Raw genomic sequence first — 57,671 nt, 5'->3', positions numbered from 1 at the left:
CCACAATAAACACTAACCCAACGACCACAGACACCATTAGGATCTGATTGCGGGTTTGATTGAGTGGTGCAAAGACTTCTTCTGCTGGAACATCTGCGATGACATACCAGTCCATGGAGGGAACATAACTTGAGGCGAGCAGGACTTCCTTGCCATTAATGTGTGTATCGAGGAGGTTAAAGTCACCTTTTTGGAGCAAGCTCCGTGCCTGTGCTCCATACACATCACTCAATGTTTTTTCGCCCATGAGATCGGTGTCACGGTGCAATTGGACCATGCCATCGGCATTGACTAAGAAAACAAAACCCGACTGTTCGATTTTGAATTGATTCAAAAAGCGGGTCATGTCTTCGAGTGAACGCGAAAACCCAGCCAAGCCTTTGCCGTTAAGCTGTTGAAAGTTGACGAACAGCTTGAGCTCGCCATTATCCTCTTGGAACACCTGTGCCATGGTGGCATTGCCACTGTCGAGAAAGTTATAAAACCAACTGTCTTTTTCACGCGTTAGGACGCGTAAAAAACCATCTTGGTTCCAATACTGGCCGGTCTCTCGGTTAGCGATAGAGGCATCATTGAGATCGTATTGGTCACGTAACACGTTAAGCTGCTTGACCACGCGGGCTTCTTCGCTCGGGGTGATCCCTTGGTTGAGAATATCGAGTGTCACCGGATTTGACGCGAGCTGACGCGCAGCAGATTGCAGCTGGTTAACTTCACTATCAATGGTATCTCTAAACTGAGTGAGGGTGGTCGGAAGCTCATTCTCTAACAGGCGCTTTTCCATAATATCGCGCGCTTGGCTTAAGCTCATATAGCTGACGATCGCTGTCGATGCGATCACGGCTGAGACAAATGCCAACACGAGCTTTTGCTTAATCGTGAGTTGTTTTAGCTTCATGCCTTTCTCTCTATGTGGTCTATCACGCGCTATTTTGTAATCATCGATAAGTTGACAAGTTAGCGTGACAAAAAAGTGACGATGTGTATGGCACCAATGTCTAAGTTAGCAGAATTACATTTACCGTTCCTAATGTATCGGCGATGAAATGATAAAATTGAAGCCCTTGCCCATAATTATTGATGAAAATGACACTTAGCTCGCGCTTTCAACACAAACCGATAAAAAGGGATGGAGGGCGCATCGCCTGATCGATATCGCGTTATCTTTTTTGGCTAACTGTATCGTGATAAAAAACCGTATAGAATCAAACAGAACGCGACAATCACGGTTAATTGGATCGTGAGAACGAGGGAATAGAGGGCTGCGTCACTAAGACCTTGGTCGTATGTTTCATAAAACGGGTAGATTTTAATTTTAAGTTAAAAATGCTATCCTCACGCAGCGGTTACGTGCTCGAACCCTCGTCTTGCTGGAAAATTTTAATAAACTTCGCCGGATAAGCGTGATACGAGTACTAACACTTTCCAAGGATGTTGGATCATACGATCTGACCGAGAAAAGAGGAAATAGTCGTGCTTGAAGCCTACCGTAAACACGTCGAAGAACGTGCCGCTCAGGGTATTGTGCCTAAACCGCTGAACGCTGAGCAAACCGCCAGTCTGATAGAACTGTTGAAAAACCCGCCCGCTGGCGAAGAAGAAACCCTTGTTTATTTGCTGGAAAACCGAATTCCACCCGGCGTGGATGAAGCCGCCTATGTAAAAGCAGGCTTTTTAGCTGCGTTGGCAAATGGTGAGGCGCAATCGCCGTTAATCAGCCCTGAGCGCGCCACAGAGCTACTCGGTACCATGCAAGGCGGTTATAACATCCAGCCTCTGATCGCGTTGTTAGAGGATGAAAAACTGGCGCCAATTGCAGCCAAAGCCCTGTCACATACCCTGCTCATGTTTGATGCTTTCTATGACGTGGAAGACAAAATGAAAGCAGGGAATGCTTACGCTAAACAAGTGATGGAATCTTGGGCCAACGCAGATTGGTACCTGGAAAAACCGCAGATTCCTGAAAAAGTGACACTGACAGTGTTCAAAGTATCGGGTGAAACCAACACCGATGACTTGTCTCCCGCGCCAGATGCTTGGTCACGTCCAGATATTCCCTTACATGCTCTTGCGATGCTGAAAAACGAGCGCGAGGGTATTCAGCCGGATAAACCCGGTGACATTGGCCCCATTGAGCAAATGAAGGCGCTGGAAGAAAAAGGCCACCCACTGGTTTATGTCGGTGATGTGGTCGGTACTGGCTCGTCTCGTAAGTCGGCAACTAACTCGGTGTTGTGGTTTATGGGGCAGGATATTCCTAACGTCCCTAACAAGCGCTCAGGTGGTTTTTGTTTAGGTGGCAAAATCGCGCCTATTTTCTTTAATACCATGGAAGATGCGGGCGCTCTGCCGATTGAACTTGATGTGACTTCGCTCAATATGGGCGATGTGATTGACCTGTACCCCGCTGACGGTAAAGTGTGCAAGCATGGCACCGATGACGTGTTGTCGACCTTCCAGCTCAAAACCGACATTTTGTATGATGAAGTACGTGCCGGTGGCCGCATCCCATTGATTATCGGTCGCGGCTTGACCGATCGAGCCCGTGAATGTCTCGGCCTTGAGCCATCTGACGTCTTCCGCCGTCCCCGTCCAGTGGCTGAATCCACCAAAGGCTTTACGCTGGCACAAAAAATGGTCGGTAAAGCCTGTGGCGTCGAAGGTGTGCGTCCGAATACCTATTGTGAGCCTAAGATGACCACGGTAGGGTCACAAGACACCACCGGACCCATGACCCGTGATGAGCTTAAAGACTTGGCGTGTCTTGGTTTTACCGCCGATTTGACCATGCAGTCTTTCTGTCATACGTCAGCATATCCAAAGCCGGTTGACGTGGAAACACACCATACCTTGCCCGATTTCATCATGAATCGTGGTGGCGTGGCACTGCGTCCAGGTGATGGGGTGATTCACTCTTGGCTCAATCGTATGCTGCTGCCTGATACTGTGGGTACCGGTGGCGACTCACATACGCGTTTCCCGCTGGGGATTTCTTTCCCTGCCGGCTCGGGTCTGGTGGCCTTTGCTGCCGCAACCGGGGTGATGCCGCTGGATATGCCTGAGTCGGTCTTGGTGCGCTTTAAAGGCGAAATGCAGCCCGGTGTTACCTTGCGTGACTTAGTCCATGCCATTCCGTATTTCGGCATCAAACAAGGTCTGTTAACGGTTGAGAAATCAGGAAAAATCAACGAATTTTCCGGTCGTGTTCTCGAAATCGAAGGGGTTGAGCACCTCACGGTTGAACAGGCGTTTGAGCTATCAGATGCATCCGCAGAGCGCTCTGCGGCGGGTTGTACCGTGAAGCTGTCACAAGACTCAGTGGCCGAATACCTTGAGTCAAACATTGTGATGTTGAAGTGGATGATTGCCGAAGGTTATGGCGACCGCCGTACCATTGAGCGCCGTATTCAAGCGATGCAGCAATGGCTAGACAGCCCAAGTTTGATGGAAGCGGACAAAGATGCCGAGTATGCCCACGTACTTGAAATCGATCTGGCTGAGATCAAAGAGCCTATCTTGTGTGCGCCGAACGATCCGGATGATGCGCGTACCTTGTCGGACGTGGCAGGCGACAGAGTCGATGAAGTCTTTATCGGAAGCTGTATGACCAACATTGGTCACTTCCGAGCAGCCGGTAAATTGCTGGATAAATTCGGTGGCAGCTTATCGACTCGGATGTGGGTGGCACCACCGACGAAGATGGATAGAGATCAGCTGACCGCTGAAGGTTATTACGGTATCTACGGTCGTGCTGGGGTACGGATCGAAACGCCGGGATGTTCCTTGTGCATGGGTAACCAAGCGCGTGTGGCGGAAAAATCGACTGTGTTGTCGACCTCGACACGTAATTTCCCAAACCGTCTCGGTACGGGCGCGAATGTGTATCTGGCGTCGGCTGAGCTGTCGGCAGTCGGTGCGATTCTCGGCCGGATCCCGACTCAAAAGGAATATCTAGAGTACGCTGAGCAAATCAATGCGACGGCAAGTGATACTTATCGTTATCTTAACTTCCATCAAATGGATGCCTACACCAACATCGCCAATGATGTGATTGTTAAAACCGCCGTGTAGGACGCGCTGATGGCCGATAGCGTTCGGCATGGCGCCAAGAAAAGCGCCTTCCATCTTTATGGGAGGCGCTTTTTTTCGTGTGCGTGACCGAGTGAGAGAGCGCCAACTGGCTTCGTGTTATGGTTGATTAATTAATCGGGTTATCCATTAATCGCGCAATATTCTCAGCCGTGCGCGTGACGTTGCTTGCCGTGTTGACCAGCGCCTCAGACAATGAGCAGGGCCCTGGCTGAATGGGGAAAATCGCTTTGACGCCGTGTTGATAAAGCGTATCACAGTTGTCACCGACACTGCCGGCGATCGCCACCACGGGAATGTGATGTGATTGGCCAATCCGGGCGAGCGCCATGGGGACTTTTCCGTGCTGAGTTTGACCATCGACCCGTCCCTCACCGGTAATAATCCAATCTGCTTGTGCCAGGGTCGAATACGCGTGGGTCCGTGTTAGTAGCAACTCCACCCCGGGTACGAGCTGGGCATTGAGTAAACCGCCTAAAGCGGCACCGATTCCGCCTGCTGCGCCTGCGCCTGGAAAGTGCGCAATGGCATGGCCAAGTTGATAGTGACAAATACGGGCAAAACGGTGAAGGTGTTGCTCTAAACTGCGAATGTGGCTGACCGTGGCGCCTTTTTGCGGACCAAATACGGTAGCAGCGCCATCGGGTCCACATAGCGGGTTATCGACATCACAGGCCGCGATGAGTGTGACAGCGCGCAGGCGTGAATCAAGCGTGCTGAGATCCAGTGTCATCAATGCACCTAATCCGTGTCCAGTCGGAATAATTGGTTTGCCTGCACCGTCAAGCAGGCGCGCGCCTAAGGCGGTCAGGATCCCGGCGCCCGCGTCATTGGTGGCACTGCCACCTAAACCAATAATGATTTCATCGATGTCATGATCAAGCGCTGCACGGATCAGTTCACCGGTGCCTAAGCTGGTGGTATGGAGCGGATTTTTTGCGGTGCTTGGCATTAATGGTAAACCTGAGGCACTGGCGACATCCAACACGGCCAGTCGTTGCTCACGATTAATCACAAAACTGGCCGTCACCGGGCGAAAATCTGGCCCCGTGACGTCACAGTGAAAACGTTCTCCACCCAGTCGTTCGAGCATACTTTGTGCAAATCCCTCACCACCATCTGCCATGGGCAACAGTGAAAACGTGGCATTAGGCAGTGCGGCTGCCATGCCTGTTTGAATAGCGTTAGCGACTTGTGGGGCGCTGAGGCTTTCTTTGAATGAGTCCGGTGCGATCACAATATGCATGGCTTGTCCTTGGCGATATGACGGTCGTCCATTAAGTCGAACTGAAGTAAACAGTATGAGCGAAGTGCTACCTTGATAACAGCTTGGGCTTGGCAATTCGTGGCAAAAGCCGGACAATGCCGCGCGAAGATTGGAGGTGGATGTGGATTACGAATTTTCTCGCAATAGTTTTGATGACAGTTATCGCATTGTGTTCTCAATGGGCCATGAAGCGATTGGCCGCTGGTTGTTCGATGAAGTAGGCACTGAGCTTAGCCACGTTGAGCAATATGTCGAGGCCCTCGCTCAGCTGGAAAACGAACAGCAATGGCGCGGGCATACTTTTACCTTAACAGCCAATAAAGATGAAGTGGTGGTGATGGCGAATGCCATGCTACAAACACCATCGGATGAGGCGCAAGCAACCCTCAGTGCGCAGGCATTGACGTTTTATGATCAAGAAAGCTGTGCCGCGTGTGGCTATGATGACTTTATGGAAATGTTATCGGCCTATCGCGACTTTATTATCCGTTATGGTCGACGATAACTCGAGATAAACGCGGAGCGGGGAATCGGCCCGCGTTTTTTCGATGATCGCTGATGGTGCAGTTGAGCGATAACACATTGCCGATGCGCTGTCTTGGTGAATACCTCGCACTTTTATAGTGCAAACTCCTCGAATTACCCCTTCTTGTTTTCTAAATGCATGATTTTAAAGCCATCAAATATTGGCACGGCTCTTGATACCTACAGTGTGAAGCAAACACAAGGACTCAGGAGAAGGATATGAAACTGATTAGCGCCATTATCAAGCCATTTAAGCTTGATGACGTTCGTGAAGCGTTGGCGGATGCCGGTATTGATGGCATGACGGTCTCGGAAGTCAAAGGCTTTGGCCGCCAAAAAGGGCACACAGAATTATATCGTGGCGCCGAATACCAAGTCGATTTTTTACCCAAAGTGAAACTTGAAATCGCGGTACAGAGCGAGAATGTGGATTCTGTCGTTGAAGCGATTTCTAATGCTGCACAGACCGGAAAAATTGGCGATGGCAAAATCTTTGTCTTCGATCTTCAGCAGGCGGTGCGTATTCGTACCGGTGAAATGGATTTGGAAGCAATTTAATACAGGGAGTATAGACAATGGAACTGGTTAATACGGTGACAGAATTGCGCTACGCGCTCGACACCTTTTTCTTTCTTTTATCCGGCGCGTTGGTGATGTGGATGGCCGCGGGCTTTGCGATGTTAGAAGCCGGCTTGGTGCGATCTAAAAATACCACGGAGATCCTGACCAAAAATATCTGCTTATATGCCATCGCGTGCACCATGTATTTACTGGTCGGTTACAACATCATGTATGTCGACAATGCGGGTGGGGGTTTTATGCCTTCATTTGGCACCTTGATTGGCACACAGGGCGCAGAGGCTGATCATTCATTGGAATCAGACTTCTTCTTCCAAGTCGTGTTTGTTGCTACCGCTATGTCAGTAGTGTCTGGTGCCGTCGCGGAACGAATGAAGCTGTGGGCGTTCCTGGTTTTCTCTGTCATCTTGACGGCGGTGATCTATCCAGTTGAAGGATATTGGACTTGGGGCGGCGGCTTCCTATCTGAGGCCGGTTTCAGTGACTTTGCCGGCTCAGGAATTGTTCACATGGCCGGTGCTTCCGCGGCATTAGCCGGTGTGCTCTTGTTAGGTGCGCGTAAAGGCAAGTACAGCAAAAACGGTAAAATCAACCCGATTCCTGGCTCTAACTTGCCGTTAGCGACCTTGGGGACGTTTATCCTTTGGTTCGGCTGGTTTGGTTTCAATGGCGGCTCGCAGTTGATGGTCTCAGATTTTGAGAATGCGACAGCGGTGGGACAAATCTTCCTCAACACGAATGCGGCGGCGGCGGCCGGTGCTATTGCAGCCTTACTGGTATGCAAAACCCTATGGGGGAAAGCGGATTTGACCATGGTCTTAAATGGCGCGTTGGCTGGCTTGGTGGCAATTACCGCCGATCCGCTGTCACCCTCACCAGTGGCGGCACTGATCATTGGTGTGGTATCTGGGGCTATCGTCGTGTTCAGTATTATCGGTCTCGACAAGATAAAAATTGACGATCCTGTCGGTGCGATTTCCGTCCACGGTGTGTGTGGTTTCTTTGGCCTCATGGTTGTGCCTTTAAGTAACACAGCAGCGACCTTTGGTGCCCAGCTTCTGGGAGCGGCCGTTATTTTTGCCTGGGTATTCGGTGCAAGCTGCGTGGTTTGGTGGATATTGAAGAAAACCATGGGTATTCGCGTGACCGAAGAAGAAGAGATGTCGGGTATGGATTTACACGATTGCGGTATTGATGCGTATCCCGAATTTGTCAGCGTAAAATAGCCACGCGTATAAGACATCGTTAAACTCTGAAACGAAACCTTACATTTTTACAGTAGGGTTTCGTTTTTTTTTGATCCTATCGATATTGAGCATTCAGTCATTCTCTGTATACTAACGAAAGTGAGATTCGTTATCATTTATCATCATATTTAAGGACTGTTACGATGAAAAAACTGCTGATTGCCTCGGCTGTGACGGCTAGCCTGCTAGGAACAAGTACTGCGTTCGCGGCTGAAGAAGTGAATGTCTACTCGTATCGCCAACCGTTTTTGATTGAACCCATGTTTGATGCGTTTACTGAAGAGACTGGCATCAAGGTAAACGTTAAGTTTGCTAAAAAAGGCATGGCAGAAAAGGTCAAGCAGGAAGGCGAATATAGCCCAGCAGATGTCCTTCTTACGGTTGATATTTCACGCCTTAAAGAGCTGTTAAACCAAGATGTGGTGCAAGCGGTTCAAAGCGATGTGATTGATAGCAATGTGCCTGAACAGTTTCGTGATAGTGAAGATAAGTGGGTAGCGCTGACAACGCGTGCACGTGCGGTATACTCTTCTCGGGAGCGAGTTGGCGAGTTAGGTGACGATTTTGACTATCTTGACTTGGAAAAACCCGAATGGAAAGGCAAGATTTGTACCCGTTCAGGCAAACACCCTTATAATGTCTCTCTTGTGTCCGCTATCATTGAAAACCATGGTGAAGCGAAAGCCAAAGAATGGCTAGAAGGGGTTAAAGACAACCTCGCGCGTAAACCACAAGGTAACGATCGCGCGCAAGTAAAAGCGATTAAAGAAGGGCTCTGTGATGTGTCGCTAGGGAATAGCTATTACCTAGGTAAGATGCTAAACGATGAAGAGCAAACAGCGTGGGCGGAAGCGGTTTATCTAAATTATCCGGGCCAGAATACTCATGGGACACATGTCAATGTGAGTGGTATGGCGATGGCGAAGTACGCACCGAACCAAGAAAACGCGCTTAAACTTATGGAATTTTTAACGTCAGACAAAGCGCAGCATATGTATGCTGAGGTTAACTTCGAAGAGCCGGTGAAAGCGGGTGTCGAGAAGTCTGAGCTAGTGGCATCTTGGGGGGATTATAAGCACGACCCAATGCCGTTAGAGGCGATTGCTGATAACTATGCCCAATCAGTGAAGCTGTTGGATGAAGTTCAGTTCGACCTGTAAACCATCGCATAGGGGCGACGACCGCCCCTGTTGTCTTTCTCTGACGCCTTAATGTAGTAGGCCATGCGAGATAGATTACCCATTATAAAAACCAGCAGCTGGGGCCTAGCCCTGTTGCTGGTTTTGCCGATCTTAGCGATCTTTTACACCGCGGTTGGTGATACAGGTGATATTTTTCCTCACCTGTTCCAGACCGTGCTCCCTACCTATACCCTAAATACCAGTCTGTTAGTGGTTGGTGTGGTCGCGATTGCGATGATACTGGGTGTCCCGACAGCGTGGATGCTGGCGATGTATCAGGTACCTGGCAGCCGACAATTGCAATGGGCGATGGTCCTACCGCTGGCGATGCCCGGGTATATTATCGGTTATATCTATACGGACTGGTTTGATTATGCTGGGCCGTTGCAGCGCGCTTTACGGTATGCCTTTGAATGGCAAAGCGTGACCGATTATTGGTTCCCCGATATGCGCACGCTAACGGGGGCTTGCTTTGTCTTAGCGCTGGTGCTGTACCCTTATATTTACTTATTAACACGCGCTGCTTTTATGGAGCAAAGTGTGACCTTGACCCATTCTGCCCGCCTGTTGGGTTGCTCGCCACTTCAGAGTTTTCGCCGAATTTCTTTGCCGCTAGCCCGGCCCGCCATTGCCGTTGGCGCGTCGCTGGTGGCGATGGAGGCGTTGGGCGACTTTGGTACGGTCAATTATTTTGCCGTTAGCACACTGACCACGGCGGTCTATGATACTTGGTTGAGTTATTCAAGCTTAACGGCAGCAGCTAAAATATCCGCGATAATGCTGGTGGCGATTTTTCTTTTAATCAGTGCCGAGCGTTATGGACGACGTAAACAAGCCCAATTTAGTCCAAGCTCAAGCAGTGACGCAATCGAGAAAACGCCTTTGCGAGGCTGGCGTAAAGTAGGCGTAGTAGTCTGGTGCTGGAGCCTATTATCATTGGCTTTTATCTTACCGCTTTTACAGTTGGTGATGTACGCATGGCACTACTATGAAAAAAATGCCATCAGTGATTTCGCCGCGTTTAGCTATAACAGCTTTTATACCTCGACGTTGGCGGCTGTTATCGCGGTGGCTATTGCGTGGACGGTGAATGTCTATCGTCGCTTACGTGGTGATGGTATTAGTGTTGCGCCAATGCGTCTGGCATCTATGGGCTATGCGGTACCCGGCACCGTGCTCGCTATCGGGGTAATGCTGGTGCTTACGCGCGGTGATCATGTCATTAATGATGTTGCCACCGCCTATGGATGGGGCCGGCCAGGGCTGGTACTGTCAGGGACCATGGTCGCTTTGCTGGCAGCATTTGTAGTGCGCTTCAGTGCCGTTGCCATTGGTAGTATCGAATCAAGCATGGCCAAAATCCCCCCTTCGCTCGATATGGCGGCGCGAACCATGGGCTGCACAACCACAGGGGTCATTCGCCGCGTGCACCTGCCTTTAATTCGTCGTGGTACGCTTATTGCGATGTTGCTGGTGTTTATTGAGTCGATGAAAGAGCTTAATGCGGCTATTTTACTGCGTCCATTTAACTTTGAAACACTGGCCACCTATGTGTACAACTTTACCTCTGATGAACACTTAGAGTACGCCGCATTACCGGCAATTTTACTGGTAGTGGTTGGCTTAATTCCGCTTATCTTGATTAACCGGTCATTGGAGCAGAAATATCAATGAAGTGCGCCTTGTCGATTAAAAACCTGACCTGCAGCTATAACGGCACGCCTGTCTTAAAAGATTTATCGCTGCAAGTGGCACCTGGAGAGATTGTTTGCCTACTCGGTGCCAGTGGCTGCGGAAAAACCACCTTGTTAAAAGCAATGGCAGGTTTAATGCCGCTATCGGCAGGGACGCTATCGATTGGCTGTAAAGTCATGGATAATGAGCATCACTCTGTGCCACCTGAGCAGCGTAATATCGGTATGATCTTTCAAGATTATGCGCTTTTTCCGCACCTAACCGTTGCAGAGAATATCGGGTTTGGACTTTCACAGTTGGCCGCTCAAGCGCGAGCGGGCAAAGTGGCTGACATGCTTAAATTGGTCCATTTAACTGACCTTGGGGATCGTTATCCGCATCAATTATCCGGTGGTCAACAGCAACGGGTAGCGATTGCCCGTGCGCTTGCCTATGAACCCGATCTGTTATTACTGGATGAGCCTTTTTCTAACATTGACWCCCAGGTACGCCACGACTTGATTGAAGAGATCCGGCGTATTTTTAAATCACAGGGTGTGACAGCGATTTTGGTGACCCACAGTCGCGAAGAAGCCTTTGCCTTTGCCGATAAATTGGCCGTAATGAATCAAGGTCTTATTGAACAGTTCGGTGATACCACAGAGGTCTATTATCAGCCTGCAAGCCGCTTTGTGGCAGACTTTCTTGGTCAAGGGTCTTATGTTCCTGTGACCGTGTCTGAGCAAGAGCAAATGCAGACGCCACTTGGCCCTTGGCCGCGTCCTGTACATTGTCATCCCGGCCCGCATTGGTGGTTACTCCGGCCACAATTTTTAAGTATTCGGGCAGACGAGCAGGGCGAGGGACAGGTCTTGTCACAGCAGTTTATGGGAGATAGCAGCCGCTACACCATTGATATTCATGGGCAGAAGTTGTCGGTTCACGCCCGAGAGCCGCTGTCGGTCGGAGAAAAAGTGCGTTTAAATATTCGTTCTCATGAGCCCGTTTTGTTCAATGATGGGCCGAGCTTTATCGATCCCTAACGCGCATGGATGACGCATTAAAAAGCCAACGTGACGTTGGCTTTCTATCGTGCCATGGCGTTTAGCCATGCTGGCATAATACATCAATGTAATGCTGGGCCATGGCATTAAGCGCCGCTTTATCGGGCTGTTGGTGGGCTTGTAAAAATAGCACATAGCAGACCCCTGCTAGCATGCTGGCGAGCTCTCTGGGTTGATGGCGATCTGTCATTTCGCCTTTTTCGATGCCACGTTTAAATACGTTCTCGAACTGATCAACCGCATCTCGACTGCCTTTGACAAAACGTGGCCAAATATCCTCGCGAATCGACGTACTCCACTCAAACCAGACTTTCATCCACGCTTTATCGGCGAGTGCGGTATCAATTATCTGTGATGTGATACAGTTTAATGCGCCGCGCATCGATTGATCTTGCTCGGTACACTCATTAATCAACGCAATAAAGTGCTTTTCGGTTTGTGCAAGGATTTCTTCCACAAGGTCTTCGCGCGTGGGAAAGTAGTTAAAGACGGTCGCGACGGAAACGTCCGCCATGTCTGCGATATCCGCGTGCCCAGCGCGGCCAATACCGCGTTTCGCAAAAACATCTAAACCACAAGTTAATAACTGCTCTTTACGTCTTTCCGGCGACAGTCGCGTCCTTGTTCTTTCATTTGATTGAGCCATCCTAAAACCTGCCAACTTATTTTTGGTTTGTACAAATTAATTATTGTTTGTGCTAACAATTTTCTTATTAGCGATATTGAGTTTATACCAGCTATTTATCGTCTGACAACGGGCGTAAAGCTGATCTGGGCCGTAAAACGGTAATTTTGTCTGCAAAAAAAGTCATTCATTATTAAAAAGACAGGCATGGATTATTTTTTCTTATCAATCAGTGTGATAGTTAACTAGTGTGCGGGTGCAAATGGCTGACAACCGGCGTGACTGGGATCCGCAATCGATTTAGTGCTAGACTATGCCACCTTTGTTAGTGACCCCCGCGATCGTGGGGACAAACCATCGGGGCAGATATGAAACACACCGTTGAAGTGATGATTTCAGAACAGGACGTACAGGCGCGAGTAAAAGCCCTGGGCGCCGAGATCAATGAGCATTATAAAGACTCAAACGACCTTGTTTTGGTCGGGTTGCTGCGCGGCTCGTTCGTCTTTATGGCTGATTTATGTCGCGCGATTGACTTGCCACATTCGGTCGACTTTATGACCGCATCAAGCTATGGCAATAGCATGGAAAGCACGCGTGACGTGCGCATTCTTAAAGATTTGGATGACGACATCAAAGGAAAGGACATTCTTTTGGTTGAAGACATCATTGATACCGGCAACACGCTCAGTAAAGTCTGCGAAATCTTATCGCTGCGTGAGCCAAACTCGGTACGTATTTGTACCCTGCTCGATAAACCCGAGCGCCGCGAAGTGAATGTGACAGTCGATTGGCTTGGCTTTACCATCCCGGATGAATTTGTTGTCGGGGTTGGGATTGATTACGCTCAGAAATATCGCCATTTGCCGTATATCGGTAAAGTGATCCCATTGGATTAATCTCCGCAGCGACGCGTAACGCCTGTCATCACAGAGTGGCCGGTGGTTATTACGATAAATGAAAAAACCGAGCGCTTGCTCGGTTTTTTTGTAGGCACTTTTTGTAGCGACTTTTGTAGGAAACATAGCGGGTTCGGTGGGTTAGCACGTCCCCTCATGCTCTGGCGCACGCTGATAATGCGAAGCCGATAGCCCCAGTATTTCTTGTAGGCAAGATGCGACGGCGACCGATGACCAAGTTCCAGTGAGCACCCCCACAAACAGCGTTAGGGCAAAGCCATACAGCGCATCGCCACCCAGTATCAACAAGCATCCGATGGTAAACAGCGTCGTCCCGGCAGTGATCAAGGTACGCGAGAAGGTCTCGCAGACCGCAATATTGGTGCTGATATAAACACATTGGTTCGGTTTGGCTCTTAGGACATCGCGCAGCCGGTCGCCGATCACAATCGAGTCATTGAGCGAGTAACCGATTACAGCTAGCAACCCGGCAATCACATTGAGATCCATGGGCACGGCGAGAATGGCGAGTAGCCCCAAGGTGAGGGTGACATCGTGTACCAGCGCGCCTATGGCTGCTAGGGCGAGTCGCCACTCAAAGCGAATCGCCAAATAAAGCATGATCGCCAACGAGGCAACCAGTAGGGCTAAGCCACCTTGTTCAAACAGGACCTGACCGACCTGAGGGCCGACTACGTCAGCTTGAATCAAACTCACTGGCATCGATAACGCAGTACTGATTTGTACCATCACCTGCTGAGGATCTTGCCATTGAGAGGTGTGGGGCAACACTAACTGCCACTGTCCCTGTGTGGTACTTGCCTTGAGCGTGGCCAGATCGCCAAACTGACTGTGCAGGGCTGGGATCAGCGTATCACTGCCAGCCAAGCTTGGTAGCGCGAAGTCAATCACGATACCGCCGGTAAAGTCGATGCCTAGGTTCAGGCCATAATGAGTAATCGCCCAGATGCTCATGGTCATTAGCAGCGCGGAGAGAGCGAAGCTGGTATAGCGGGCTTGGGTTAAGTTCATGGTATTCATTCCTTAAATGGTCACCGCGCGGCGGCGATCACGCCCCCAAATCGGATTGATGATGGCTCGGGTGCCAACAATGCCGGTTATCATGCTGGCGCACAGTCCCAGAATCAGAGTGGTGGCAAACCCTTGTAAGGGGCCAGAGCCGACGGCGTACAAACAGGCCGCAGAAATCAAGGTGGTGATATTGGCGTCAAAAATCGTGCTAAACGCCGCGCGATAGCCGGTATCAATGGCATTGGCTAGGCTTGCGCCCGCTCGCAAGCGATCGCGAATACGCTCAAAGATAAGCACATTGGTATCGACCGCCATGCCTACCGTGAGTACAAGGCCCGCGATGCCTGGCAACGTCAGCACAGCACCGGGCAGTAGCGCGAGAAGGCCGACTTGCATCATGAGGTTGGCAGTAAGCGACACAATCGCCACCCAGCCAAAACGGCGATACCAAAGCACCATAAAGATAGCCATGCCGATCATGCCGACAGCCAGTGCGGAAAAGCCTGCTTTAATATTCTCAGCACCTAAGGTGGGACCAATGGCGCGCTCTTCGACGATTTTAATGGGGGCGGTTAATGCGCCGGCACGCAATAGCATCGAGAGGTTACGCGCTTCTTCTGGGCTCGATAGCCCCGTGATCCGAAAGCGATCACTGAGCGCACTTTGGATGGTCGCTACGTTGATCACGCGCTCGTGAGCCACCAGATCGCCCTGCGCATTGGCTTGGTACTCGCGATAAACGGTCGCCATTGGATCGCCCAAGTGCCGACGAGTAAACGCAAGCATGGTCTCGCCACCTTGTTTATCCAGGCGAATGTCGACTTGAGGACGGCGCATCTCATCGACACTGGTGCGCGCATCAATAATATGTTCACCGCCTAAAATGGCATGGCGCGCGAGCGGGACGGCATTGCGCTGCGCATCGTAGAGTGGTTTGGGGCTGGTAGGATCGAGAGCATAGAATGCGAGTGAGGCGGTGGCACCAATCACGCTTTTGGCTTGCTTAGGATCATGCACGCCAGGTAGTTCGATACGAATATAGTCTTTGCCTTGACGCTGCACACTGGCTTCGGCCACGCCTAATGCGTCGATACGCTTGCGCAGAATATCAATATTCTGACGTACGGCTTGATGACGCATGGCCTCACGCTCGGTATCTGTCATTTGCCAGCGATGGGTGGCACTGCTAAAGCGCCATTGCGGATAATGCTCAGTAAACCAACCGCTCACTTTGGTACGATCAGCGGCATTTAACATCGGCAATTGCACCGTGGTTTTATCCTGCTGGTTGAGGCTCGCGGTCGGCGGCAAGCGCTGACTGTCTAACCAAAGATTGAGGCTTTGGAGCAAGGCGTCTGCTTGATGGGTCAGTGCTTGGTCGGTGTCGACCCACAGTAATAATTGGACGCCACCGCGCAGATCTAGCCCTAGCTTAACCGGCTCGGCGCCTAGGCGTGATAGCCACGCGGGCGCTGCGGATAAATAATCGAGAGTGATCTCCGCATCGGCACCTAGGGCGCCTTTTAATTGCTGTTGTACGTTCTGTTGCTGGCTAATATCGGGCGTGATTAAGGTGACATTCCCTTGCGAGTCATAACGTACCTCACTGACGGCCTCTGGATGGGCGTTTAGCCAGCCTTGCAGCGCGTGGTGAGAGTGATGAGACACGCTCACTACAGGATGATCGCCAAAAAAGCTCGGTAATGCCTGCATGGTGAGTACGATTAGCATCAGCACCAATACAGCATAGTGCCACAACGCATACCGATTAACGGGAGTTGCTTTATTCATTTTTTCTCCTTGGCTGTGCATCGTGCACAGCAAACCTCACATCGAGTGTGAACTCGATGTCGCTACTGGGGGATTAAGGCGCACAGGCCTTCAGGAAAGCGAACGATTAACGCGAATGAATAAAGCGATATTGCAGATTGTGTTCTCGCCAGCCTCCGAGGCGGGGGAACGAAAATGCAAGATATTGGCGGGAGAGATACACCCCAAGCACGCACAAAAAGGCGATGAGGTGCCAAGCAAGGCTAACGTGCGTGGGAGGAAAAAGGGTGGCTAAATGTGGCGGTTGGGGATCGTCATCCAATAAAGGGGCTGGCAGTGCAACGCTGGCTCTTGCGGTCGACAGTAGGGCCGGTGTGTGTTGTAGCGTATGAATTTGCTGATTTGGCTGCCACGGTGAAACATGAGATTTCGCCACGGCATTAGCGATCACTGCAAACAGCATCAGGCTCGCCATCAGCCACAAGAGGAGCAGAGAGCGATGCGTAGCGTGGGATGAAGGTGTGATCGGAGTCATGGTCGTGTTGTACGACGATTCACCACCGCGCACAAGCATTATAGCGTCAGCATTGTGTCAATTTTCATAGAGAGGATGTGTGGCCGCGCCGGGGACCAAATGGCTCATCGCCGCTTGATAGTGTATCTCTAACGATTCACGGCTGTTCGCTGTCATACCGAGATCGCGTAAGATCCCGTCAGTAGTGTCGTAAAACCAGCCATGGATATTGACATCTTGGCCTCGTTCCCAGGCGGCGCGTAAAATGGTGGAGTTGCCTAAATGATAAACCTGCTCAGCGACATTGATTTCACATAAACGATTACCACGCGCTTGGGGCGGCAATTGGCTCAGATAGCTTTTATGCTTAAGGTAAAGGTCGCGAATATGTAATAGCCAATTATTGATAAGACCCAGCTCGGGATTTTCAATCGCGGCATGCACCCCGCCACATCCGTAATGACCACAGACAATAATATGCTTGATTTGCAGCACATCAACGGCATATTGCACTACCGACAAGCAGTTTAAATCCGTGTGGATCACTTGGTTGGCGACATTGCGATGCACAAACAGCTCGCCAGAGTCTAATCCTGTTAGTCGCTCAGCAGGCACACGGCTATCGGCACAACCAATCCACAAATATTCCGGATGCTGCTCTTTCGCTAGGTCGGCAAAAAACTGGGGATCCGTATCACGAATGTCTTTTGACCAGGCTTTATTGTTGGCAAATAACGCTTTTATCTGGGCCATGCTCACTCAGTCTGTTGGCAAAGTTATCAATCGTCACTATACCGCACTCTTGAGGTGTGAAATATACTGAGATCAATATTCACATTTTTTTACATCGGTCGCGTCCAGCGGATCACGCTGTGACGCTTTCAACCACTGCTCGGATAGGTTAATACGAGAAAATTCGTATACTGTTCGCTCTATCATAATCTTAACGGCAGTCGAGGTAGTGCGTGTTTGATAAAGGACGATTTGCGCAGTTGTCATTAAAGGGGGATTTATTCGGCGGGGTGACCACCGCGATTATCTCATTACCACTGGCGCTCGCCTTTGGTGTTGCCTCCGGTGCTGGCGCTGAGGCCGGGTTATGGGGAGCGATTTTGGTGGGGCTGTTCGCGTCGCTATTTGGTGGCTCTTCGACGCTGATATCAGAGCCTACGGGGCCGATGACAGTCATTATGACCGCGGTACTCACCGCCATGATGTCGCGTTACCCCGAAGGTGGCCTTGCCATGGGCTTTACTGTGGTGATGATGGCGGGCGCGTTTCAAGTGCTGATTGGCAGTTTGCGGCTGGGCAAATACGTAACCTTGATGCCGTATAGCGTGGTGTCCGGTTTTATGTCGGGGATTGGCGTGATCTTGATTTTGCTCCAACTCGCACCATTATTAGGGCAAGCGGCACCGTCCGGCGGCGTCTTAGGCACCCTGACAGCGATACCGGATTTAGTGATCAATGCCGATATTAAAGAAGTTTTTCTTGGTGTGCTCACCTTGGGTATTTTGTTTTACTTTCCGGCCAAATATCGTCGTTTTATCCCGGCTCAACTTGTCGCCTTAGTCAGTATTACCTTGGTGTCGGTACTGCTTTTTGATGCCGAGAGCATCCGCCGTATTGGTGAGATCCCGACCGGTTTACCCTCGCTAGTAGTGCCTCATATCACCGCAGAGCATTTTACCACCATGGTCATTGATGCCCTGGTGCTGGGGACGTTAGGATGCATAGACACCTTACTGACCGCAGTGATTGCCGACTCGCTGACTCGCCAAGAACATAATTCCGACCGTGAATTGCGCGGCCAGGGCGTCGCCAATATGATTGCAGGCCTGTTTGGCGCACTGCCGGGGGCCGGTGCTACCATGGGCACTGTGGTCAATGTACAAGTCGGGGCGCGTTCACCGTTATCGGGGATATTCCGTGCCGCTATTTTAGCCGCAGTCGTGTTAGTGGCGGGGGCATTAACTGCGCCGATCCCAATGGCTGTGCTTGCCGGTATTGCGCTTTATGTCGGTTTTAATATTCTCGATTGGAGCTTTCTACATCGCGCGCACAAAATCAGCTTGCAGCAAACCGGTATCATGTACGGTGTGATGGCGTTGACTGTATTTGTTGATCTGATTGTCGCGGTGGGCCTGGGTGTCTTTATTGCTAACTTACTGGTGATCGAGCGATTAAGTCGCGAGCAGGCAAAACAGGTACGGGCCATCAGTGATGCGGAAGACGATGAAGTGCCGTTAAATGATGAAGAGCGTGCGCTTTTAGATGCCAGTAATGGTCACGTACTCTTTTTCTACTTGTCTGGCCCGATGATTTTCAGTGTCTCAAAGGCCATTGCCCGTCAGCACGCTCATATCCGTGAGTTTCGGGTGATGATCCTCGACTTAAGTGATGTGCCTATGCTGGACATGACGGTAGGGCTGGCATTGGAAAACGCAATCAAAGATGCGCGTGAAGCGAATTGCACGGTATTTTTACTTTGCCCGCATGATGAAACGCGAGAGCAACTTCAGCGCCTGCATATTGGCGATTGGGTGCGTGACGCGCACATCTTCACTTCGCGTAAGCCTGCACTCGAAGCGGCCAATCGATTAGTCGAAGTCATGCCTGCGTAAGCGTATTGACTGCCAAAGCGTATTTATTCTCAACGCGCATTTATTTCCAAAAGGCAAAGTCGCGACAGCATGGATCGTGGTTAATCGCCGCCCTCGGTGCGATTAACCCTTTTTTTGTGGCGGTGTTTCTCAGACCAATACCGGTTACCATAGCAACATTGATGCGTCAGACAGCATGATGCTGATTTTATCTTAACGGGAGCTTATGAAAGCAATTGAAATCAAGGATCTCGTCAAAACGTACGGGTCCAATGTGAAGGCATTGAAAGGCGTGTCGCTCTCGGTCGAGGAGGGCGATTTTTATGCGCTGCTAGGGCCAAATGGCGCGGGGAAATCCACGACTATTGGCATACTGAGTTCGCTGGTCAATAAAACCCAAGGGCAGGTCAGTATTTTTGGCTATGACTTGGACACCCAAAAGGTGGAGGCGAAAAAGCAAATTGGTCTGGTGCCACAAGAGTTCAACTTTAATCAGTTTGAGAAAGTGCAGCAAATTGTGGTGAACCAAGCTGGCTACTATGGGGTGCCGCGAGCGCAAGCTAAAGAGCGTGCGAAGAAATATCTCTCACAACTGGATTTGTGGGACAAGCGCCATGAGCCCGCGCGTAATTTATCGGGTGGAATGAAACGGCGGTTGATGATAGCCCGTGCCTTGATGCACGAGCCGCGTTTGCTGATCCTGGACGAGCCAACCGCAGGCGTCGATATTGAGCTGCGCCGTTCTATGTGGGACTTTTTAAGCCAGATTAATCGTCAAGGGATCACTATTATTCTCACCACCCATTATCTGGAAGAAGCCGAAACCCTGTGCCGTAATATTGGCATTATCAATCGGGGGCAGCTGGTCGAAGATACCTCGATGAAGGCGCTGTTATCGAAGTTAGATGCTGAGACCTTTATTCTCGACCTCCAACCTGGGCATCAGCTCAATGCGCTTGAGGGCGTGAACTGGCAGACCACTGACACCAATACCTTGGAGGTGGAAGTCAGCAAGTCAATGGGATTAACCCCGGTCTTTGAGCAGTTGTCACAACAGGGAGTGCAAGTATTATCCATGCGTAATAAGGCCAACCGTTTAGAAGAGTTGTTTGTCACCTTAATTCAGAAAAATGGGGAGGAGCACGCATGAATGCCTTGTATTGGATTGCATTTCGTACCCTCATTTATAAAGAAGTGGCGCGTTTTACTCGGATCTGGGTGCAAACCTTGGTCCCGCCCGCGATTACCATGAGCTTGTACTTTGTCATTTTCGGTAATTTGATTGGGTCGCGTATCGGCCAGATGGAAGGTTTCAGTTACATGGAGTATATCGTTCCTGGCTTAATCATGATGTCAGTGATTACTAACTCCTACTCCAATGTGGCGTCTTCCTTTTTTAGTGCCAAGTTTCAGCATAATATCGAGGAGCTGTTAGTCGCGCCTATCCCTAACTATGTGATTATTGCCGGTTATATTGGTGGAGGCATGTGCCGTGGCTTAGCGGTGGGGGCTTTAGTGACAATGACGTCCTTGTTCTTCGTGGATTTGCAAATCGCGCATCCATTTATCGTGGTCACCACGGTGACGCTGACCTCTGCCGTGTTTGCGTTAGGAGGCCTGATTAACGCCATTTTTGCCAAAACGTTTGACGATATCAGCCTGATCCCGACCTTTATACTGACCCCGCTAACGTATCTCGGTGGCGTGTTTTATTCGCTGTCGCTGTTGCCTGAGTTTTGGCAAGGGGTGTCTAAGCTGAACCCTATCGTGTATATGGTTAACGCGTTTCGCTATGGCTTTTTAGGGGTATCCGATGTGGGGATCATGACATCATTTGGGGTGCTGTTACTGTTTATTATCGGCTTATACGCGCTGGCTTGGCGCTTGATTTCTAAAGGTACCGGCTTGCGTAGCTAAATACCACACCGCCCCAGTCAGTATGGCTGGGGCGTTTTTTTGCTCGCTGTTTGGTATACAAACGCGTATCGAGTGGACAAGGTGTCAATTAAATAAACCTTTAAGCCAACCGACGGGATCCGGCTGGCGACATCGCTTGGCAAACTGGCCATTTATGTCCCATACGGGGAGCGACGTCTCACCGCGACAATTTAGCGCGTATTGGCTACCTTGTTGGCTGACCGCCACGGTGGTGATGTCGGCAGGCCAAGGGAGTGCCAAGGGTGTCGCGCCTCGACGGTTTAAATAATCATCATAAACACGTAAAGCACCAGAGGCCCCGGTGAGCCCTGTCGATTGATTATCATCGCGGCCCAACCACACCGTGGTAACTTCTTTGTCGTCGATACCGACGAACCAGCTATCACGGTTATCATCTGTTGTCCCCGTTTTGCCTGCGAGTGCTGCATGGCGATGACGTTGCTGCAAGAAACGCCCTGTTCCCTGTTTCACCACTTGCTTCATCGCATACAAGGTCAGCCAACCGGCTTGCTCAGGCACAACACGTTCCGCTTTGGGCCAGTTTTGATACAATCCTTGACCTTCTTTGGTAGTAACGGCCCTCAGAGCCGTTAATGGGGCCCTTTGCCCTGCATTGCCCAGTGTTTGGTAGACTTGAGTGACCTCAAATGGACTCATGCTAAATGCCCCCAGAAGCAGAGAGGGAACGCGTGGAATGGTGTCAGTTTTTGCCCCTAATTGACCAAAGGTGTTAACCACACTTTCTAACCCCAGTTGCATGCCGAGGTTGACCGTTGGCACGTTATAGGATTTTGCCAAGGCGGTCAGTAATGACACGGTGCCGCGGTATTGGCGATCATAGTTGCGAGGTTGCCAACTACTCCCTTGACTGCCTTCTAAACGAATGGGCTTATCGTCAATCTTACTGGTGAGCTGAAAGCGTTCAGGCTGATTTAATGCAGTCAAATAAACCGCAGGTTTGGCGAGTGAACCGATAGCACGTTTCGCATTTAAGGCACGGTTAAAGCCTGCAAAGCCCGGGCGAGCGCCACCCACCATGGCACGGACCTCGCCACTTCGTCTGTCTGCGATCACGGCGGCGGCTTCTAGTTGATTTCCTGCGCGATGTTTAAGCGCCTTCACCTTTTCGGTCACCGCACGCTCAATCGCTTGCTGTGACACAGGATCAAGGGTGGTGAAAATACGTAACCCAGCGCCAGCGGCATATTTATCACCGACTTTGTGACGGATTTCTTCTTTGAGTTGATCAAAGTAAGCCGGTTGAGGACGCGATAGGGTAGGCGTTTTTTGAATATCAAGCGGACGGCTGGCTGCCGCTTGGTAATCGGTGCTTGACAGTCGATTTTGCTCTAGCATCAGTCGTAGCACCAGATCGCGACGACTTTTCGCGCGTTCAGGGTGGCGGAACGGGTTGTAGTAGGAAGGCCCTTTTACCATCCCCACGAGCAGCGCCAGTTGGTCTACCCGTAACTCGCTAATCGGACGTCCAAAATAGAGTCGCGCGCCTAACGGAAAACCATGTACGGGTTCGCCGCGATTTTGTCCCAGATAGACTTCGTTAAAGTAGGCTTCTAACAGTTTATCCTTGCTGTAGCGAAAATCGAGGATCAATGCCATGTAGGCTTCTTGCGCTTTTCGCCACAAGGTGCGATCGCGGGTGAGAAAGAGGTTTTTAGCCAGCTGTTGCGTTAAGGTAGAGCCGCCTTGTACGGTACGACCGGCGCGAATGTTAGCCACGAGTGCGCGTAAGATCCCCGTGGGTGAAACGCCTTCATGGTGATAAAAATCTCGATCTTCTGTGGTGAGTAACGCCTCGACTAAAAACTCTGGGAAACGCTCTCGGGGTAAAAATAGGCGTTGCTCATTGATGCCAGACTCCATCATGCCCAGTAATTTCGGCTCGATGCGTAAAAGCCCTAGCGATTGGTTGGCGCTAACGTCAGTAATCTGGTTGACTTGATTATCGCCAAAGCTCAGCATCGCATGTCGTGCGGGCGCCGGGCCATCTTCAAAATCAAACGGACGACGAATGATTTCAAGCCGTGTTTGTGAGGCCGAATACTCACCAGGACGCTTCGGCGTGCGTACTTTTTGGTAATTCAGCGCATCCAATTGCTGACGCAGTTGAAGGAGTGATACATCGCTACCTGGTGAGAGGTTAATCACTCGGCCATATACCACGCCCGGAAGCTGCCAAATTTGGCCGCTACTAAAACGGTCTTGTATCTTACCATCCAGATAAATACCGAGCATGACAACGGCGGCGATTCCCACCAGGCTGCACTTCAATCCGAGGCTTAACAAGCGTTTGCTCCAGCTCGGTTTGGCGGCGGCTTTGTTCGGCTGACGCTTCGGTGATGAACGTTTTTTATTGCTCGCGTGTGAACGTGTTTTTTTATCGGCCATACAATCGATTAACTCTGGTTAAAATGGCGTTTGGTTTGACGCGTTGGCGCATGGTTAGCCGGATCATCCGGCCAAAGGTGCTTAGGGTAGCGCCCTTTCATTTCCTTTTGCACCTCTTTATAACTCCCTTGCCAAAAGCCGGCGAGATCTTGGGTAATTTGTAATGGACGTCCGGCGGGAGAGAGCAGCTCAACTTGCACGGCAACGTGGCCGTTGGCGAGCATTGGAGTTTGTGCCTGTCCATACATTTCTTGCATTTTCACGGCCAGTACCGGTGCACTGTCCGGGGTATAACGCAGTGGATAACGCGACCCGGTTGGCACTGTTATATGTGTGGGCAGTGCCGCATTTAATTGCTTGGTCACCGCAAAGCCGAACCAGGCTTCCAACACGGGTTTGAGATCCAATTGCTGGAGCGCTTGCCAGCGTGACATGTCATGAATAAAAGGGGCCAGCCAGGTATCGAGCGAAGCGAGTAAGTCTGCATCGCTGAGTGACGGCAGCGCAATATCCAATCCCCATGCTTGGGCGCAGCGTGCACGCGTTAGCAAGGACTGGCTGGGGCTCTGCCAATTCAATGCATCAATGCCTTTTTGGCGAACGGCATCCAATAGCCCTTGTGTTTGCTGCTCGGCACTCAGCGTGTCGAGCGGTTCGCAAGCGAGGACTAATTCGCCCAAACATTGCTGCTTTTCTGCTTTCAGCGTGCCACGTCTATCATCCCATGCGACCACATCGCGATGGCTAAATAAATCGGGACGCGCATCTTGAAGCGCAGTCAGTGAGATAGCAATCGCACTATAGGCCCGACTGTCCCCCTGATCACCGGCCATTACATCACAGATGACGATGGCGTCGGCGCGGCTGAGTGGGTCTTGGCTGTCCAAGATGACGCCGTGGCCATTGGCCATCATAAAGCGGCCCGATTTTCCGCGTGCCAGTGCGATTCTATCTGGCCAAATGTTAGCGGCCAGTAGCGGCAGCAGGGTATCATCGAACTGAGGTTGCAAGGCAATGCCAACACTACGGGCTAGTGACTGTGCGCGGTGCTGATAGTCTTTGTAGGACATCGCTACGCGCAATTGGTCGATAAGTGCCAGTGAGGCCCCCGAGGTCATGGGTTTTTCGGCCCACGCCGCCAGCCAGCACGCGGTGGATAGCGTCGAGGTATCGGCTTTTTCAACGCGTGCCAACATGGCGGCAGTACGAGGGCTGGCTGCCAAGTGGCTTGCGCGTTGCCCCAAGGTGGTTAATCCGTGGCGTGCATCAATCAGCCCTAATTGTGTCAGTCTTAGACAGGCGGCTTGCCAATGTTTGGTGGGCGGTACGTCAAGCCAATGTAAATCTTTGACGTCGCAGCCCCACTGGATCACATTGAGGGCAAGATCGGTTAAATCTTCACGCAAAATAGGCGCAGTCGGTGCAACTGGTAAGCGCTGAAATTGCTCTTCACTATAAAGCCGTAAGCAGTGTCCATGTGCGAGGCGACCTGCGCGGCCCGCTCGTTGGATCGCAGCACTGCGCGTGACTTGTCTTGTCACCAGCTTATCAAGGCCCGTTTGCGCTTGATGCATGATCATGCGCTCAAGCCCCGCATCAATCACCAGCTGGATCCCTTCAATGGTTAAGCTGGTCTCAGCAATGTTGGTGGTGAGTACTAACTTGCGCATGCCAGCCGGTGCGGGATAAATAGCCGCTTGCTGGGCTGAAATATCAAGGCTGCCGTGGAGTAAGTGGAGATCCATGTCATTAGCAAGGCGCCCTTTAATGGCCTCATGAACCTGTCGAATTGCGCCCATACCGGGAAGAAAAAGCAGTGCCGAGCCGCTGTGCTGAGCCATAAAATCCAAGCTCGCACTGGCAACAGCACTTGCCCACGGTGTGTGCCGTGAAAGCGGCTGATACTGATAATGAATCGGGAAACTGCGCCCCTCAGTGGCGAGTGTGAGTGCGTTGGGCAAATACTGACATAAGGCTTGATTATCTAGGGTGGCGGACATGACGACCAAGCGCAGATCGTCACGTAACCCTGCTTGGCAATCTAAGCTTAATGCGAGGGCAAGATCAGCATGTAGACTGCGTTCGTGAAACTCGTCGAATAAAATCAGGCTCACACCGTCGAGCATGGGATCAGTTTGCAGTAAGCGGGTCATCACCCCCTCGGTCACGACTTCTAATCGTGTGTTAGCACTGACTTTTGTCTCGCCACGCATTCTTAACCCTACCGTTTGGCCGATAGGCTCATTCAAATGATGGGCGAGGAAGCGGGCAATATTGCGCGCCGCAAGCCGACGCGGCTCCAGCAACACGATTTTTCCCTCTCGCGTTGTCTGCTCAAGCAGCGCGAGTGGCAAGCGTGTTGATTTCCCGGCACCCGGTGGCGCGGAGACGATGATCTGTGGATGCGTTGATAGCCCGGCGATAAGGTCAGGAATCACGGTATCAATCGGAAGCTGAGACAAGAATTTGCCCTTTGTGTCAGAATCAAAGCCGCTATTTTAACGGACTGAGTGTAAAAGGAGAGCCCATGCGACTATTTTTCGCATTAGGTTTGGACGAGAAAACCAATCAAACCGCTCGGGAGCAACTTGTTCGCTACAACCGTCATCTTTGTGGTGAGGGGCGCGCGGTGCCCGAACAGAACTTACATCTCACCTTGGCGTTTTTGGGGGAGGTCCCTGATACCAAGCTCCCTGCGCTCCAAACCGCGGCAAGTAACCTGGCTCTGCCTGCGTTTTCTCTCACTACCTCAGGTGTTGAAGTATGGGAGCAGCCGAAAATTGCGTGTGTGACGTTCAACCAACCCCCGCCGGAATTGTTTGATCTAGCCCATCACTTACAAACCTTACCTGTTTGGCACGCTAACGCGGACAGTCATGCGTTTACTCCGCATATTACCTTGCGTCGTGGCGTTAAGCATCAACAAGCCTTACACCTGCCACCTTTGCCAACACAGACATTTGCCTGTCAACGCTTTGGCTTATATGCTTCGTCTTCCTCCGCGTCGGATGAATCGATACCGCGAGACAATGAGGGGCGGGCGTTATACCAATGCCTGCATCAATTCAGCCTTTGTTAATCATCAGCAGGAACGGAAGATGCAGTTTTCCCCACCACTAGCGTCGGCAACCTTAGTACGTCGTTATAAACGGTTTTTGACCGATGTGACCTTAGACAATGGCGAGCGCCTGACCATCCATTGTGCCAATACTGGCGCAATGACCGGGTGTGCAACGCCCGGAGATACTGTGTGGTACTCGACGTCAAATAATCCGAAGCGTAAGTATCCACACAGTTGGGAGCTCAATCATACTCAGCAGGGAGATTGGATTTGCGTGAACACCACGCGTGCCAATACCTTGGCCGTTGAAGCGGTGCAAGCTGACCGTATTCCTGAACTAGCCGGTTATGCACAATTACAGACAGAAGTACGCTATGGCAGTGAAAATAGCCGTATTGATTTGCTGTTACGTGACGATGACAAACCCGACTGCTATATAGAAGTAAAGAGTGTCACTTTATTAGAGGGTGATGGTTGGGGCGCATTCCCTGATGCTGTCTCGACGCGAGGACAAAAACACCTCCGTGAGCTGATTGCGATGGTCGAACAAGGACACCGCGCGGTTTTATTGTTTGTTGTTTTGCATTCGGGGATTGAAAAAGTCACAGGTGCCCCCCATATCGACCCGGATTATAACCAGCTGCTTAATTATGCGCTGGCCTCGGGGGTTGAAGTCATTTGCTATCAAGCTCAGGTGTCAGCGAGTGAGCTAAATCTGGTTAATTCCGTACCTTTTGTTGCTCACACAAAAAAAGTGTAAGCATGTTCACATTGGGCGTTGCGGGGCATAAATCAAAGATTGCCACCCTAAAGGCTTTCTGCTATAGATAGCGCCCTCATTTGACAGACACGTGTCATGTCAAGGTTTTTTAGGAGAAGCTGAATGCCAGAAAGCAAAGAAAAGAAATCGCTGGGCATCCTGGCCTTAGCTGGATTAGAGCCATACCAGGAGAAACCTGGAGAGGAATATATGGGCGAGCCACAGCTCGAGCATTTCCGTAAAATCCTCAATGCATGGCGTAATCAGCTCAGGGAAGAAGTCGACCGCACCATGAATCATATGAAAGATGAGGCGGCAAATTTCCCCGATCCTGTCGATCGTGCGGCGCAGGAAGAGGAATTTAACCTAGAGTTACGTAACCGAGATCGTGAGCGTAAGCTGATCAAGAAAATTGATAAGACACTCCAGCGTATCGAAGACGATGATTTTGGCTTTTGCGACTCATGTGGCATCGAGATTGGCGTTCGTCGCTTAGAAGCGCGTCCAACCGCCGAGCTATGTATTGATTGTAAAACACTCGCTGAGCTGAAAGAAAAGCAAATGGCGGGATAATCATCACTGAGGGAGTTGCGCGCAAAAATATCGCGGGCGGCTATCATCCCACAAAATAGTAATCACCCCATAAAACAAAAGGGAGCTTCGGCTCCCTTTTTGTGTTTGTAGACGCTTGTGTTCATGCAAGATCCCCGTACAATTTGCGCTATTCATTATCCGCCCATGGCGCTGAGACCCGAGTTCATTCGTTTATCATGACATCGCACGCTGCTTATATCGGTCGTTTTGCGCCGTCGCCATCAGGGCCTTTACACTTTGGCTCATTGGTGGCTGCGCTGGGCTCTTATTTAGATGCTCGCGCCCATCATGGCCGATGGCTGGTACGGATTGAAGATATCGATCCGCCACGAGAAAAGCCGGGCGCGGCTAGTGAGATTCTGCGCACGCTTGAGGCGTACGGCCTATATTGGGATGGTGCGGTTCGTTATCAAAGCCAGCATCTAGGTGACTATCAGGCGCAAATTGATGCTTGGCTCGCGTCAGGACGCGCGTATTATTGCACGTGTACACGGCGTCAAATTAAACAGGCAGGTGGCGTCTATCCAGGTTGGTGCCGAGATAAAAACAAAGCGGCTGAACACGCTGCGGTGAGGCTAAAAAGTCCGGTTGAAGTGTTAGCGTTTAACGATCGACTGCATGGTTCGTTGCCTCTTGATCAGCAATTGGCTAACGAAGACTTTATCATTAAGCGCCGAGATGGGCTCTATGCGTATAATCTTGCCGTCGTGTTAGACGATATTGACCAAGGGGTCACAGACATTGTCCGAGGGGCGGATTTAATTGTTCCAACGGGACGCCATATTGGATTATATCGTCTGTTAGGCGCGCGACTGCCGCACTACCTGCACCTCCCGTTAGCATTAAACGCTGAGGGGCAAAAACTATCGAAACAAAATCGTGCGCCAGCTATTGATAATCAAGCCCCGCTGCCTGCGTTACGTGCAGCGATGCGGTTTCTTGGTTTACACGCAGTCGCAGAGGAAAAGGTGGCAACGCCTACTGAATTACTGAATCTTGCGGTCAATACGTGGTCGTTGACGCACTTACCCAAACAAACGGAAGTGACGACAGCATTCTAAAATGGCCCACCCTGATATATTATATGCCGCTGTTTCATGGCCCGAACAATCAAATATGAGGTGAGCTATCTTTAATCGAGTGACCAGCTTTTGCCGTAAGGTTCTGAATCGTGATGGTAAAACACGAGCAATTGAGGATCTTAAGTTGGAAGTTATCCCCCGCAAAGCACACGGCATTTCGCGCAAAGGTATCAGCGAAAATGCGCTGAAAGTGCTCTATCGCCTGCATAAAGCGGGCTATGAAGCGTACCTCGTTGGCGGAGGGGTGCGCGATCTGCTATTGGATCGCGAACCCAAAGACTTTGATATCGCCACCAATGCCACACCGGATGAGGTGCGAAAGTTATTCCGTAATTGTCGTCTGATTGGCCGCCGTTTTCGCCTTGCCCATATTTTGTTTGGACGAGATGTGATTGAAGTGGCAACCTTTCGAGGTCATCACGGTAAAAGCGAGCCAGACAAAAAAGACAAGCAAACAGCACGTTCTGAAGACGGTATGCTGCTGCGCGATAATGTCTACGGCACCATTGATGAAGATGCGCAGCGCCGCGACTTCACCATTAATGGACTGTATTACAACATTGCTGACTTCTCTATTCGTGATTATGCCGGTGGACTGGACGATCTAAACAATCGCATTGTTCGCCTGATCGGGGACCCAGAAACGCGCTATCGAGAAGATCCGGTACGTATGCTTCGAGCCGTGCGTTTTGCGGTGAAGCTGGACATGACCATTAATGATGCAACCGCGGCACCGATGGTTGAGTTGGCGCCCTTATTACAAGACATTCCCGCGGCACGTATGTTTGAAGAAAGCTTAAAGCTGCTGCAAGCGGGGCAGGGGCTTGCAACCTACCAAATGCTGCGTGAGTACAACTTATTTCAGCAGCTTTTCCCTGCGGTCGCGGCCCACTTTACTGAAGCGCAAACCAGTCAAACTGAACAAATGCTTGAGCAGGTGTTACGTTCAACGGATAAACGCGTTGCTAACGATCAGCGCATCAATCCCGCTTTCTTATTTGCGGCGATGCTTTGGTATCCCTTGGTGACACGTGCTGAAGAAATGGCGTTTGAAAGTGGTTTAAGTTACTACGATGCTTTTATGGTAGCGGCGAGTGATATTGTTGACGAACAAGTAAAAACCGTTGCCATCCCTCGCCGTTTTACCGCGATGGTGCGAGAAGTCTGGCAATTACAAATGCGCATGACCCGTCGTACGGGAGCGCGCGCATTCAAAACGTTGGAAGAGAAAAAATTCCGCGCGGCGTTTGATTTGCTAGAAATGCGCGGTGCGGTAGAAGGTGATGACACGGAAGCATTGTGTGCGTGGTGGCGAGACTTTCAACGCGCCGATCAGGGTGGGCGTCAAAAAATGGTGCGTGCGATCAATAAGATTAGCAACACGCGCTCTCCTAAATCACGCCGTCGTAAAGGGCCGCCGCGTCGGCGCAAACCGCAGTCGAACTCAGACGCATGAACCGAGTGTATATAGCGATTGGCAGCAACCTAGGTGAGCCGATAAAAAAAGCACAACAGGCGATTGCGGCACTAAAAACACTGCCGCAAAGTTCTTGGGTGGCCGTGTCTTCTCTTTATACCAGTCGGCCAATGGGGCCAGCGGATCAGCCTGATTATGTCAATGCAGTGGCTGCGCTGGACACCTACCTTGACCCTCTGACACTATTGGATGCCACGCAAGCGATTGAGCTTGATTATGGCAGGGAACGCAAAGCAGAACGTTGGGGCCCAAGAACCTTAGATCTCGACATTTTGCTTTATGGTGACCGTGTTATCGAGCATCCACGACTGACGGTGCCACATTACGGCATGAAAGTACGTGAGTTCGTGCTTTATCCACTTGCCGACATCGCCCCCGACTTGTGCTTGCCGGATGGCAGTACGCTCGCCGCGTGCCTGACGCGCGTGGATCGTAACGGTTTAACCCGTATCTGCGATCACGCTTAATCGGTGGGCCCCAGTTTCAGGCTTTGGGAGACACAATGAAAAAAATCACAATTACTGATCTGATCACATGGAAGCAACAAGGACAAAAGTTTGCATCCCTTACCGCCTATGATGCGAGCTTTGCTCAGCTGTTCGAGCAACAGGATGTCCCTGTTTTGCTGGTGGGCGACTCCTTAGGTATGGTGCTACAAGGGAAAAGCGATACCTTATCCGTATCCGTTGCCGATTTGGCCTATCATACGCGTTGCGTGCGTGCAGGCAGCCCGAATAGCTTGTTAATGGCCGATATGCCATTTATGAGCTGTACAACGCCCGAGCAGGCGTGTACGAATGCCGCTGAATTGATGAAAGCGGGCGCCAACATGGTCAAAATTGAGGGCGGTGCCTGGTTAGCACCAACCGTAAAAATGTTGACTGAACGTGCGGTGCCGGTTTGCGCGCACCTGGGCCTGACACCGCAATCGGTGAATATCTTCGGCGGCTTTCGCGTGCAAGGGCGTGACGATGAAAAAGCCGAACAGATGGTGGCCGACGCCGTTGCACTAGAGCAGGCAGGTGCACAAATCATCCTACTTGAGTGCGTGCCAGCGTCACTCGCCAAGCGGATTACCGACACCGTCTCGGTACCTGTCATCGGTATTGGAGCCGGCAGTGACACCGATGGTCAGATTTTGGTCATGCACGATATGCTTGGCGTATCGGCTAACTATATGCCCAAATTCTCGAAAAACTATTTGGCAGAAACAGGTGATGCCCGCGAAGCGGTGGCCAAGTACGTGCAAGAAGTGGCGAGCGGCGAATTTCCCGGTCCCGCCCACACGTTTAAATAGAGAGACCGAGTATGCAGATAATTTCTGAGGTTGCGCCACTGCGCGATCACGTCGGCCAGTGGCAAAAAGCGGCCAAGCGTATTGCGTTTGTGCCCACCATGGGAAACTTACATCAAGGCCACTTAACCTTAGTCCGTAAAGCCCGAGAGCAGGGAGATGTGGTGGTGGTTAGTATATTTGTTAATCCCATGCAATTTGATCGCGCTGACGATCTGGCTAACTACCCGCGCACCTTGGATGATGACTTAACCAAGTTGCGTGAAGAAGGTGTCGATCTTGTCTTTACGCCAAGCGTTGATACCCTCTATCCTCACGGCCTTGAGGCACATACAGCGGTTGAGGTACCAAAACTCTCATCCATGCTAGAGGGCGCGTCTCGTCCGGGCCATTTTCGTGGTGTCGCGACCGTGGTGACTAAGTTATTCAACCTCGTACAGCCTAATGTAGCGTGTTTTGGGGAAAAAGATTTCCAGCAGCTTGCTGTCATCCGCAAAATGGTGACAGATATGGCGATGCCGATTGATATTATTGGTGTGCCAACCGTGCGTGAAAGCGATGGCTTAGCCATGAGCTCTCGCAATAACAATTTAACCGTGGATGAGCGCCAGCGTGCCCCTGTGCTCGCAAAAACGATGCGTTGGATGAGTGCGCAAATGCGTAATGGACGGCGTGATCTGGATGATCTGATTGAGGATGCGCACGATCAGCTGCGTGCTGCGGGTCTTCAGCCCGACGAGTTCTACATCCGCGATGCTGACTCGCTAGGAACGATCACTGATAATAGCCGCCAAGCGGTTATTTTGGTGGCCGCTTACCTCGGTACCACACGCTTGATTGATAACTTCATGGTCGATTTACAGCGTGCGGCGGAAAAAGCGGACAAGACAGAGACCGCGAGCCACTAACTGTCTGCATCCATAAAGTACGAAATACGTGTCCTTGGTTTTAAGTACGCTTTCACCTCCTCTGGGAGTTTAGAGATAGGCACGGCTGTGTCTATCTCTATCTCTAGTTCACTATCACGCATGTCAATAATGGTCGCTTGATCCGACGGAATGTCAGGATCATAAATCATCACATTGGGTTTGAGCAGTGCGGTGCTGTTAACTGAAATAATAATACCGACGTCCTCATTAGAGAGCTTGACTACTGTACCGGGTGGGTAGACGCCCATCATTTTGACGAATAATGCTAGCAGACGCGGATTAAACTTCGCTTTATTCTCTTTAAACAAGTGAGACAAAGCCGCAAAGGGCATACGAGCGGGCGCACCAAACTGTGGGCGGCATAAGCGATCGAAAAAGTTAACCATGCCAACAATCTGCGCAGACTCCTCAATCTCATCACCATTCAGACCTTTTGGAAACCCACTGCCATCGGCAAATTCATGATGTTGAGCAATGATAGCCTCGACTTCGGGCGTGCATTCGTCCATCTCTGCTACTAATTCCGCGCCATAGTTCACGTGCTGACGGTAGTAGTTCATTTCAGGGTCGGTTAAACGCTCTTTTTTACGGACAATCGCAGAGGGGACTTTTTTGGTCCCAATGTCATGCAATATCGCGCCTGTCATGAGGGAGCGAATCTGATCGTTGTTATAGCCATGACTGCGTGCCACCATTAAAGCTAAGACGGCAACGTTTAGCGAGTGCGCATACATATCTTCCGCCAATGTCGGATCATCCATCAGATGCAAGGTGACATTCGATTCACTGCCAAATAGCATCATACTATCAACCAGCATACGAACATCCTCGTTGGCTGCCTGAGGGCGGTTTGAGGCTTTCATATTGATAGCACGTAGTTGTGCCATTGAACGCTGATAGTGTTGCTGTACTTTTTGGATCCGAGCATGAAAGCGACGCTGTTCTTCTATGCGCTGTTGTTTTTCTCGCTCCATTGCCTCTTTGTCTCGGCTGACCGCGTTTGGGTCAATTTCATCTGGATTTTCTTTTTTTTCTGCCAGCGTAGGCAAGGGCGCGGCGGTACTTTTATCTGGATAGTAATAAACAAAGCTCGTGGGTAGAGAGCGTATCAGCTTAGCTTGGGCGTCACTCTCGATTTGAAAGCGGTTGAGCATAAAAGGGTGCTCACGCCATTTTAAGGGGAGTTTGATATAAAGACCGGCTTGAAGTCTGTCTGTAGACAGTTTGATGCTAGCTGACATGTGGATACGGCACTCATTCCATGAGATGAGAAATCATGAGAAGAAAGAATTAGCACATAGATTAGCATAAAAAAAAGCCCCACTCGAGAGAGTAGGGCTATTTCTAATATGGTGCCCGGAGGCGGAATAGATCGCGGCCTGCAAGGTGCGGCCTGCAAGGTCACCGGCACGGGTGTCGGTCAAGCATAAAAAAAGCCCCACTCGAGAGAGTAGGGCTATTTCTAATATGGTGCCCGGAGGCGGAATCGAACCACCGACACGGGGATTTTCAATCCCCTGCTCTACCGACTGAGCTATCCGGGCGTTTTACATGTTATAACATGAAAACTTCAAAAAAGCGCTAGCCTTCGGACTAGCGCTTTCTTTAAAAGTGGCTCCCCCAACTGGACTCGAACCAGTGACATACGGATTAACAGTCCGCCGTTCTACCAACTGAACTATGGGGGAATAATGGTGCCTCGAGGCGGAATCGAACCACCGACACGGGGATTTTCAATCCCCTGCTCTACCAACTGAGCTATCGAGGCAATGGTGCCGGCTGCCGGAGTCGAACTGGCGACCTACTGATTACAAGTCAGTTGCTCTACCAACTGAGCTAAGCCGGCACACAAATCGCGAAATACTGTGTGTCACACCATTATTTCATTATATGGTGCCCGGAGGCGGAATCGAACCACCGACACGGGGATTTTCAATCCCCTGCTCTACCGACTGAGCTATCCGGGCTAACGGGGCGCTATTAAACGGATTTTCGGTCTCACCGTCAACTGTTTTTTTGAAAAAAGTCCGGATATCGCATTGTTTGGATAAAAAGACAGCGAAGTGCGATAAAAACACGCAAAAATTCGACCCTTATCGCGGTTTACTGGGGAAGTTGCGCGAAGTCTTTTTGATAGCGTGTGACCTTTTGTAAGTAGCGTCTTGACTCCGAAGAGGGGTGGCGATGGGTTAGCGCCCAGTAGACTTGGTTAGGTTTTAAACGGTTCAGGTCTTGCATTGCACGCTCGCGGTTATTATCAAAGGTCAGTAGCACATTACCGGTGCCGCCGTTATAAGCGGAAATCATACTGTAGTGTAAAGAAAGTGGGTCTCGCACCGCTTTGAGATAGCGATTTTTGAGAATATAGAAATAGGCGGTTCCCATATCAATGTTCTTTTCTGGATCAAAAAGGTACTCAGGTGTGGGCTGGCCACGACGTTTTTTTACCAGTTTGAATACATCGCGTCCCGCCGTTTTCGGGACCACTTGCATCAATCCATAGGCGTTGGCCCAGCTCACAGCATACGGGTTAAAGCTACTCTCGGTTTTAATAATGGCATAAATCAGCTTTTCAGAGATGCCGTAACGTTCAGAGGCACGACGGACAATATCCGCATATTGATAGCTGCGTTGTGCGGCGTGATCCGTCACCATAGGAATAGTGACAAAATACATGTTTTGAAAACGGACCTGTTTTTTCTTTAGCCGCCGGTCAATAAGATAGTCAGCAAAGCGATTGGCGCGCCATTGCCAGGTGATGGCTTTACCTTCGTGATCAACCACTTGCCCTTCGAGAAATGGGCGTCCCGTCAGCGGAACTTTTGCTGCAGAGTAAAGATCCACAGAAGCAGGATCGCGCGGGGTTAATAGGGTGGTGACAATGGCTTGTCTGAGGTGATCTTTCGGATTGTCAGTTGCGACGGTTTCCACTTGGATCACACCGCGTTCAAAGTCGATTCGTGCGCGACTTTTGTAATTATCCGTGTATTTGACGTAGTCACGTTTTCCGGAAACAAAGACTTGATCTTCGCCCCAGCGGACTTCGATTTTGCCAGTAAATTGGCTGATAAGCTGATTCAGGGCGTCGATATCTTTTTCGAATTGCCCTGGAATAGGCGCTAGATTTTTCGCAAACCGGTTAGTCGTTTGGTAATCCACGCCCACATATTTTTCGACGCTCTCTCGGCTGCAGCCGGAGAGCAACGCGCCATAACAGCACACTAACAAACAGAGTATTCGTGTCATTTTTGATTGCATTAGGATAAAAAAATACCCGCATTGAGCGTAACACAATGCGGGTGCGTTGCTGTGGTCAAGCCGCCTAGCTGTGGGCGACACCACGGAATTTACGCTTCGGGTGGCACATAGCCATCGATTTGCACGTCTTTTCCTTCAAACAAAAAATTGACCATTTCTTGTTCAATGATCTTACGATGTTCAGGATCCATCATATTGAGCTTCTTTTCATTGATAAGCATGGTTTGCTTCTTTTGCCATTCCGCCCAGGCTTCTTTGCAAATATTGTCATAAATGCGTTTGCCCAACTCTCCCGGGTAGAGTTGAAAATCGAGTCCATCGGCTTCTTTTTGGAGACGTTGGCAAAATACGGTACGGCTCATAATCTAGGCTCCTTGTCATCGCCGGTTAGAGATTGTTGGCGCTCATGTTCAAGCAAGGTTAACAGCTTTTTCACTGGGGCCGCTAATCCTACTTTTGCAGGTTGTGATAAGTTATACCAAAGCCCTTGGTTGGCTTCCATGATGATTTGCGGTCGCTCAGCCACCGAGACTTTAATCGGTACAATATCTAAGTGAAAGTGACTGAAGGTATGTCTAAACGCGGTTAAGACCTCAGTTTTGACCGGTTTGATATTATGTAGCTTATCGGCAATATCGGCCTCGAGCGTGTGCTCAGCCGCTTCAGGCAAGCACCATAACCCGCCCCAAAGGCCGCTTGGTGGTCGTTGCTCTAACCAGATTTCATCTTGATGCTGGATCAGCAAAAAACTGGTTTGTTTGACCGGTAAGGTTTTTTTCGGTTTTTTGCCAGGAAAATCCATTTGCCGATCTTGAGCGCGTGCCTCGCAGCGGTCGGCAACAGGGCAAAGATCACATTTAGGCTTGCTTCGCGTACAAACCATCGCGCCCATATCCATCATGGCTTGATTGTACTTGTCGGTATCTGTGGTGGGCGTGAGTGTTTCGGCAATCTCCCATAACTTGTTTTCTACCGGCTTTTTACCCGGCCAACCTTCGACGGCAAAACAGCGCGCTAAGGTGCGTTTGACGTTGCCGTCTAAAATGGGGTGCGGTTGACTGAGCGACAAAGAAAGCACGGCGCCGGCGGTTGAGCGGCCGACACCTGGGAGCGCCATGACCTCATCGAGCGTGGTAGGAAATACGCCATCATGGTGGTTGGCAATCACTTGTGCCGCTTTGTGAAGGTTGCGGGCACGGGCGTAATATCCTAACCCCGTCCATAAATGAAGAACTTCATCCTGATCGGCATTCGCTAAGTCGATAACGGTCGGAAACCGTGCCATAAACCGTTCAAAATAAGGGATTACTGTGCTTACTTGGGTCTGTTGCAGCATAATTTCACTGAGCCAGACTTTATATGGCGTTTTGTTTTGCTGCCAAGGTAAGGTTTTACGGCCATATTGCTCATACCAGTTTAAGATGGCATCGGAAAATGATTGACTCACTGTGTTCTCTCTTATTGTTTTGCTCACACGTGCACAAAGGCAGGCCACAGGGTACACTAACGGCAGGGCGTACTAATAGGATCAGCGCGTCCACCTTGCGCTATCGCAAAAACTTTGCATAATGCGCAGTCCGTTTAGATTTCCAACAATCGATGGTGACGGCTACCGGCATCATTACTACTGCATCACAGGCACCCAATCATGACTGAAGTCACTAAAACCGAACTCACCGAGGATGGCAAAGTTATTCGTAAAGTACGCAGTTTTGTGCGTCGCGAAGGCCGTTTAACGAAAGGGCAAGAGCAAGCGCTAAACGAATCCTGGCCTACCATGGGGATTGACTTTGACGCCACTGAGCTTGATTGGCAGCAGGTGTTTGGTAATGATAATCCTGTGGTGTTAGAAATCGGTTTTGGCATGGGTGCCTCTTTGGTTGAAATGGCAAAAAATGTCCCTGAGAAGAACTTTGTGGGTATTGAAGTGCATACCCCTGGTGTAGGCGCCTGTTTAATGGCAGCGCGTGAAGCCGGTGTCACCAATCTGCGTGTGATGTGCCACGATGCGGTCGAAGTGTTTGAGCAAATGTTGCCGAAAGAAAGTTTGGACACGGTGCAACTTTTCTTCCCTGACCCATGGCATAAAAAACGTCACCACAAACGCCGTATTGTGCAGTTACCGTTCGCTGAAATGGTAAGAGACAAGCTAAAAATGGGTGGCGTATTCCACATGGCGACGGACTGGGAAAACTATGCTGAGCACATGATCGAAGTGATGGAAGCGGCGCCTCACTATCAAAATATCGCAAAAGAGGGCTATTATGTTCCTCGTCCTGAAGAGCGCCCGCTGACTAAATTTGAGCAGCGCGGTCAGCGTCTGGGTCATGGTGTATGGGATATCAAATACACACGCACAGCCTAATGTGCTAAGGCGCGACGGCGCAGATAAGTGAAAGCCGAAAGCCAACCTCAGGTTGGCTTTTTTGTCCCCTGTTGTAAAAGGATCCTGTTGGTGAAACCAAGCTCTCAACTGTTAGCGCAAATCCTGGAGGATGTCCGTCCTTTAATGGGTCGCGGTAAGGTGGCTGATTACATTCCAGCTCTTGCGGATGTGCCGAATCATAAACTCGGTATTGCGGTTTGCTACAACGATGGCGACCTGATCACCGCCGGTGACGCGGACGAAGCCTTTTCTATCCAGTCGATTTCTAAAGCGTTAAGCCTGACATTGGCAATGCAAAATTATCGCGCGGAAGAAATATGGACACGGGTTGGTAAAGAGCCCTCTGGCCAGGCTTTTAACTCATTAATCCAGCTTGAGATGGAGCAGGGGATCCCGCGTAATCCGTTTATCAACGCTGGCGCCTTAGTCGTCAGTGATATGCTGCATACGCGTCAATCAGCCCCTCGCCAGCGGATGTTAGAGTTTGTGCGTCAGTTAGCGGGCAACCCCCATCTTTGTTATGACAAGGTGGTTGCGGATTCAGAAATGCAGCACAGTGATCGCAATGCGGCAATTGCTTATCTGATGCGCGCGTTTGGCAATTTTGACAATGAGGTAGTGCCGGTTTTAACTAATTATTTCCACTATTGTGCATTAGAAATGAGTTGTGTTGATTTGGCCAAAGCCTTTTTCTACCTGGCGAATCAAGGAACGCCTTTATCGGGAAAAACGCGGATTTTAACGCCGACGCAAAGCAAGCAAATGAATGCGCTCTTAGCGACGTGTGGCTTGTATGATGGTGCGGGTGAGTTTGCCTACCGTGTTGGTATGCCTGGCAAGTCTGGCGTTGGTGGTGGGATTATTGCAATTGTGCCAGGCGAAATGTCGATTGCCGTGTGGTCGCCAGAACTGGATCCATCGGGTAACTCGTTAGCAGGCACCGCCGCTTTAGAGCTATTATCTGCTCGGATTGGGCGGTCTATTTTCTGATCCTAGCCCCGATACCGGTGAATAAAAAGCCCCGCATGCACGATGAGCGGGGCTTTTTGTTATTAGGCGTAACCGCTATGACTGGGCTATACGCCCTTGGTTAGCCTTGTGCCGCGAGCGTAGCGAAGGCGTGGTCAGCAGCTGCCAGTGTCGCATCAATTTCCTTTTGGCCGTGCGCCAAGCAGGTAAAGCAGGCTTCAAACGCAGACGGTGCGAGATAGATACCTTGCTCGAGCATTAAGTGGAAGAAACGCTTAAAGCGCTCAGTATCGCACTGCTGCACGTCTTTGAAGCAAGTGACTGTGTCTTGGTCCGTAAAGAAAAAACCAAACATTGCACCGGCTTGGTTGGTCGCTAATGGAATACCGTGTTTGTCGGCCAAGGCTTTAAAACCCTCAGCAAGTTGTTTGGTGACACTATTGAGGTAATCATGATTGCCTGGTTGACGTAGTTCACTAAGACACGCGAAGCCAGCTGCCATGGCGACCGGGTTACCGGCCAAGGTGCCCGCCTGATAAACCGGACCGGTCGGTGCTAAGTATTCCATCACATCGCGACGACCACCAAATGCACCTACAGGCATGCCACCACCGACGATTTTACCTAGGGTAGTCAAGTCAGGTTTGACGTCGTAATAGGCTTGTGCGCCGCCAAGTGCCACGCGAAAGCCCGTCATCACCTCATCAAAAATTAGCAGGGCACCAAATTCATCGCATAGCGCGCGTAAACCTTGTAAGAAACCTGGCTGTGGTGGCACACAGTTCATGTTACCGGACACTGGCTCGACAATAATACAAGCCACCTCGTCAGGGTAAGTCTCGAACGTTTGGCGTACCGAGTCTAGATCGTTATAGGTGCAGGTCAGCGTGTGTTTGGCAAAATCTGCCGGTACCCCGGGGGAGTTTGGCTCGCCGAGCGTGAGTGCGCCTGAGCCTGCTTTCACGAGTAAGCAGTCACCATGGCCATGATAGTTGCCTTCAAATTTGATGAACTTATCGCGTTTGCTATAGCCGCGCGCGAGACGAATGGCACTCATGGTCGCTTCGGTGCCAGAGTTCACCATACGCACCATTTCCATGGATGGAACAAGCTCAGCAACCAGTTCTGATAAAGTGGTTTCACTTTCGGTGGGTGCACCAAAACTCAGTCCACGCTGGGCGGCATCAACCACAGCTTCTCGAATGGAGGCGTGGTTATGGCCGAGAATCATTGGGCCCCACGAGCCGACGTAGTCGATGTAAGCTTTGCCGTCGGCATCAAAGATGTACGCGCCGTCAGCACGCTCCATAAAGACAGGGTCACCGCCGACACCGGCAAATGCACGCACGGGAGAATTCACGCCACCGGGAATGGTGCGTCTAGCTTGTTGAAAAAGTTGTGCTGATTTGGTCATGACATATCCTGTTAGGTAAGGCTTCGCCTAAATTGCGTCGGTGTATTTTAACCAAAGATACAGAACACTGGCGAGGTAGAGTATGATTTCATTGCAACAAGTTTGGCAATTAATACGTACTGATCACAATTGCGATCAAGCGCGCAATACTTGAACACTTTACTCAGGTATTAGATAATCCAATACTAAGCACCAAGAGCATGTGAGGTAACAATGAGCGAAGCACCTTTGCCGTTAGAGTTTTCTGAGGCCGCGGCGACCAAGGTAAAGACGCTGATTCAGGAAGAAGAAAACCCAAACCTGAAACTACGCGTCTACATTACCGGTGGTGGCTGTAGCGGCTTCCAGTATGGTTTTACCTTTGACGAAAACGTCAATGAAGGCGATATGGAGATCGAGAAAAGCGGCGTGATGTTGGTAGTGGACCCCATGAGTTTACAGTATTTAATGGGTGGGAAAGTCGACTATACCGAGGGGCTGGAAGGATCGCGCTTTTTCATTGATAACCCGAATGCCACCACCACGTGTGGCTGTGGCGCATCATTTAGCGTCTAATTTTTCGGCTGCGATAAAACGTACGACTTTTCGTTCCATCACAAAAACGGCGCCCTGTAGCGCCGTTTTTTGTCGCAATAGCCTGTTTAACCGCCACGGTTATAATGGTTTAAGTTGCCTACTGTCGCCAGTAGCTGGTTAAATTTGCTCAACTGTGCCATACGAGATTCAGCCAAGCGAACGAATTCTCGCTTGTCTTTACCTTGCAGGGATTTCGCTTCTGGCAATGCGACGGTGCGTGGGTTCTTATGCACACCATTGACCAAGAACTCGTAATGTAAGTGCGCCCCCGTAACACGCCCTGTTGATCCAAGCGTGCCGACGATATCGCCTTGTTTGACGCGCTGGCCGGTTTTCACTTTGCGTTTGGTCAAGTGCAAATACTTAGTGATGTATGTCGAGCTATGGCGGATAAAGACATAATTGCCGTTAAAGCGATTATAAGACGCTTTCATCACGATACCGTCACCAGCCGCTTTGATAGGCGTACCAACCGGTGCGACATAATCGGTGCCGCGATGCGGTTTGACCCGACCCGTCACTGGGTGCAGACGGCGTGGATTAAAGTTTGAACTGACATATCTAAAGTTCACCGGCGAGCGCAAGAAGGCTTTTTTCATCGCTTTACCGGTTGGTGTGTAGTATTTGCCACTCTCTGCTCGCACCGCGGTAAAGGTTTCACCACGGTTGGTGAACGTGGCTGCCAGAATATTACCGCTGCCAATATGTTCACCTTCGACAAACTCCTCTTCATACAAGACGGAAAAACTGTCTCCGTTACGAATATCGAGGGCAAAATCGACATCCCAGCCGAAAATCCCCGCCAGTTGCATGATTTGGTTTGGAGTGAGGCCTGCGCCTGACGCGGCTTGCCAAAAGCTCGATTGAATGGTCGCTCGAGCAAAATTTATCTGGGTATCAACGTGTTTGGTTTCAATGCGAGATTGATAGGTGTCATCGATCTTATTGACGATGAGGGTTTCATTGCTACCTCGTGGCTGAATCAGTTGCACCAGCTCGCCGCTGTCATCAACGCCTAAACGTACTTCATCACCAGGATTCAGATACGCCAAACGCTGGGTATGCTCATCGGCATTCACGAGGCGATAGAGATCAGTTGGGCTCAGGCCCGCGCGGTTAAACAGCAACGCCATACTTTCACCCGGTTGCACCTCATAGGTGGACCAATGGATAGTGCGGCTAAACTGTGCGGGCATTTCATCTTGTGGTGGCAGTAACGAGACGGCATCCACAGGGACAGGGTAGTGCTTACCCGGTTCAAAATTGGGTTGAGGGCGCGGGGTGCTTGGGCCATCAGGCACCAACATTAATAAGACTACGAATGCACTTAATGCACCGATAATGAGTTTATGTAACTTGGGTAAGGCTGCGAGTTTATTTAACGGCATGAAGACTATGTTGAATCACTACGAATAAAGTTATGACAGTCAGACACCCAATCGGTTTTATTGGGGATGATGCCCTGAAGTAGATTTGACACGGCTGACACAAAGACCACACACATTTTTTGATGGCAGCCACTGCGCACACACTGTATACACTCTATCAGTTTAACTGGTTTCAAAAACTGTCGCTATTCGAGTAATATGTCTGTTTATCACATTTTTGCCTATTAGGTAGGAGCAACAGACTATGGCGAGCCTTGAAGCCGCGCTAGCAGAACTAAAACGTGGCGTTGATGAAGTAATCCCGGAAGACGAGCTGGTGGCAAAGCTGAAAGAGGATCGTCCTCTTCGCATTAAGCTCGGTGCCGATCCTACGGCACCGGATATCCACCTCGGTCACACAGTGATCTTAAATAAGCTCCGAGCTTTTCAAGCGCTTGGCCATGAAGTGATTTTTTTGATTGGTGATTATACCGGCATGGTTGGCGACCCGAGTGGTAAAAACACGACGCGCCCGCCATTGACACGTGAGCAGGTACTGGCAAACGCAGAAACCTACAAAGAGCAGGTCTATAAAATTTTAGACCCTGCTAAAACACGTATTGAGTTTAACTCTAAATGGCTGGGCGAATTAGGCACCGATGGCATGATTCGTCTCGCGGCGAGCTCAACCGTGGCGCGTATGCTCGAGCGTGATGACTTTAAAAAGCGTTATACCAGTAACCAAGCGATAGCTATTCATGAGTTTATCTACCCACTCTTGCAAGGCCACGATTCAGTCGCGTTGGAAGCGGACGTTGAGCTGGGCGGGACCGACCAAAAGTTTAACTTGTTAATGGGGCGTGAGCTGCAAAAGCAAGCGGGACAAAAGCCGCAAGTCGTGATGACGATGCCGCTACTAGTCGGGCTTGATGGTGTTAAAAAGATGTCTAAATCGGCCCATAACTACATCGGCGTCAGCGAACGTCCAGATGATATGTTTGGTAAAATCATGTCGATTTCTGACGATCTCATGTGGGATTACTATGAACTGTTGTCATTCCGCCCTCTTGAGGAAGTGGCTCAGTTTAAGCAAGATGTTCAAGCGGGTAAAAACCCTCGTGATATTAAGATCTTGCTGGCGAAAGAAATCATTGCCCGTTTCCATTCAGACGCCGATGCTGACGCGGCCGAGCAAACTTTTATCAATCGTTTCCAAAAAGGGGCGATGCCAGATGAGATGCCAAGCTTTACCTTTGAGCAAGGTATTGCGATTGGTAATTTGCTAAAAGAGGCGGGACTGGTAAATTCCACCTCAGACGCGCTGCGTATGATCCGCCAAGGTGCGGTGAAAATTGACGGCGAAAAAGTGGAAGACACTAAGCTGGTGCCAGCAGCGGGTGAAGCCGTATATCAAGTGGGTAAGCGTAAGTTTGCGCGTGTGACGTTAAGCTAGAGATCCCCTAAAAGGGGACTCTACTTAACGCATAAAGGCATGAGTAGCTGATAACGAAAAGCCCTCGCGTGATTCGCGAGGGCTTTTCTCATGATTTACTGACTAGGTATGCCAAACGCCTTTTAGTGCACGTACCATGTGTTGACCAAGGTAAAACGCCGTTTGTAGGCAGGCTTCGCTAAGTTGGGCATCGTCTGGAGTGTGTGCAGTCACCCCAAGGCTTGTGCCACTTGGGTTAATGTTTTCTACCCCGATATTGGCACGGCCTAGGCTTAGCCACAGCATGTCATGCTGGCTGGCTAAGGTTTGGAAATACTGCAGTGTCTGGGGCTGATCGCCACCTGGGTAGGTGCCTACGGTAAAGCCTGCCGCGTACTTTCCTCGCCAATCTTGTGTTTCCCAGCTTGGGCTGGACGCATCGGCAAAGGCTTTAAATTGTGCGCTTGGCCCACCCATGTAGGTGGGAGCACCAAAGATGATCGCGTCGACCTCTTTGAGTTTTTCAAACAGCTTATCATCGATAAAGCGTCCGTTTTCTATCATTTCTGATGTAATGCGATACACCACTGGCTCGGCATCGCCGGCATGAATGCCTTCTGCGATGGTGGTGGCGAGCGCATGCGTGTGTTCATCTTCAGAGTGATAAATGATGGCGATGCTGATCATAGAGGCTCCTTTATTAGGCTGTTCTCCATGACATTAGGGTGTGCTGCCTAGATTTCAACCACTATTTGCCATATATCACGACACCTTAACACTAATGGCTATCACTATTTATCGAGCGCAAACGGCGGTAAAGATAAATGCCAGCGAATAGCCGCTAAACGGATCAGTAAGGTGGTGAGCATACCGGCGAGCGATGCCGTGACTGTGTCTGGACTCACTTCGATAGCAAGAGTATGGACAATGCCGCCAGCAATACAGGCCGTTGCATACACTTCCGTTCTCAGCACCATAGGCACTTCCCGCGCGAGCACATCACGAATAATGCCACCGCCACAGGCCGTTATGACCCCCATGATCACCGCGACAAGTGGCGATGCACCATAGCTTAGGGCTTTATCCACCCCAATGCCGACAAAGACCGCTAAACCAATCGCATCCGCGCAAGGCAGTACGTACCAAGGTAGACGGCGCGGATGGCGGATCAGCAGCATGGTCGCCACGCAGGTGGCTAATATCACCCAAATATAAAGCGTATCGGTAATCCAAAAGGCTGGTGTGGCGCCCATGGCCATATCTCTGACGGTGCCTCCTCCAATGGCGGTGGCACAGGCCAACACCACCACGCCAAAGGGGTCCATTCTTAAGCGACCGGCGACTAACACCCCTGAAATAGCAAAAACGGCGGTGCCAAATAAATCGAATAAATACAGAATCATGGTTTGTGTCATGCTAGGTCCTATTGCGCGTGACGGACTTTATCGAGGGCGGTACAAATTTGCTCTGCGGCATTCAATGCGCGTGGTGTGGCGCGAGTTAACCAGTCAGGATTCAGTGGCCAGGTAAAACGTTGCGCGTGTTCGGGCACTAATTCAGCCATCGATTGCCAAGATTCTGGCAATGTCGCACCGGTGTAGAACACCGCTTGTGGTAAGCGAGTGATCACCTGTTCCATATTCACTTGCGGATAGGCGGCTGGGCTTTCGGCGAAAATATTTTCCCCGCCGCATAAGCGAAATAACTGACTCGGCCAAGCACGATCACTGGCGGTCATTAAAGGCGTATCGCTGAGTAGATAAAAATAGCGTACAGAGGGTGCGTTCTGATAACGCGCTTTGAGCTGTGCGAGCTTTTTATCAAAGGCTTTTGCGTTGCGTGTGGCGATATCAGACGTCTTACTGTAGCGGCCTAACTCGCGAATAAACTGGCCAATGTCGCTAAGCTGGTTGGGGTTAAGGTAACGAATCTCAAATCCCATCTTAGCGAGAGTTTCTAGCGGTTTAGGCGGATTGCCGCCACGCCAAGCTAAAATTAAATCAGGCTTTAGGGCGATAATGCGTTCTAACTTTATCCCGCGGTAATTGGCCACGCGTTCAAGAGACTTTGCTTGCTCTGGATAATCACTATAGGCGCTGGCTGCGACTAGATGAGGACCAAGTCCTGCGGCATAGGCGAGCTCAGTCGCATGGGGAGCAAGACTGATCACTCGAGGTGACGTGGCATAAGCGCTGAAAGCCAGTCCCCAAAGCGAGATGAGAAACACAGGTCTACATACCAAAAGCAGCACGAGGCGGGCGCGAAAACGAGGCATCAATCCGAGTCCTTAAAGAATAAGAAGCAAAGAGCTTAACGCAAGCCAAATTAAAACACTGTGTTTTAATTTTAAACGCAAAAGCAATAGGTGGTAACACGCCGGGGTGACCCCGTAGCCAATTTTGGTTCTGAGGGTTTTCGTGCCTTGATAGATAGCCGGGCCACCGAGAGATAATTGAAAGCGGCTTCCCGCACAGGCGAGTAGCCAACCCGGTCCTGGCGTGCGCCAACGACGGCCTTGTTGCCAGCAAGCTTTGAGATGCGTCCATGGCGTACGCCCTAGCGCCAACACGAGCGCAAACAGCGACATTGGAATGGTGTCGACTAGGTTGAGTAATCGTGCGGTTGCAAGGCCGAATGGATAATAGGCTAGTCGGCTGGGTGACCAGACGCGATGGAGATGAACCACACTGGTATATAAAAGGGCACCGACGCCACCGGCAAGCGCATAGTAAAAGATCACACAGGCGCCATGCCGAGCCGTGCCGAGGATCAGCGTTTCGGCGCCGGCTTTACCGATGCCGATCAATGACAAGGACTCAGTGTCTCGGTTTACCTGTGTCGCAAGTAATGCACGCGAGGTACCTTTATCATGCTCATCAATGGCCTGCGCGAGTGCGTGTCCAAATTGGTCAATCGGTCGCCACGCTAATGCGAGCCAAAGCAAAATCCCATCAAAGAGTGGACGTGACCAGACGAGCTCACGAGCGGCAATCAATAAAATAGCCAAGGTGCCGCACATCAAGGCCAAGGCGAGACCACCCGCGAGTTTGCGTTGCTGTTTAGGATCGTTATCTTTATTGACTTGGCTCGCCAGCAATACGGCATACTGCTGCCAATATTGAAAAGGAGAGTGCTGGGTTGAGAGCGGCAGTAACCAGTGGATCAGCACCGCCAGCCACAGCGCCCATAAGCTTCCGTGGTTGGCGGCGAATAGTATCCATTGTTGCGGGTTAAGCAAAGCATCCATGATCGTGGTCGGGTTAGTCGTTAATCATCGTCACCATTTTTTCGACCATGGCGGAGGAGCTTTTTGCTGCCAGAGGCAAGAATTCTTCAAAAGACATGGGTGACTCTTTTTCTGCGACCACGTCAGAAATAGCACGTACTACCACAAAAGGTGTTTTGAACTGGGCACAAACTTGCGCAATGGCAGCCGCTTCCATTTCTGCGGCAACGGCTTGGGGGAAGTGAGTGTGGATATGTTGACGATGTGCGTCAGTGTGGACGAAGGTATCTGCGGTACAAATGAGTCCGCGAACCACATGAGTATCAGCGTCGACCGCTTTCTCAGCTAATTGCATTAAGGCTTCATCCGATTCAAATACTGCCGGCTGCTGTGGCACCTGCCCCATTTGATAGCCAAATGCGGTTGCGTCCGCATCGTGATAACCAACCTGAGAAGACACAACGACGTCTCCGACATTGAGCGAGGGCTCAAAAGCACCCGCAGAGCCGGTATTGATCACCCAATCAGGCTGGTGCTGTGAAAGCAACAAGCTGGTGCCAATGGCCGCCGCTACTTTACCAATCCCCGACTGTAACAAAACAATATCATGGCCGTGTAAGGTGCCGGAGTAGAAGGTGCAACCGCCCTCATGGTGCGTCGTTAGGCTGGTTAGCTTGTCGTGCAGTAGAGTGACTTCTTGCTCCATTGCGCCAATAATGCCGATTTTCATGGTTATAATCCTGTTCGCACGTTAATGCCGTTAGTGTACATTAGACAATAAAAAAGTGCCTCCTTTGAGGCACTTCTGATGCTGTCGTTGATCTTAACGCGTTTAAACTTCGAGGTAATCCATGATCCCCTCAGCCGCTTTACGGCCTTCATCGATAGCCGTGACCACTAAGTCGGATCCTCGTACTGCATCCCCGCCGGCGAAGATCCGCGGATTCGTGGTTTGGTATAAGATCTCACCTTTGGCAGGCGCCTGAATCCGTCCTCGTTCGTCTAGTGCGACATCGTAAGGTTCCAACCATTCCATTGCATGAGGCTGAAAACCAAAAGCCATGATCACCGCGTCAGCTTCCAGTATGTGTTCACTGCCTTCAATCGGCTCAGGACGACGGCGGCCGGCGGCATCCGGGGCACCCAATTGGGTTTTCACTACGGTGACGCCGCGGACATTGCCGTTATCGTCCACTTCAATGCCAAGCGGTTGCAGGTTGAACATAAAGTTGACGCCCTCTTCACGCGCATTTTTAACTTCTCGACGTGAACCCGGCATGTTTTCTTCGTCACGGCGATAAGCACAGGTGACGCTAGCGGCTTGTTGGCGAATCGAGGTACGCACACAGTCCATAGCCGTATCCCCGCCACCGAGGACCACAACGCGTTTCCCTGCCATATCGATAAAGTCGGGCGCATGATCCAGATCCATCACTTTATAGGTGTTGGAGACTAAAAAGGGTAGGGCATCAAAGACACCGGGCGCATCTTCATTCGCGAGCCCGGCACGCATGTATTGATAGGTTCCCACACCTAAGAATACCGCGTCGTAGTCATCCACGAGGGTTTGCATCTCAATATCTTTGCCGACTTCGGTGTTGAGGCGGAACTCTACACCCATCTCGGTAAAGACGCGCTGACGATGACGCATGACATCCTTTTCCAGTTTAAAGGAAGGAATGCCAAAGGTAAGCAAACCACCGATCTCAGGATAACGATCAAAGACGACGGGTTTAACGCCATTGCGTACTAACACATCGGCGCATGCCAGACCAGCAGGCCCTGCGCCAATCACGGCCACTTTTTTATCGGTCCACTCGACATGTGACATATCAGGCTTCCAGCCCATTTCAAAGGCTTTATCGGTAATGTATTTTTCGACATTACCGATAGTCACCGCACCAAAATCGTCGTTGAGAGTGCAGTCACCTTCGCACAGACGATCTTGCGGACAGACTCGGCCGCAGACTTCTGGCAAGCTGTTGGTTTGATGTGACAGTTCTACCGCTTCAATAATCCGCCCTTGGTTGGCAAGCTCCAGCCATTGCGGAATGTAGTTGTGTACTGGGCACTTCCATTCGCAATACGGGTTGCCACAATCGAGGCAACGATCTGCTTGGGCCGATACCTCCTTCTCGGTGAAAGGCTCATAGATCTCAACGAACTCAATCTTGCGCGTTTCAATCGCTTTTTTGCGCGGATCAATGCGCTGGACATCAATAAACTGATAGATGTTCTGGCTCATGGGTCCCTCCTTTTATTGCGCCTGAACGCGCAACTCGGTCGCGCTACGACTTTGATGGCCTAATAAAGTATTCACATCCGCCGCTTTGGGTTTGACCAAATAGAAGCGATGCACCCAATGATCAAACTCATCCAGTAGCTGTTTTGCACGATCCGAGCCAGTGAGCTCAAAATGCTGAGCAATTAAGCCACGTAAATGCTCTTGGTGGATCGTGAGAGCTTCCAGTGAGAGTGCCTCGACCAATTCAGCATTGATATGGGCATGGAAGTCGCCCTGCTCATCCAGCACATAAGCAAAGCCGCCTGTCATTCCAGCGCCAAAGTTGACACCGGTGCGCCCTAGAATTGCCACAATACCGCCTGTCATGTATTCACATGCGTTATCGCCTGCGCCTTCCACAATGGCATGGACGCCTGAGTTGCGTACCGCAAAGCGTTCCCCTGCTTTACCCGCAGCAAAGAGCTTGCCGCCCGTTGCACCATACAGGCAGGTGTTACCCATAATGGTGGACTCATGGCTGGCAAACGCCGATCCAACCGGTGGACGGATGACAATCTGTCCGCCACTCATGCCTTTACCGACATAATCGTTGGCATCACCGATGAGGGTAATGTTGACTCCAGCGGCATTCCATACCCCCAGAGACTGGCCTGCGGTGCCTTGCAGTTGAATATCGAGCGGATTGGCTGCCATTCCGGCATTGCCATAGCGTTTGGCGATGACGCCTGACAAGCTAGCACCGACTGAGCGGTCGGTATTACGGACCGAGCGGTAAATACTCGCGCTACGATTCGCCTCAATCGCATCACTCAGTTCACTCAGCAGAGTCTGGTTCAGTGCCGCTTTATCGAATGGCGTATTCGGCTCACTGCAATATAAGGTTTTTCCCGGCCAAGGCGTTGGCGCCTCAAGGATATGACTTAAATCCAGTTTCAACTGTTTGGCGGTAAAGCCTTCAACTGCCTCTAATAAGTCGGTACGGCCAATCAGATCGGTGAGTTTCTCGACCCCGAGCTCAGCGAGCAGTTCGCGCACCTCTTCACCCAGGCCTTTGAAGAAATTCATCACCTGTTCGGGGAGGCCTTTAAAGTGATCGCGACGCAAGGTTTCATCCTGGGTTGCCACACCGGTCGCGCAATTGTTGAGATGGCAAATTCGCAGATATTTACAACCGAGTGCCACCATGGGGGCGGTACCAAAGCCGAAACTTTCTGCGCCTAAAATCGCCGCTTTAATAATGTCGAGACCGGTTTTCAAGCCGCCATCAACTTGCAGGCGAATTTTGTGGCGTAAGCCATTTTCCACCAAAGCTTGCTGGGTTTCGGCTAGGCCGAGCTCCCAAGGGCTACCTGCATACTTCACCGATGTCAGCGGGCTGGCACCGGTACCGCCATCGTAACCCGAAATGGTAATCAGATCGGCATAGGCTTTCGCGACGCCAGTGGCAATGGTGCCAACACCTGGTTCCGAGACCAGCTTAACCGAGACCAGTGCCTGTGGATTCACTTGTTTTAAGTCGAAGATCAGCTGCGCTAAATCTTCAATTGAGTAAATATCATGATGAGGCGGCGGCGAAATCAGGGTGACTCCAGGCACGGAAAAGCGCAGTTTCGCGATCTCTGCGGTCACTTTATGCCCTGGCAGCTGCCCGCCTTCACCCGGTTTCGCACCTTGCGCGATCTTGATTTGCAGCACGTCGGCATTAGTTAAGTAGTGCGGGGTGACGCCAAAGCGGCCTGAGGCAATTTGTTTGATCCGAGAATTACGCTCGCTATTGAAGCGACGTGGATCTTCACCGCCTTCTCCAGAGTTGGAGTGACCGCCTAGACGGTTCATGGCAATGGCGAGAGCTTCATGGGCTTCTGGACTTAAAGCGCCAATTGACATAGCGGCTGAATCAAAGCGTTTAAACAGCTCGGTCGCGGGTTCTACGCGCTCGAGTGCAAGCGGCGTTTGTGCTTTTTTCAAGCGCATTAAGTCACGCAAGGTCGCGACCGGACGTTCATTGACCGTGTTGGCGTAGGTTTTGTAATCCATGGTTTCACCCGAGCGGACCGCGCTTTGCAAGTTGGTCACTACATCGGGGTTATAAGCATGGTACTCACCGTCATGCACATATTTGAGCAAGCCACCGTGCTCAAGCGGTTTGCGTTTAATCCACGCGCGACGGGCAAGGTTGACGAGGTCTTGTTGGAAATCGTCAAAATTTGCCCCTTGAATCCGACTCGCGACGCCTTTAAAGCAAAGTTCAATGACATCGTCATGCAGACCTACGGCTTCAAACAGTTGCGAGCAGCGGTAAGACGCAATGGTCGAGATCCCCATTTTCGACATGATTTTGTAAAGGCCTTTATTGATGCCATTACGGAAGTTAACCATGACGTCACGATAAGGTTGGTTGACCGCACCAATATCGACCAAATTAGCCAAAGTTTCGTAGGCCAAATAGGGATAAACCGCGGTGGCGCCAAAACCGAGTAACACCGCAAACTGATGGGCATCACGAGCGCTACCGGTTTCGATGATGATGTTGGCATCACAGCGCAGGTTCTTGCTGACCAAACGTTTTTGCACTGCACCGACGGCCATGGCGGCTGGGATTGGGAGTGTGTCTTTATGAATACTGCGATCAGACAGCACGACCAAGACGGTGCCATCGCGGATACAGCGCTCAGCTTGATCACAAAGGTCAAGGATCGCTTGGTGAAGATCTTTCTCGTTCGGGTTGTAGTTAATATCGAGAACCGTATTGCGGTAATAGGTGTCGTCCAGCTCGAGTAACTGGATCAGATCTGAAAACAGCAGTACGGGCGATTTAAAGGCAACCCGTTCGGCATGGCCATCGGTCTCGCAAAAGACGTTCATCTCGCGACCGATACAGGTCGCCAATGACATCACGTGATTTTCCCGTAACGGATCGATAGGTGGATTGGTGACCTGAGCAAATTTTTGCCGGAAATAGTCACTGACACAGCGCGGACGCGAAGAAAGCACCGCCATTGGTGTGTCATCGCCCATGGAGCCGGTCGCTTCTTGGCCGATATCACCCAAGACCTTGACTACCTGGTCAATCTCTTCGTTCGACATACCAAACAGCTTTTGATACGTCTTGAGCTGACCATCTTGCAAGTTGCGGCTGCCTTCACTGGTTTGTGGATCCAGATCTTCAAAAGGCGTCAGGCGACGGACATGTTGCTCGAGCCATTCGCGATAGGGGTGGCGGCTTTTGAGCTCATTATCGATTTCACCTGAGTGCCAAATTTTGCCTTCTCGTGTATCAATGACCAGCAACTCGCCTGGCCCGACACGCCCTTTTTCTTCAACTTCATCCGGTGCGTAATCCCAGATGCCGACTTCAGATGCCAAGGTAATAAATTTATCTTTGGTGATCACATAACGCGCTGGACGCAGACCGTTTCGGTCAAGGTTACAGGCCGCGTAGCGACCGTCTGACATCACAATGCCGGCTGGACCATCCCAAGGCTCCATATGCATCGAATTAAAATCATAGAATGCGCGGAGCTCGTCATCCATATCTGGATGATTTTGCCAAGCAGGCGGCACAAGCAGGCGCATGGCTCGGAACAAGTCCATACCACCGGCAAGAAAGACTTCCATCATGTTATCGAGGCTAGATGAGTCTGAACCGGATTCATTCACAAATGGCGCCGCTTGGTATAAATCTGGCAATAATGGCGAGTTAAACTTATACGCACGGGTCCGCGCCCACTGGCGGTTGCCTTCAATGGTGTTGATTTCACCATTGTGTGCGAGGTAGCGGAAAGGTTGGGCAAGCGGCCAGCGCGGCTGTGTATTGGTACTAAAACGCTGGTGGAACAAACAAATCGACGACTCAAGGCGAAGATCGGCCAAATCAGTGTAAAAGCGCGGCAGATCTGCCGGCATACACAGTCCTTTATAGACAATGGTTTGGGTCGACAAGCTGGTCACATAAAAATCTGCATCATCGGTGAGGGCCTTTTCGGCGCGACGACGTGCAATGTAAAGGCGACGTTCGAGATCGCGAGCTCGCCAGCCGGCTGGACCATTGATAAAGACTTGCTCAATCACCGGTTGAGACTGTTTGGCGATGTCTCCAAGTACGTCAGGATTGGTCGGTACCGTTCGCCATCCCACCACTGAAAGGGTTTCAGCGTTGATTTCTTGCTCGAAGCGTTGTTTGGCTTGTTGGGCTTTAGCTGGATCGGCGCTTAGAAAAATCATGCCGACCGCGTAAAGGCGGCTAAGCTTCCATTGATTTTGCTCAGCGATAAGGCGGAAAAAGCGGTCTGGCTTTTGCAGCAGCAATCCACAACCATCGCCTGTCTTACCGTCTGAGTTGATACCACCTCGGTGGGTCATGCGGTCAAGTGCAGCGATAGCGGTACGAACCAGTTTGTGGCTTGGCTCTCCCTCTTGGTGGGCAATAAGGCCAAAACCACAGTTATCTTTTTCCAGCATTGGGTTGTACAGCGACATTGCAATTCTCCCTTGCTACTGCGTGATGCGCAGTGATTGCATTTATTGTCGTGATCCTCCTGACCACTCTGAGCGGGCTTAGCCTTGTGACTATGCTCCCGTTATGTTGTGATTTTTTAACGAGATTTGTCGGTTATTGGTTATTTAACTAGCTGTTTTTAAAAACAATAACCGAATCAAATAAGGGGAAAACACGACTCAGCGACCTTCCAAATTAACGGGAAACCCCGCAAAGGTCAAATTTTTGTATGCAACCTTTATGCATATACAAATGTAAAAAACGACGATTTAAGATTATGATTTAGCGTGCTTTTAATGCGGATAAACAGGGAATAATAGCTATTCGCAATTATGCTTTTTAGTTAAATAATTATTAAATAAAGGCAGAATTTGAGTAGATATTCTAATTTTAACAACAAACAGAGAAGGGTGCGTTTTATGCGTCCACTTTCATAGCGAAAATCACTACAGATTGATGTAATAAAATAACAGATGATATTTATAAAGCTGTGAACAGGGTAATCACGCCCCCAATGTAATGTGTGGCAGAATACGATGCGAGTGAAAACTGGATAGAACACATTAGGGACAAGGGCACAGGAGCGGCATGGCGTTTTTTATTTTTTTGCTTGTTTTATTGGCCGGTGGCGTGCTGGGTTACGGATGGCGAGCGCGTCAAGAGACAGTGGCGCTATCTGACTGGCAGGTTTACATGGCCAGCTTGGAAACGCCGCATGCCATTGTAACTGCCGAACAGGGCGACATTTTATATGCCAATGCTGCATGCGTAGACACCTTTTCACTGGTCGATAGCCAACAGCAATTTAAAACCGCTACCCCGCGACAGCAGCAAGCCGTTCAGGCATTCATTATGGCACAGCCTTGGCCGCAACCTTTTTCTCATGTTGATGCGAAAGTCCGAGCGCCGGGGGCGAATCGGGTGCGTGTCAACGTGCAGTTATCGGGTTTACCGATTCGTTGTCGAGGGAAGCGAGCATGGGTTGTCTCCTTATCATCGGCGGATCAGCGCACCCATTGGCAACTTCATGAGCAAGAGCAAGGCGTACTCTTGAGCGTGATTAACTCGCTGGAGGAGTTGGTGTGCTTTCAAGATGTGGAAGGGAATGTGGTCGGCACCAATGCGGCATTTGATCGTTTTTGGCAAGGCCGTGAGCAAGAGGCCATTGTTTGGCAAGCGGATCAGCCGCTGACGCAGCCTCAAACTGAACGGACATGGGCGACACAACATAATGATGAAAGCTGTTTATTAGAGACCAATATCACCGCACTTAAAAATGATAAACAGGCAATCATTGGTACCTTGTGTATCAGCCACGATGTGACCAACTGGCACCAGATGCAAGAGCGATTACAAAAAGAAGCGCAACAGCGCCAATCCGTTGAGCAGGTCTTAGAGCAACGCAGTCATTTACTCAGTGCGATTTTTAAGTCGAGTATCGATCCGATTGGGATCTATGACCAAGACTACTATCACTTGGCTTGCAACCAAGCTTATGCTGATGCATTAGGCACGACGATTGAGGCGTTGGAAAACGCCCCTGCGCAGAAAGTGGTTGATCCTGATATCTTCGATCAACATCGACAGCGTGATCAACAAGTATTGGATACGGGTGAAACCATGACTTATGAGGATGTCATTCTTGGTCCGTTAGGCGAGCAAACCTGGTATGAGGTGGCAAAATCACGCATTCAAGATCCGGTGACGGGCGCCCCTGCCATTTTGCTGATGGCTCGGGATATTACCGAAAGAAAAGACACGCAACAGCAGCTTGCCGACGCCATAATGGCTTTGCAAGCACTCAGTTTTGTCGACAGCCTCACCCAAGTGGCGAATCGACGTAGTTTAGATGAACAGCTGAGCAAACTGTGGCGTTCACAAGCGCGTGAAGGCACGCCACTTGCCTTTATCCTCTGTGATATCGATCATTTTAAACGGTACAATGATCACTATGGTCATCAACAAGGTGACTGGGCGTTACAAAAAGTGGCAAACGCATTGACCTCAGCCGTTCACCGGCCGCTTGATGTGGTGGCGCGTTATGGCGGCGAAGAGTTTGCCATTGTATTGCCGCAAACCGAACTGAACGGCGCTATCCAGGTTGCCGAGACTGCACGCGAGCGGGTGCTATCGGCAGACATTGCCCATCATCAGGCCGTGATTACCGGTAAAATTACTATCAGCCTTGGCGTTGCTTGTGTGACACCCTCCGCGGATGGTGATTACGGTGATTTAATCCAGCAAGCGGATCGCGCTTTATATCAAGCTAAACGCAACGGTCGAAATCAAGTGAGTGTAGTGAAAGGCATGCCGGCACCACACGGATCAAGCCCTCGACGCGCTTCGGTCGCCGAATCGACTTACCTAGAATCTAGCGGTTAATCATCCTTTATGAAACAACTTAAAGTCCTTGCACAATATTATGTCGATTTACTGGTTAAACTCGGGATTGTGCGCTTTAGCATGCTGCTCGCCTTAGCCTTAGTAGCGCTGGCGGTTGTGGTACAAGTGGGCATCACGCTGGTGCTTGAAGGCACGGTCCAGAATATCGACATTATTCGTTCTGTATTTTTTGGTCTGATCATCACTCCCTGGGCGGTCTATTTTTTATCAGTGGTGGTGGATCAACTGGAAGAGTCTCGTCAACGTTTATCCAAGCTCGTCTCAAAACTTGAAGAAATGCGCGCGCGCGATATGCGTTTAAACCGCCAATTAACCGAGAACATTGAGCAGCTCAACTTAGAGATAGAAGAAAGAGAAAAAGCTGAGGAAGCGCGGCAACAGGCGATTAAAGATCTGGAAAATGAAGTTTATCAGCGTGAAAAAGCCCAGTTAGAATTGGCTGAGCAAACCGCGTTACTGCGATCATTTATCGATGCCTCGCCCGATTTAATTTATTACCGCAATGCCCAGGGCCAGTTTTCCGGTTGCAATCGCGCAATGGAAGAGCTCACCGGTTACGATGAGAAAACCCTAAAGGGCATGACGCCTTGGGATGTTTATCGTGAAGATATTGCTGAAAAAGTGGTTGAAACGGACCAGCAAGTTTTTGATGCTAATGTCTCGATTACCTATGAACAATGGCTGGAATATCAAGATGGTCGAAAAGCCTATTTTGAGTTGCGCAAAGTCCCTTTCTTTTCACGAGACGGGCGACATCTAGGATTACTCGGCTTTGGACGCGAAATCACCGAGCGTAAGCGTTACCAAGACGCGCTAGAAAAAGCGAGTCGAGAAAAGACAGCGTTTATTTCGACCATTAGTCATGAACTTCGTACCCCGTTGAATGGCATTGTGGGGCTCAGTCAAATACTGCTCGACTCTCAATTAGACGATAAACAGCGTAATTACTTACGCACCATTTACGTTAGTGCCATCACGCTAGGCAACATTTTTAATGATATTATCGATTTAGATAAATCCGATCGAAAACGTTTGTCATTGCATCCTACCAGCATCGATCTGCGCGAGTTTGTGACCGAGATTGATAATATATCGACATTGATGGCGGAGCAAAAAGGTCTACGTTTTGAACTCGAGCGGGTTACGGACTTGCCCGAGTACGTTGCAGTGGATGCGACCCGTTTACGGCAAATTCTTTGGAACCTGGTGGGGAATGCGGTCAAGTTTACCAAGCAAGGTTGTGTGATTATCACGGTCAGTGCTGAGGTTGATCACGATACTGCTCAT

At 50.5% G+C, this 57,671-nt stretch carries 47 protein-coding genes and 5 tRNA genes (2 of these 52 running past the window's edge); 25 read left to right on the top strand and 27 right to left on the bottom strand.

Annotated features, from left to right (window positions below):
- Positions 1-898, bottom strand: partial view of a methyl-accepting chemotaxis protein gene (locus BZG76_RS01060; protein WP_077459846.1) — the start only. 1,016 nt of this gene lie to the left of the window's left edge; the window shows 898 of its 1,914 coding nt (coding positions 1-898); it begins with the start codon at positions 896-898; the stop codon falls past the left edge of the window.
- A gap of 575 nt (positions 899-1,473) precedes the next feature.
- Between BZG76_RS01060 and acnB the strand changes: the two genes are divergently transcribed.
- Positions 1,474-4,071, top strand: a complete 2,598-nt coding sequence (gene acnB, locus BZG76_RS01055; RefSeq protein WP_077459845.1) for a bifunctional aconitate hydratase 2/2-methylisocitrate dehydratase — start codon at positions 1,474-1,476, stop codon at positions 4,069-4,071.
- 127 nt (positions 4,072-4,198) lie between these two features.
- Here acnB and BZG76_RS01050 read toward each other — a convergent pair whose 3' ends face one another.
- Positions 4,199-5,335, bottom strand: a complete 1,137-nt coding sequence (locus BZG76_RS01050) for a glycerate kinase (RefSeq protein WP_077459844.1) — start codon at positions 5,333-5,335, stop codon at positions 4,199-4,201.
- 142 nt (positions 5,336-5,477) lie between these two features.
- On the opposite strand from BZG76_RS01050, the gene BZG76_RS01045 reads away from it, so the two are divergent.
- The 6 genes from BZG76_RS01045 (at position 5,478) to BZG76_RS01020 (ending at position 11,605) form a co-directional block, all read left to right on the top strand.
- Entirely contained in the window at positions 5,478-5,861 is a 384-nt protein-coding gene (locus BZG76_RS01045; protein ID WP_158009957.1) for a YacL family protein, read from the top strand.
- A 239-nt stretch (positions 5,862-6,100) separates the two neighbouring features.
- Complete coding sequence (locus BZG76_RS01040; RefSeq protein WP_025673127.1) at positions 6,101-6,439, top strand: P-II family nitrogen regulator; 339 nt, start codon at positions 6,101-6,103, stop codon at positions 6,437-6,439.
- Between the two features lie 17 nt (positions 6,440-6,456).
- Positions 6,457-7,686, top strand: coding sequence for an ammonium transporter (locus BZG76_RS01035; protein ID WP_077459842.1), 1,230 nt, complete (start codon positions 6,457-6,459; stop codon positions 7,684-7,686).
- A 164-nt stretch (positions 7,687-7,850) separates the two neighbouring features.
- Positions 7,851-8,867, top strand: coding sequence for a Fe(3+) ABC transporter substrate-binding protein (locus BZG76_RS01030; protein WP_077459841.1), 1,017 nt, complete (start codon positions 7,851-7,853; stop codon positions 8,865-8,867).
- Between the two features lie 63 nt (positions 8,868-8,930).
- Positions 8,931-10,562, top strand: coding sequence for an ABC transporter permease (locus BZG76_RS01025; RefSeq protein WP_077459840.1), 1,632 nt, complete (start codon positions 8,931-8,933; stop codon positions 10,560-10,562).
- The gene (locus BZG76_RS01020; protein ID WP_077459839.1) at positions 10,559-11,605 is read left to right on the top strand and encodes an ABC transporter ATP-binding protein; all 1,047 of its coding nucleotides are present in this window, start codon (positions 10,559-10,561) and stop codon (positions 11,603-11,605) included. The genes BZG76_RS01025 and BZG76_RS01020 overlap by 4 nt, the downstream gene beginning before the upstream one ends.
- A 61-nt stretch (positions 11,606-11,666) precedes the next feature.
- Here the strand turns inward: BZG76_RS01020 and BZG76_RS01015 are convergent, their stop codons facing one another.
- Complete coding sequence (locus tag BZG76_RS01015; protein ID WP_077459838.1) at positions 11,667-12,272, bottom strand: TetR/AcrR family transcriptional regulator; 606 nt, start codon at positions 12,270-12,272, stop codon at positions 11,667-11,669.
- Positions 12,273-12,619: 347 nt separating this feature from the next.
- Here BZG76_RS01015 and hpt point away from each other — a divergent pair, with 347 nt between their 5' ends.
- Positions 12,620-13,150: a hypoxanthine phosphoribosyltransferase gene (hpt, locus tag BZG76_RS01010; RefSeq protein ID WP_021024183.1), complete on the top strand. Its 531-nt coding sequence runs from the start codon at positions 12,620-12,622 to the stop codon at positions 13,148-13,150.
- A gap of 141 nt (positions 13,151-13,291) precedes the next feature.
- Here hpt and secF read toward each other — a convergent pair whose 3' ends face one another.
- The 4 genes from secF to can form a co-directional block, all read right to left on the bottom strand.
- A complete protein-coding gene (gene secF, locus BZG76_RS01005) occupies positions 13,292-14,182 on the bottom strand; it encodes a protein translocase subunit SecF (protein WP_158009956.1) in 891 nt (296 codons plus the stop codon).
- 12 nt (positions 14,183-14,194) lie between these two features.
- Positions 14,195-15,973, bottom strand: coding sequence for a protein translocase subunit SecD (gene secD, locus BZG76_RS01000; protein ID WP_108742877.1), 1,779 nt, complete (start codon positions 15,971-15,973; stop codon positions 14,195-14,197).
- A gap of 106 nt (positions 15,974-16,079) precedes the next feature.
- Positions 16,080-16,415 (bottom strand): hypothetical protein, encoded by a 336-nt coding sequence (locus BZG76_RS15300; RefSeq protein ID WP_131825130.1) that lies wholly within the window; start codon positions 16,413-16,415, stop codon positions 16,080-16,082.
- Between the two features lie 129 nt (positions 16,416-16,544).
- Positions 16,545-17,219, bottom strand: coding sequence for a carbonate dehydratase (gene can, locus BZG76_RS00995; protein ID WP_077459835.1), 675 nt, complete (start codon positions 17,217-17,219; stop codon positions 16,545-16,547).
- 212 nt (positions 17,220-17,431) lie between these two features.
- On the opposite strand from can, the gene BZG76_RS00990 reads away from it, so the two are divergent.
- The 3 genes from BZG76_RS00990 (at position 17,432) to BZG76_RS00980 (ending at position 20,986) form a co-directional block, all read left to right on the top strand.
- On the top strand, positions 17,432-19,090 hold the full coding sequence (locus BZG76_RS00990) for a SulP family inorganic anion transporter (RefSeq protein WP_021024188.1): 1,659 nt from the start codon (positions 17,432-17,434) through the stop codon (positions 19,088-19,090).
- Between the two features lie 205 nt (positions 19,091-19,295).
- Positions 19,296-20,219: an ABC transporter ATP-binding protein gene (locus tag BZG76_RS00985; protein ID WP_021024189.1), complete on the top strand. Its 924-nt coding sequence runs from the start codon at positions 19,296-19,298 to the stop codon at positions 20,217-20,219.
- Positions 20,216-20,986 carry an ABC transporter permease gene (locus BZG76_RS00980; protein ID WP_077459834.1) on the top strand — a complete coding sequence of 257 codons (771 nt, stop codon included), beginning with the start codon at positions 20,216-20,218 and terminating at the stop codon, positions 20,984-20,986. The genes BZG76_RS00985 and BZG76_RS00980 overlap by 4 nt, the downstream gene beginning before the upstream one ends.
- A gap of 84 nt (positions 20,987-21,070) precedes the next feature.
- Here BZG76_RS00980 and mrcB read toward each other — a convergent pair whose 3' ends face one another.
- Complete coding sequence (gene mrcB / locus BZG76_RS00975; protein WP_077459833.1) at positions 21,071-23,413, bottom strand: penicillin-binding protein 1B; 2,343 nt, start codon at positions 23,411-23,413, stop codon at positions 21,071-21,073.
- An 8-nt stretch (positions 23,414-23,421) separates the two neighbouring features.
- Positions 23,422-25,875, bottom strand: coding sequence for an ATP-dependent helicase HrpB (hrpB, locus tag BZG76_RS00970; protein ID WP_077459832.1), 2,454 nt, complete (start codon positions 25,873-25,875; stop codon positions 23,422-23,424).
- 65 nt (positions 25,876-25,940) lie between these two features.
- Here hrpB and thpR point away from each other — a divergent pair, with 65 nt between their 5' ends.
- The 8 genes from thpR (at position 25,941) to panC (ending at position 32,589) form a co-directional block, all read left to right on the top strand.
- Complete coding sequence (gene thpR, locus BZG76_RS00965; protein WP_077459831.1) at positions 25,941-26,492, top strand: RNA 2',3'-cyclic phosphodiesterase; 552 nt, start codon at positions 25,941-25,943, stop codon at positions 26,490-26,492.
- A 19-nt stretch (positions 26,493-26,511) separates the two neighbouring features.
- Entirely contained in the window at positions 26,512-27,234 is a 723-nt protein-coding gene (gene sfsA / locus BZG76_RS00960) for a DNA/RNA nuclease SfsA (RefSeq protein ID WP_077459830.1), read from the top strand.
- A 123-nt stretch (positions 27,235-27,357) separates the two neighbouring features.
- Positions 27,358-27,807: an RNA polymerase-binding protein DksA gene (gene dksA, locus BZG76_RS00955; protein ID WP_021024195.1), complete on the top strand. Its 450-nt coding sequence runs from the start codon at positions 27,358-27,360 to the stop codon at positions 27,805-27,807.
- Positions 27,808-28,004: 197 nt separating this feature from the next.
- The gene (gene gluQRS / locus BZG76_RS00950; RefSeq protein ID WP_021024196.1) at positions 28,005-28,889 is read left to right on the top strand and encodes a tRNA glutamyl-Q(34) synthetase GluQRS; all 885 of its coding nucleotides are present in this window, start codon (positions 28,005-28,007) and stop codon (positions 28,887-28,889) included.
- Between the two features lie 79 nt (positions 28,890-28,968).
- On the top strand, positions 28,969-30,366 hold the full coding sequence (gene pcnB, locus BZG76_RS00945) for a polynucleotide adenylyltransferase PcnB (protein WP_077459829.1): 1,398 nt from the start codon (positions 28,969-28,971) through the stop codon (positions 30,364-30,366).
- Positions 30,363-30,854, top strand: coding sequence for a 2-amino-4-hydroxy-6-hydroxymethyldihydropteridine diphosphokinase (gene folK, locus BZG76_RS00940; RefSeq protein ID WP_077459828.1), 492 nt, complete (start codon positions 30,363-30,365; stop codon positions 30,852-30,854). Before pcnB ends, folK begins: the two co-directional genes overlap by 4 nt.
- Positions 30,855-30,889: 35 nt before the next feature.
- Positions 30,890-31,684 carry a 3-methyl-2-oxobutanoate hydroxymethyltransferase gene (panB, locus tag BZG76_RS00935; RefSeq protein WP_021024199.1) on the top strand — a complete coding sequence of 265 codons (795 nt, stop codon included), beginning with the start codon at positions 30,890-30,892 and terminating at the stop codon, positions 31,682-31,684.
- 11 nt (positions 31,685-31,695) lie between these two features.
- Positions 31,696-32,589: a pantoate--beta-alanine ligase gene (gene panC / locus BZG76_RS00930; RefSeq protein WP_077459827.1), complete on the top strand. Its 894-nt coding sequence runs from the start codon at positions 31,696-31,698 to the stop codon at positions 32,587-32,589.
- Here the strand turns inward: panC and BZG76_RS00925 are convergent.
- From BZG76_RS00925 to mutY, 9 genes are all read right to left on the bottom strand, one after another.
- The gene (locus BZG76_RS00925; RefSeq protein WP_077459826.1) at positions 32,586-33,851 is read right to left on the bottom strand and encodes an HD-GYP domain-containing protein; all 1,266 of its coding nucleotides are present in this window, start codon (positions 33,849-33,851) and stop codon (positions 32,586-32,588) included. The genes panC and BZG76_RS00925 overlap by 4 nt on opposite strands.
- Positions 33,852-34,078: 227 nt before the next feature.
- Positions 34,079-34,154 (bottom strand) — tRNA-Phe (locus tag BZG76_RS00920).
- Between the two features lie 68 nt (positions 34,155-34,222).
- Positions 34,223-34,298: transfer RNA gene (locus BZG76_RS00915), tRNA-Asn, on the bottom strand.
- Positions 34,299-34,302: 4 nt separating this feature from the next.
- A tRNA-Phe gene (locus BZG76_RS00910) sits at positions 34,303-34,378 on the bottom strand.
- 2 nt (positions 34,379-34,380) lie between these two features.
- Positions 34,381-34,456, bottom strand: a tRNA-Thr gene (locus BZG76_RS00905).
- A 45-nt stretch (positions 34,457-34,501) separates the two neighbouring features.
- Positions 34,502-34,577, bottom strand: a tRNA-Phe gene (locus BZG76_RS00900).
- Between the two features lie 136 nt (positions 34,578-34,713).
- Positions 34,714-35,856, bottom strand: a complete 1,143-nt coding sequence (mltC, locus tag BZG76_RS00895) for a membrane-bound lytic murein transglycosylase MltC (protein WP_077459825.1) — start codon at positions 35,854-35,856, stop codon at positions 34,714-34,716.
- 101 nt (positions 35,857-35,957) lie between these two features.
- Positions 35,958-36,230, bottom strand: a complete 273-nt coding sequence (locus BZG76_RS00890; RefSeq protein ID WP_021024203.1) for an oxidative damage protection protein — start codon at positions 36,228-36,230, stop codon at positions 35,958-35,960.
- The gene (gene mutY, locus BZG76_RS00885) at positions 36,227-37,315 is read right to left on the bottom strand and encodes an A/G-specific adenine glycosylase (RefSeq protein WP_077459824.1); all 1,089 of its coding nucleotides are present in this window, start codon (positions 37,313-37,315) and stop codon (positions 36,227-36,229) included. Before mutY ends, BZG76_RS00890 begins: the two co-directional genes overlap by 4 nt.
- A 201-nt stretch (positions 37,316-37,516) precedes the next feature.
- Between mutY and trmB the strand changes: the two genes are divergently transcribed.
- Together trmB and glsB are read left to right on the top strand one after the other, a co-directional pair.
- Positions 37,517-38,233 (top strand): tRNA (guanosine(46)-N7)-methyltransferase TrmB, encoded by a 717-nt coding sequence (trmB, locus tag BZG76_RS00880; protein WP_077459823.1) that lies wholly within the window; start codon positions 37,517-37,519, stop codon positions 38,231-38,233.
- A 90-nt stretch (positions 38,234-38,323) separates the two neighbouring features.
- Positions 38,324-39,244, top strand: coding sequence for a glutaminase B (glsB, locus tag BZG76_RS00875; protein WP_077459822.1), 921 nt, complete (start codon positions 38,324-38,326; stop codon positions 39,242-39,244).
- Positions 39,245-39,344: 100 nt separating this feature from the next.
- Here the strand turns inward: glsB and hemL are convergent, their stop codons facing one another.
- On the bottom strand, positions 39,345-40,637 hold the full coding sequence (gene hemL, locus BZG76_RS00870) for a glutamate-1-semialdehyde 2,1-aminomutase (RefSeq protein ID WP_077459821.1): 1,293 nt from the start codon (positions 40,635-40,637) through the stop codon (positions 39,345-39,347).
- Between the two features lie 213 nt (positions 40,638-40,850).
- Between hemL and erpA the strand changes: the two genes are divergently transcribed.
- Positions 40,851-41,192: an iron-sulfur cluster insertion protein ErpA gene (gene erpA, locus BZG76_RS00865; RefSeq protein ID WP_021022145.1), complete on the top strand. Its 342-nt coding sequence runs from the start codon at positions 40,851-40,853 to the stop codon at positions 41,190-41,192.
- An 86-nt stretch (positions 41,193-41,278) separates the two neighbouring features.
- On the opposite strand, the gene BZG76_RS00860 is transcribed toward erpA, so the two are convergent.
- The gene (locus BZG76_RS00860) at positions 41,279-42,601 is read right to left on the bottom strand and encodes a peptidoglycan DD-metalloendopeptidase family protein (protein ID WP_021022144.1); all 1,323 of its coding nucleotides are present in this window, start codon (positions 42,599-42,601) and stop codon (positions 41,279-41,281) included.
- A 244-nt stretch (positions 42,602-42,845) separates the two neighbouring features.
- Between BZG76_RS00860 and tyrS the strand changes: the two genes are divergently transcribed.
- Entirely contained in the window at positions 42,846-44,033 is a 1,188-nt protein-coding gene (tyrS, locus tag BZG76_RS00855; protein ID WP_077459820.1) for a tyrosine--tRNA ligase, read from the top strand.
- Positions 44,034-44,135: 102 nt separating this feature from the next.
- Here tyrS and BZG76_RS00850 read toward each other — a convergent pair whose 3' ends face one another.
- The 7 genes from BZG76_RS00850 to gltB form a co-directional block, all read right to left on the bottom strand.
- On the bottom strand, positions 44,136-44,699 hold the full coding sequence (locus BZG76_RS00850) for a flavodoxin family protein (protein WP_021022142.1): 564 nt from the start codon (positions 44,697-44,699) through the stop codon (positions 44,136-44,138).
- Positions 44,700-44,803: 104 nt separating this feature from the next.
- Positions 44,804-45,415: a TRIC cation channel family protein gene (locus BZG76_RS00845; RefSeq protein WP_025744819.1), complete on the bottom strand. Its 612-nt coding sequence runs from the start codon at positions 45,413-45,415 to the stop codon at positions 44,804-44,806.
- Positions 45,416-45,435: 20 nt separating this feature from the next.
- Entirely contained in the window at positions 45,436-46,287 is an 852-nt protein-coding gene (gene btuF / locus BZG76_RS00840; protein WP_077459819.1) for a vitamin B12 ABC transporter substrate-binding protein BtuF, read from the bottom strand.
- A gap of 12 nt (positions 46,288-46,299) precedes the next feature.
- Complete coding sequence (locus tag BZG76_RS00835; RefSeq protein ID WP_077459818.1) at positions 46,300-47,259, bottom strand: cobalamin biosynthesis family protein; 960 nt, start codon at positions 47,257-47,259, stop codon at positions 46,300-46,302.
- Between the two features lie 13 nt (positions 47,260-47,272).
- Positions 47,273-47,968, bottom strand: a complete 696-nt coding sequence (gene mtnN, locus BZG76_RS00830) for a 5'-methylthioadenosine/S-adenosylhomocysteine nucleosidase (protein ID WP_077459817.1) — start codon at positions 47,966-47,968, stop codon at positions 47,273-47,275.
- A 102-nt stretch (positions 47,969-48,070) separates the two neighbouring features.
- The gene (locus tag BZG76_RS00825) at positions 48,071-49,483 is read right to left on the bottom strand and encodes an FAD-dependent oxidoreductase (protein WP_077459816.1); all 1,413 of its coding nucleotides are present in this window, start codon (positions 49,481-49,483) and stop codon (positions 48,071-48,073) included.
- A 12-nt stretch (positions 49,484-49,495) separates the two neighbouring features.
- Positions 49,496-53,962: a glutamate synthase large subunit gene (gene gltB, locus BZG76_RS00820; protein WP_077459815.1), complete on the bottom strand. Its 4,467-nt coding sequence runs from the start codon at positions 53,960-53,962 to the stop codon at positions 49,496-49,498.
- A gap of 607 nt (positions 53,963-54,569) precedes the next feature.
- Between gltB and BZG76_RS00815 the strand changes: the two genes are divergently transcribed.
- Both BZG76_RS00815 and arcB read left to right on the top strand, forming a co-directional pair.
- On the top strand, positions 54,570-56,363 hold the full coding sequence (locus tag BZG76_RS00815) for a diguanylate cyclase domain-containing protein (RefSeq protein ID WP_077459814.1): 1,794 nt from the start codon (positions 54,570-54,572) through the stop codon (positions 56,361-56,363).
- A 9-nt stretch (positions 56,364-56,372) separates the two neighbouring features.
- Positions 56,373-57,671: the 5' portion of an aerobic respiration two-component sensor histidine kinase ArcB gene (gene arcB, locus BZG76_RS00810; protein ID WP_077459813.1), read on the top strand. 1,074 nt of this gene lie beyond the right edge of the window; 1,299 of the gene's 2,373 nt are visible here — the first part of the coding sequence; it begins with the start codon at positions 56,373-56,375; its stop codon lies off the right edge, out of view.

The organism is Salinivibrio sp. AR647, from assembly GCF_001995415.1.
Lineage (GTDB): Bacteria > Pseudomonadota > Gammaproteobacteria > Enterobacterales > Vibrionaceae > Salinivibrio > Salinivibrio costicola.
This window is presented reverse-complemented; position numbering and strand designations above follow the sequence as displayed.

What these genes read in the sequence shown, in the direction of transcription:
- BZG76_RS00815 (WP_077459814.1), top strand. Translation starts at nt 54,570, where the DNA reads ATGGCGTTTTTTATTTTTTTGCTTGTTTTATTGGCCGGTGGCGTGCTG.
- BZG76_RS01050 (WP_077459844.1), bottom strand. Translation starts at nt 5,335, where the DNA reads ATGCATATTGTGATCGCACCGGACTCATTCAAAGAAAGCCTCAGCGCC.
- BZG76_RS01025 (WP_077459840.1), top strand. Translation starts at nt 8,931, where the DNA reads ATGCGAGATAGATTACCCATTATAAAAACCAGCAGCTGGGGCCTAGCC.
- hpt (WP_021024183.1), top strand. Translation starts at nt 12,620, where the DNA reads ATGAAACACACCGTTGAAGTGATGATTTCAGAACAGGACGTACAGGCG.
- tyrS (WP_077459820.1), top strand. Translation starts at nt 42,846, where the DNA reads ATGGCGAGCCTTGAAGCCGCGCTAGCAGAACTAAAACGTGGCGTTGAT.
- secF (WP_158009956.1), bottom strand. Translation starts at nt 14,182, where the DNA reads ATGAACTTAACCCAAGCCCGCTATACCAGCTTCGCTCTCTCCGCGCTG.
- mtnN (WP_077459817.1), bottom strand. Translation starts at nt 47,968, where the DNA reads ATGAAAATCGGCATTATTGGCGCAATGGAGCAAGAAGTCACTCTACTG.
- thpR (WP_077459831.1), top strand. Translation starts at nt 25,941, where the DNA reads ATGCGACTATTTTTCGCATTAGGTTTGGACGAGAAAACCAATCAAACC.
- BZG76_RS00835 (WP_077459818.1), bottom strand. Translation starts at nt 47,259, where the DNA reads ATGGATGCTTTGCTTAACCCGCAACAATGGATACTATTCGCCGCCAAC.
- BZG76_RS01030 (WP_077459841.1), top strand. Translation starts at nt 7,851, where the DNA reads ATGAAAAAACTGCTGATTGCCTCGGCTGTGACGGCTAGCCTGCTAGGA.
- panB (WP_021024199.1), top strand. Translation starts at nt 30,890, where the DNA reads ATGAAAAAAATCACAATTACTGATCTGATCACATGGAAGCAACAAGGA.
- BZG76_RS00925 (WP_077459826.1), bottom strand. Translation starts at nt 33,851, where the DNA reads ATGTCAGCTAGCATCAAACTGTCTACAGACAGACTTCAAGCCGGTCTT.
- BZG76_RS15300 (WP_131825130.1), bottom strand. Translation starts at nt 16,415, where the DNA reads ATGCTGTTTGCAGTGATCGCTAATGCCGTGGCGAAATCTCATGTTTCA.
- BZG76_RS00845 (WP_025744819.1), bottom strand. Translation starts at nt 45,415, where the DNA reads ATGATTCTGTATTTATTCGATTTATTTGGCACCGCCGTTTTTGCTATT.
- BZG76_RS00985 (WP_021024189.1), top strand. Translation starts at nt 19,296, where the DNA reads ATGAAAGCAATTGAAATCAAGGATCTCGTCAAAACGTACGGGTCCAAT.
- BZG76_RS00850 (WP_021022142.1), bottom strand. Translation starts at nt 44,699, where the DNA reads ATGATCAGCATCGCCATCATTTATCACTCTGAAGATGAACACACGCAT.
- sfsA (WP_077459830.1), top strand. Translation starts at nt 26,512, where the DNA reads ATGCAGTTTTCCCCACCACTAGCGTCGGCAACCTTAGTACGTCGTTAT.
- BZG76_RS01040 (WP_025673127.1), top strand. Translation starts at nt 6,101, where the DNA reads ATGAAACTGATTAGCGCCATTATCAAGCCATTTAAGCTTGATGACGTT.
- gltB (WP_077459815.1), bottom strand. Translation starts at nt 53,962, where the DNA reads ATGTCGCTGTACAACCCAATGCTGGAAAAAGATAACTGTGGTTTTGGC.
- panC (WP_077459827.1), top strand. Translation starts at nt 31,696, where the DNA reads ATGCAGATAATTTCTGAGGTTGCGCCACTGCGCGATCACGTCGGCCAG.
- BZG76_RS01015 (WP_077459838.1), bottom strand. Translation starts at nt 12,272, where the DNA reads ATGGCTCAATCAAATGAAAGAACAAGGACGCGACTGTCGCCGGAAAGA.
- gluQRS (WP_021024196.1), top strand. Translation starts at nt 28,005, where the DNA reads ATGACATCGCACGCTGCTTATATCGGTCGTTTTGCGCCGTCGCCATCA.
- trmB (WP_077459823.1), top strand. Translation starts at nt 37,517, where the DNA reads ATGACTGAAGTCACTAAAACCGAACTCACCGAGGATGGCAAAGTTATT.
- BZG76_RS00980 (WP_077459834.1), top strand. Translation starts at nt 20,216, where the DNA reads ATGAATGCCTTGTATTGGATTGCATTTCGTACCCTCATTTATAAAGAA.
- BZG76_RS00890 (WP_021024203.1), bottom strand. Translation starts at nt 36,230, where the DNA reads ATGAGCCGTACCGTATTTTGCCAACGTCTCCAAAAAGAAGCCGATGGA.
- BZG76_RS01035 (WP_077459842.1), top strand. Translation starts at nt 6,457, where the DNA reads ATGGAACTGGTTAATACGGTGACAGAATTGCGCTACGCGCTCGACACC.
- can (WP_077459835.1), bottom strand. Translation starts at nt 17,219, where the DNA reads ATGGCCCAGATAAAAGCGTTATTTGCCAACAATAAAGCCTGGTCAAAA.
- hemL (WP_077459821.1), bottom strand. Translation starts at nt 40,637, where the DNA reads ATGACCAAATCAGCACAACTTTTTCAACAAGCTAGACGCACCATTCCC.
- BZG76_RS00860 (WP_021022144.1), bottom strand. Translation starts at nt 42,601, where the DNA reads ATGCCGTTAAATAAACTCGCAGCCTTACCCAAGTTACATAAACTCATT.
- BZG76_RS00825 (WP_077459816.1), bottom strand. Translation starts at nt 49,483, where the DNA reads ATGAGCCAGAACATCTATCAGTTTATTGATGTCCAGCGCATTGATCCG.
- dksA (WP_021024195.1), top strand. Translation starts at nt 27,358, where the DNA reads ATGCCAGAAAGCAAAGAAAAGAAATCGCTGGGCATCCTGGCCTTAGCT.
- folK (WP_077459828.1), top strand. Translation starts at nt 30,363, where the DNA reads ATGAACCGAGTGTATATAGCGATTGGCAGCAACCTAGGTGAGCCGATA.
- btuF (WP_077459819.1), bottom strand. Translation starts at nt 46,287, where the DNA reads ATGCCTCGTTTTCGCGCCCGCCTCGTGCTGCTTTTGGTATGTAGACCT.
- erpA (WP_021022145.1), top strand. Translation starts at nt 40,851, where the DNA reads ATGAGCGAAGCACCTTTGCCGTTAGAGTTTTCTGAGGCCGCGGCGACC.
- mltC (WP_077459825.1), bottom strand. Translation starts at nt 35,856, where the DNA reads ATGACACGAATACTCTGTTTGTTAGTGTGCTGTTATGGCGCGTTGCTC.
- mrcB (WP_077459833.1), bottom strand. Translation starts at nt 23,413, where the DNA reads ATGGCCGATAAAAAAACACGTTCACACGCGAGCAATAAAAAACGTTCA.
- secD (WP_108742877.1), bottom strand. Translation starts at nt 15,973, where the DNA reads ATGAATAAAGCAACTCCCGTTAATCGGTATGCGTTGTGGCACTATGCT.